The sequence below is a fragment of the Paraglaciecola polaris LMG 21857 genome, from assembly GCF_000315055.1.
In the GTDB taxonomy this organism is placed as follows: domain Bacteria; phylum Pseudomonadota; class Gammaproteobacteria; order Enterobacterales; family Alteromonadaceae; genus Paraglaciecola; species Paraglaciecola polaris.
On record NZ_BAER01000144.1, the window covers coordinates 1 to 49,453 of the forward strand.

Consider the following 49,453-nt stretch of genomic DNA (forward strand, 5'->3'; position numbering starts at 1 on the left):
GGTAGCTTAAGTCCGACTACTAAGGTGGCGTCATCCTAAAGCGCTGCCGCGCAAAAGCGACTCAGCAGCAAACCTTCACAAAGTGGATTCCCAGCCCTTCGCAGAGCTCAGGTAGTTCAAGCGGCAGGATCTAGGTTCCTAAAAGCCCCGCTTTCACCCCATGCTCGGCATCCGATACGAGACAACGCGGTTGGTGGAAGACACTGCCAGACTCCCATTTAGAAGAAGGGCTATCCTCAATCGCGCGGCGACCGGGGTAGCCCTTTTTTGCATTTGTAATTCAATAATATTAGGCCTTAGGCAAGCTTCGCTGGCGAAAGTCTACCCAACGCGTGCAGCGCGATATCCTATGCGCTACCGTCATATCATCGACTACTCAGGCTGTCTTCCTTGTAGCTGGCTCTAGTTCATGCTTCTTTGTCACTGTGATTCTCTCAGCCTTCAATACTCTATGTTCGATAGCTTTAGGTCAGCAGTTGACCTATCGGTACACAACTATTTTTTATCTTAAGTTATGGATATTCTTTAAGGGTCCCATTTAAAGGGAGAGTTCTTCGCTGATATTAATGAAAATCCCTTGAGCGAGTTTCCAGCTCTGAAAATAGATGACTCAGATCCTCTAAACGCCTGGCGATAATATGGGTAACACCACCATCCCCTCGTTCTAAAATACCCTGAACTTTTAATATTTTTGCCTGTAAATAAGCTTGTTGCTGCGCCCTAGCCGTTGCTTGCCAAACAATTACGTTGCTATTGCCCGTATCATCCTCAAGTGTAATAAAAGTTACGCCTGCGGCGGTTCCTGGACTTTGTCTGCCTTTAACAAGTCCTGCCACTGAGATTACTGTTTTATGCTGTATATTTTTTAGGTGTGCTGCTGGGGTGTAACGACCTAATAAGTTGGCATCAGCTAATATGCGGATTGGATGCAAGGCTAAACTCAGGCCTGTAGTGCGATAATCCTCTAATACGGTATTGAGTGTAGTTGGCGCGTCAGGAGTGAAATCGCCCGCTAAAGACAGTTGCGTAAATAGTGGCAAATCAGGTTCACTATTCATAAGTAACCATTTTGTGGTGTATCTATTATCACTTATTGCTTGAAATGCATTCGCACTGGCGAGCGCCTCTAAATGACCTCGGTTAAATGAAAAATCTTTTAATTGATTTAAATTTTTAAACCCCTCTTGAGGCCGGCTTTCGACTAGCCGTTCAATTTCTTTACGAGAAACCCCTTTTACTAGTCTTATTCCTAAGCGTATAGCCTGTTTTCCATGGATACTTTCAAGTACATGATCATAACTAGACAAGTTAATGCACAGCGGTAGTATCTTAACGTGATGTCGCTTTGCATCTTGAATTAACTGATCAGGAGTATAAAACCCCATAGGCCAACTATTAAGCAGGCCACAGTAAAAACATTCAGGGTAATAGTACTTTACCCAAGACGATACATAAGCCAGCACAGAAAAAGAGGCAGAATGTGATTCAGGAAATCCGTATTCGCCAAAGCCACATATTTGCTTATATAGCTGTTCGGCGAACTGACTTTTGTAACCACGGCTCAACATGCCCTTAATCAACTTATCTTTAAATTTAATCAGCTCGCCGGTTTTCTTCCAGCTAGCCATTGCTCTACGTAATTGATCCGCTTCGCCGCCGCTAAAGCCTGCGGCCACCATCGCAATTTTGATGACTTGCTCTTGGAATATGGGCACGCCCATGGTGCGTGATAAAACCGCTTCGACTTCCTTCGATGGATATTCTACCGGCTCTAGTCCATCACGACGTTTTAGAAATGGATGCACCATGTCACCTTGAATGGGTCCTGGTCTTACAATTGCAATTTGAATGACCAAGTCGTAAAAACATTTAGGGCGAAGCCTAGGCAACATAGTCATTTGCGCGCGTGATTCAATTTGAAATACACCCACAGTATCTGCACGTTGGATCATGTCATATACGTCAGGATCACTTGGTAGCCTGGTAATATCGGCAATGGAAATGACTTTATTTTGATGTTTCACAATCAAGTCAAAGCTCTTACGAATGGCGGTTAACATACCCAGCGCCAGTACATCTACTTTGAGTAGCCCCAAGCTTTCTAAGTCATCTTTGTCCCACTGAATGACACTACGTTCAGCCATAGAGGCATTTTCAATAGGCACGAGTTGATAGAGTGGGTTGGCTGAGATCACAAAGCCGCCAACATGTTGGGATAAGTGACGGGGAAAGCCTTTAATCTCATTTACTAGGTGGATGAAATGCTTACCTTTGCCAGAGCTCGGGTCTAACCCGAGCTCTGTAATTTGTGCTTGCCAATTAAGTGCTTTATCTCGACGATTAATATTTTTTATAAAAAAGTCGAGTTGAGACTCATGAATACCTAATGCCTTACCCACATCACGAATTGCACTTTTTTGGCGATAGCAGATCACCGTGGCTGCGATTGCAGTTCGCTCACGTCCATACTTATTGTAAATATATTGAATGATTTCTTCGCGACGTTCATGTTCAAAATCCACATCAATATCAGGTGGTTCATTGCGTTCTTTAGAAATAAATCGCTCAAACAAGACAGATATTTGCCTAGGGTCAACGGCGGTGATTTCTAAGCAATAACAGACCACTGAATTGGCTGCGGAGCCACGTCCCTGATAAAGAATATTTTGTACTTTAGCGAATTGCACAATGTCTGAAATAGTCAGAAAGAAAAACTCATACTTAAGTAATTCTATCAGTTTTAGTTCTTTTGCTATGATCCGCTTGATAGCAAAAGCAACACCGTTAGGAAAGCGAATATTCATTCCTGCCTTAACCAATTTACGCAAATGTCCCGTTGCCGTTGAGCCGAATGGGATTAATTCAGCAGGGTATTGGTAACTGAGTTCATTCATATTAAAGGTACACAAGCGGGCAATATGAACGCTTTCCGCAAGCCAATCCGCTGGGTATAAGCGCTGTAATTTAGTCATCGAACGTAGCGAACGTTCAATATTTTGTGGGATTTTATCGACTATATGTTCTATATTTTTAACATGATGTATGGATTTTAGAACGCAAAGTAATTCGTATCGGTCGGGATCATGCATTAATATGCCACCACATGCCGTGATGGGAATATTGAATGTACGTTGTAAGGCTTCACAATGGCTTAGATAATCTTGCTCCCCGCAAGTGAGGTGTCGCTGATACCCTATCCATAGTCGATTGCTATAATGCTTTAATAACCAGTTTGCCCAGTGATTATCTAGTGCTTTTTCACCCTTTGGGATCCAAATGGCAAGGCAATTTTTCGCCGTTTTCAAATCCCATAATTCAATATGATAACTACCTTTTTCAGCGCGCTTACGAGCATTAGTGATAATGCGACATAACTCGGAATATGCTGCGTGAGTGGGGCACAGTAAAATGAGTTGTAATTCGTCATTAAAATGAAACAAGCTGCCAACGATAAGCTTGATGTTAAGGCGTTTTTCTTTTATTTCTGAGTAAGCGCGTACTATCCCTGCAACGCTACATTCATCAGTGATAGCAAGTGCTTGATAACCTAAGAGATCAGCTTGGGAAATTAACTCTTGTGGATGTGATGCTGCGTGTAAAAAGCTAAAATTACTTTGGCAAAATAACTCAGCATATTGGGTGGAGGTTCCCTTATCCATTAGCTGAAGATACCATGTAGGAACCACTGTTTTTCAGGGGTTTTAAATACCCAAAACCACTGACCATTTTGACTCATCGCGATAAAGTAGTCTCTCACTATAGGATGATGATCCCACCAACCTGTACTTATCCGCTCAGGGCCATGCATGATAGATACAGCTTCACACAAAATAACCGGAACCGGTAACAATAAACTTGGGCGTAATGATTGATGATACTCAGGATGAGATTCTTTTATTTCCAATGCCGATGTGTATTGTGATGCGCATTCAGGGCGGTAATCATTCACCGTACTGGGACTGAATAGGGCATTCTCACCTAATTTTGCGCTCAGCAATGAAACCAACTGTAAGCGTGAAACGGCTCCTTGTTTGCCCAAAAATAGGTCATGCTTGTCAGGACAGCGCACAAAGGTTTTGCCAGTAGCTAGTTGTATTGCAACAATCGGTGCATTCAATATTAAACTCTCAAACCTGAGAGTAAGTAGAGCTGACCAGTGTTTTGCTCTGTACTCACCTTGTTGAGACCCGATGTGAACTTCTAAGGGATCTTTGCCTCGTTGATAAAGGGTGAGGTGTAGTTGTTGGGTGAGTTCGTCTCTGAGCAATAAAAAACTTTCTAAACTAGTCAGCAGGTGTTGAATCGGTCGCAGTAATACATCACTGCGTTCAATCTCATATAGCAGTTCAATGTGCTGTTGGAAATGTTCTACGGGATGAAAAAATTCTACTGGGTGGTTAAACTCACCTCTAAGTTGACCTAGATAAGTGATGACGTGAGATTCAAAACGTTTAGCCAGCTCGCCAAACGGAATCGCGAATAATTGCTCCACCGTTTTTACTCCAACGCTGTTGAGCTTACCCACATCTTTTGCGGTTAAGTCGGTAACGGTTAAATCAACTTTTTTGAGGGCCGTGAGTATTACGTCATGTTGCTCGGTGACTTTATTCCATCCTCTTAACGCTAATAACTTAGCTGCTAAAGGCGAATGACCAGATGCATAAAAAAAGTCAACATTGAGGGGGGCAAGCTGCTTTTTTATCATACCCCAAAGTGCGTCTAAGCTACCGTATAAACGCAGCATGTTATGTACTCTGAGCAATAACCCTTGAGGGCTAAAAAAACAGATATCAGAGGCGATTAAATATAGCCGTTGCGCAATAAGATTGAGCTGTTGTTTTTCTATTTTGGGACTAGAAGGCAGCACCTGTAAATCTCGATGTAAAGCCGCTGCTGTGCCTAAACTCATATGCGTCTTGATGCCTACATGTCGTGCAGCTTGATTTAGCTGCACTATGCCGCTGTGAGAGTCTAAGATCACCCGAGGAAGAGACGCATCTGGCTCTTCAATGGCATAGGAGTCCAGTTGTAAGTTAGGAAAATGTAGATATAACCACAAAGAATGCATAGCAAATATTAACCGGTCAGACTATGGATAGTGGCCAGTGGTAGAACGTTTTCTGTAGATAATCGATGTGTTAATTCCGGCCACACCTTCACCATATTGACGACAAAGGGCTCACTGTGACTGCCGCCTTTACGTTTAGTCACCGTGACATTGATGCCTTCGGGAGCAGCTGTGAAATTCATCGTTAATGAAACGGGCAATGAAAAATGCTCATTTGTTTTCTGGCGTACAATGATGCTGAGCGCACCACCTGTTTCCGCAGCAAACTGCAGTCGCTTTGCTTGATGTATTGCTAAAGATTGCTGCCAAAGAAACAACCCATCACAACAGCCACTTTTTAAACATTGCTCAGCTGACCATAAAGCGTCTTTAGCATTTTGCGGTTCGATAATAAGGATACGACTTAAGTCAAAGCCTAGTTTTAACAGCATAGGGCCGTTCAAGTGAACTGGCGGGGCAATAAAAACTAAAAGCCTCTCACTACTTTGTTGACGTAATACAAAGCTGGGTAGCAATAAACGTAACTCTCCAATGCCGATAGCGGTACTGACATCCACTACGCCCTGCTCAGGCAAGCCACCTTGCAAGTGTTTATCTAACACTTCAAAACCACTAGGAAGTGTTTTTTGCGCAGCGCCTACCTGGCTAGCTTGCCAAAGTAAGCGTTTATTTTTGAGTCCATCTATAGTGGGTTTCATACATCACCTATACTGTATATAGATACAGTATATTCGACGCGTATTGATATGCAAGCTCTACACATAGTCAGCAAAGGTAAGATTACGGATGTATCTGATTCAACGTATAATTATTGTTATATGTCTAAATAGAGCAGGGAGTCGGGGTTACCAAGTTAAGCTTGAAATACATAGATGACTGAGGATAATTGCTCTTTCGCGCTGATGATAAGTGAATTCACATGCAATATTGGTTATTCAAGACAGAGCCCGATGCCTTTAGCATTGACGATTTAGCCACCCGAGCAAAGCAAACAGAGCACTGGGACGGTATACGTAATTACCAAGCGCGTAACTTTTTACGTGACCAAGTAAAATTAGGCGATAAGGTCTTTATTTATCATTCAAGCTGCAAGGAGGTAGGGATCGCGGGTTTAGCTGAAGTGGTTAAAGAAGCTTACCCTGATCACACTCAGTTCGACCCAGAAAGTCATTATTACGATCCTAAATCAACCACTGACAACCCGCGTTGGGTGATGGTCGATGTAAAGTTCATCGAAAAGTTCCCCGCTGTATTAGCGCTGAAAAAAATCAAAACCATGGCTGAGATAAACGAAGTGGGCTTAGTCAAAAAAGGCCATAGGTTGTCGATCATGCCAGTGAATGAAAATGAGTTTTCAGCTTTGTTACAGGCAGCTAAAGCTTAGAACATAGGGCTCAAGAGGTTAATCAGCTTTAAATTTGCGAGGGTAGGATTTTTTGATCATTATTTACGCGCCTTTACATAGCCCCTTCCTACCTTACAAGGTAATGTAGCTTGCAAGGCCTCACTAATAATTTGTTATATTTTTAATCTATGCTTCTCGCATTTCTCAATTAATAAAAGGATTTTCGTATGGATGTAAATTTATTTGGTATCTTCGTAACAGTAGCAATAGCGCATTTTCTTGCGTTGTTAAGTCCAGGGCCTGACTTTGTATTAGTTGTTAAAAGCGCAATACGTAATGAAGGTAAAAATGCTATTGGTGTTGCTTTAGGTATTGCATCAGCAAACGCTTTGTATATTGGATTGTGTTTGATTGGAGTGGGTTCTATTTTAGCTGCTTCTGTTACCGTCATGATTGTGCTTAAAGTTATCGGAGGGCTATTTCTAATTTATCTTGCTGTACAGGCTTTACGCGCTAGTAAAAGCTCGTACGAAAACTTGGATATAGCTGAACACTCTCACTCTAATAAGATTAAAGCTACTTTTTTTAAGGAATTCATTACTGGGTTTATGTCTGGAATATTAAATCCAAAAAACTTATTGTTTTATCTTAGTTTATTTACTGTTGTACTAACTCCTGACGTTGGTTTGGCTTTCAAGCTAGGTTTAGGTATTTGGATGACCGCTATAGTCTTTTTATGGGATCTATCAATTATCTTTCTTCTTTCAACACCCAAAGTACGTAGTAAATTTACCAAACTAGCTTATTACATTGATAAAGTTACTGGAGCTATTTTAGGGATTATCGGCTTTGCTATTGTAAAATCAGCTTTAGCTAAACAATAAAAATATAACAAGAGACTATGGCGTTAATAGCTAATTTGTAGCCTTTGGCGCTTCCCACATTACCCCGTCTTTGAGCATCGAATTTAAGATAACGACCATCTTTCTAATGCAGGCGATAATGGCGACTTTCTTAGGTTTACCTGCTGCGACTAATCGTTGATATGTTCCCTTAAATACAGGATTACTTTGTATCGCTGACATCATCGCCATGTATAAAACGGTTCTGACTTGATGCCTGCCTCCTTGTATTTTCCGCCGTCCTTTATAGCGCCCACTTTCTCGATTCATGGGGGCTACACCGACTAGCGCAGAGGCTTGTTTGTTGGTCATGTAACCCAACTCTGGCAAGTTACTGATGATGGAAGCGGAAGCTATTTTTCCAATGCCTTTCATGTTCTGTAAGATGCAGTTCTTTGCTTGATAATCTGGACAGGATCCTATGAGCGCGACGATTTTATTCTCAATTTTGGTTATCTGGTTTTTAAAGACACGAAGGGGCAAGCAGTTGTATCAGGTGTTTAGCAGACACATAGGCCGGACAAAGTGGGGCTGGGATCACTATGACAACCGAACTAAACGCCATCAAATTTAAATCACAAACCCACCCCAGTCACAGATTTCAAAACCTATATGGATTACTAGGTGATGACTTACTGTATCAAAGCTGGGAGCAACTGAATAAACGAGTGGCCCCGGGTATTGATGGCATTACGGTGCCGACATACCAGCAAGCGCTTGTGGAAAACCTCACCCGCTTACGTCTCGCACTGAAAGCCAGGCGCTATCGAGCGAATGACATCAAACAGGTCTTCATCCCCAAGAGTAATGGCAAGCAGCGCCCACTAGGACTGCCAACGGTCGATGACAAACTGGTGCAGCAAAGCGTGAGCCAGATACTGCAAAGTATCTGGGAAGCGGGTTTCTTGCCAAACAGCTATGGTTACCGGCCGCACAAGGGTGCACATCAAGCAGTACATAGCGTGGTGTTGAACCTTCAGTTTAAAGGTTATGGATATATTGTTGAGGCAGATATCAAAGGCTTTTTCGACAATCTAGATCATGACTGGCTGATGGAGATGCTTAAGCAACGTATCGATGATAAAGCACTTTTTAGCCTAATCGGGCAATGGTTAAAAGCACGGATAAAAACCCCCGAAGGGGATTAACACAAACCACAAAGCGGCACACCACAGGGCGGCATCATCAGCCCTGTACTGGCCAATATCTACCTGCACTATGCACTGGATTTGTGGTTTGAGAAGAAAGTAAAACCTCGCATGAAAGGCAGAGCAATGCTGATCCGCTACGCCGACGATTTTGTGTGCGCGTTTCAGTATGCCAACGATGCTGAGCGGTTTTACCGTGTGCTGCCCAAACGGCTGAAGAAGTTCAAACTCGATACTGCGCCTGAAAAGACTAGCCTGTTGCGGTTCAGTCGATTCTATCCAAGTCGCAAGCGTCAGTTTTTCTTCTTAGGCTTTGCGTTTTATTGGGGGATTGATGTGAAGGGTAAACCGAGGTTACGGCGGCGAACTGCAAGTAAAAAGCAGCAAGCCAGCCTCAGCGAATTTTACCACTTCATTAAAGCTAAACGTTCGCAGAAGCTAGCGATTTGGCTGCCTCAATTGAAACGTAAACTGACCGGGTTCAGAAATTACTTCGGACTGCCCGACAACAGCCGCAGTGTGAGCAAACTGTACAATTATGTGTTACATAGTTTGTACAAATGGCTCAACCGACGCAGTGGCCGTCGAAGTTACAACTGGAGTAATTTCAAGAAGATGCTAGAGTATTTCCAAATACAGAAGCTACAAGTTAGCAAAAGAGTTATCCATGTTGACTGGTATTAAAGTGAGAGTGATTTACACGGGTGAATATATAACTGAAGAGCCGGATGTGGTAATTCCGCACGTCCGGATCTGTGTGGGGTCGGCTCAGTGATGGGTCGCTCTACCACGATTACATTGCTCGAAAAGGGAGTTTAAAATGAGTTCGGCTAATAATTCAAAAAGTGTTTTTCAAGACTTCCCAATCAACGTAAAGCTAATCATATCCTCTCTTTGGATAGCGGTTATGTTTTGCTATGTATATGGTGATTATATTGAAGTTTATGTACCCGGCGTTTTAGCCGAAGCGATGGAAGTCACATCAGATAAGGAGGGGATTCAATTAGAATTCTTTGCAGTTGCTCTACTCATGTCTATCCCCAGTGTAATGATATTTTTTACTCTAGTGTTAAAGCCGAATATTAATCGCTGGTTAAATATAATCATACCTACTTTATACGTAGCCCTTCTTGTTGCGGTAAACCTAGAAACTACATGGGGCTTCTATTTATATCTGACGGCTATTGAAGTATTACTTTCAATTTCTACGGTTTGGTATGCATGGAACTGGCCTAAAACAGAATAGAGTGCAAGTAGGTAATGTATAACAAACAAATTATGGCAGGGGCGCGCAAACAACGCGCGGCCCATATTTAAAGCTTTGGAAGGCACCCTAGATTGGAACTATGATGCAAATATTGGAGTATCTGTCCGAGCACGAGAGAGAAGTCAGCCCGTACCGTTTTCTAAACTTGTCCAGCAAATAACTTCTGTTCGCACCAGCTCAGACTGGCCATTCGTGGTTAATACCTCGCTTAGTAACGATATCCATGTCATTACTTACTGACGTTATTTATCTCCTAAAGTGAACTCAAACGGGAATTGGTGCCACCATAGAGAGTTGTTTACTAGCAAAAAGCCCTGAGCAATTAACTGTTCTGGGTTTTATAATAAAAACCTATCAACTCGATGAGTTAATCAAGTAAAAGTGATTAGCGATAGCTAGACAATTCACTTTTAAGGTTGTTGCTTGGTTGGTGCTAGTACGATTTCTCGAATGCATACACCTTCTAACAATTCAATTTAAACGGAACTAAATAGTTGGCTCGGCTCCGCTTCACAATCTTAGCAAACTATTATCTGCCCTTTAAAGGGCGTTAGAAATTCCGAATTTTATTTTCTCAAAATTAAAAGTAATCTCTTATGAAATTCTATCTTAACTATTTTCCGCAATAAACGTATCGATATTCTGCTCTAAAATAGATAAAGGCACTGAGCCGTAGGCGAGTACCGCATCGTGAAAGGCGCGTAAATCAAACGTATTCCCGAGGGCTTTTTCAGCTTTTTGGCGCAACTGTTTAATCGTCAACTCGCCAATTTTGTACGACAAGGCTTGGGCTGGCCATGAAATGTAGCGGTCTACTTCTGTGGTGACGTTATGTTCGGATAATGCGGTGTTTTCTAGCATATAATCAATGGCCTGCTGGCGAGACCAGCCTTGCATATGCATGCCAGTATCGACCACCAAACGGCACGCGCGCCACATTTCGTAGCTTAAACGACCAAACTCTTCGTAAGGTGTGGTGTAAATACCTACCTCTTTGCCTAAGTATTCAGAATACAAACCCCAACCTTCGCCGAATGCAGATATGTAGGTATACCGGCGCACGGGTGGCAAGTCTTGCATTTCACTAGCCAGAGATATTTGTAAGTGATGGCCCGGAACCGCTTCATGTAAAGTCAATGCGGGTAAGGCATACAAGGGGCGTTTGTCTAACGCATAGGTGTTAACCCAATAGTAACCAGGCTGATCGTCTCTGGTAGGGGAAATATAACGGCCTGTGGTGTACTTAGGCGCGATGTTATCTGGCACCGGTGCGACGCCGTAGGGAATACGTGGCAGGGTATAAAATAACTGAGGCAGCGTGGCATCGATACGTTTAGCTATGTATGAGGCGCGCATTAGCAGCTCGTCGGCACTTTTGGCATAAAATTCAGGGGAAGTACGCAAATGTTGAATGAACTGATTAATGTCGCCTTCGAAATTAAGGGTATCGAGTACGCTTTGCATTTCACTGCGAATGCGTTTTACCTCTGACAAGCCAGTTTGATGGATGTCTGCTACATCCAAGGTGGTGCTGGTGTAATAGTTGCTGCGATTTTGATAAAACGTTGCGCCGTTTTGCCAGGTACTCGCGGCAATGTTTTGTTTGGCACTGGGAATATATTCTGCGACTAAAAAATCATAAAATGCTTGATAAGCAGGTAAAACACTTTGATCAATGGCGGCTTCGCCTTGCGTATACAAACGAGCTTGTTGAGCAGGACTAAAACCTGAATCTTTCAGACGCGTAAAAGGAGCAAAAAATTGACTGTCATGGGGGTCTTTGGTGACAAACTTTTTAATGCTCTCTTCAAATCCAACTAGCACGACTTTGGGCTGCAGACGCCGCGTTTCAATGCCTTTTTTCATCCAGGCAATTTGTTGCTCAAAATAACGAGGAAATTGGGCTAAGCGTGCGAGGTAATCTTGATAATCTTGTTCCGTTTTAAATGGAGCGGATGCGGGTAAAAAAGCCAACGCACTATAGAAGCCTGACTCTGATGTGATGGGCATATAGTGTGCGTTGAAACGATACAAATCGATATCATTTTGTAATTCGCGTTGCTGCATCAATTTACTGATTTTCTGCTGGTGGTTTAGCTGGTCATCACTGATTGTCAGTAGGCGGGTGAGAAATTGTTGATTTTGCTGATAATCGGCTTCTAACGCCTCAACTGAAAAGTCTTTTAATCTATCGTTGTAACGGTTGTTCTGATAGCGAGTGGCTTTTATAGGATCAACCGACAATTGGTATTGCCAGATTTGCTCAAGCAAGGCACTGAGTTTCCGTGGTTCTGATGACTTATCAGCAGCCAGCACATGGCCACAGATACCTATGAATAGGGTGCACAGTAAAATACGACGTTTCCACATGAGTTTCTCCTTAAGGCGGATTTATGGGCGATACCCGCTAACCATGGCGCTTGCAATCTATCTAAACTATCTACTTCTTCGGGGTATAAATCGGACTGGGGAAAGCGGTTACCTTATCAGATAATTCGCTTATTTTGGCGCTACCTTGTTTTTTGACTTCATCGATGCGTAATACATTATGCATAGGAATGTACGTTGTGGTGACATCAGCGAACTCAGTTTTGAGTTTTTCATGGCTGGGGTCTACAACTACACTCGAGTGGTTGTCCCATACGAAATCGCCAATTTCGATAAAACCAAACAGGCTACCTTGACAGAGTTCGCGTACGTATAGTTCGTAGCGAACACCGTTCGCGATAAATTGAATTCTAAACAATGAGGTGTTATTCGACATAATGCTTTAATTAAAATTTGGAAAATAAAAGTGCTGCAGTCTAACCAGTCTTATGCGTATCACCAAGCCCTATAAGTCGAGCAAGGCATAAACAAGATTATCAATATTGCACTATATACCTTGATTTAAGCGTTAAGTGATCCGCTAAAACGTGCCATTGAGCCCAATGGGTTTTGTTTGCCATTCGCTATGCCGTACAATTTAGCTAACAGCAGAGTCAGCGCTAATTAGGTCTTTAAGCTTGCGAACGCCCACAGAGCTCGTCAATCTGTTAATAAAATAATATAAACGCACCGATAGAAAGGAACAAAAATGCGCCAAATCATGTATTTAGGGATGCTTTCAGCTGGGCTGATGCTCGCTGGTTGCCAGTCCGCTAATCAAAATGCACTACAAGACCCCCCGGCAAAACAAAATATTCACGCTGATGCTGAGCGAATTAAATCCCATCTACGTTTTTTATCCGATGACTTATTAGAAGGTCGTGACACGGGGTCTCGTGGCCATGAAATTGCCTCTTTGTATATTGCTAGTGAACTAGAGGGCTACGGTCTTAAACCTGCGGGTGATGATGGTGGTTTTTTACAACGCGCGCCGTTTAGGCAGGCCTCGCTTGAGCAATCTTCTCCTTCGCTTGTGCTTGAAACAGCCAAGGGGAAAGTTGATTTAGCATATCCTAAGCAGTACATCACCAGTGCCAGTCCTGTCAGTGAACTGGCAAGCGTTAAAGGCCAACTGGTTTTTGCTGGTTATGGCATTATTGCCCCAGAGCTTAAGCACGATGATTACGCGGATTTAGACGTTAACGGTAAAGTCGTAGTGGTGTTGTCCGGTAAGCCAGCTTCTTTCCCAAGTGAAGAAGGCGCGCATTTTGGTTCAACCAATGAAAAGAAACGCCATGCAGCAGAGCATGGGGCCATAGGTTATATAACCATCACTACACCTACGGCGGAGAAAGTACGCCCGTATCAGAACCTACTGAATTACATTCATACCCCTACCGTGCGCTGGTTAGACACAAGCGGTCAGCCAGCTAATATTTATCCGAGCCTTAAAAATAGTGCTTATTTGAGCAAAGAAGCCGCTGAAATTTTGTTTGCCAACGCGGATATGAATTTAGAGCAGATCTATCAATTACTTGAAGAAGATAAATCACCTAAAGGTTTCGCTTTACCTGTCAGTATTGATTTCAGTAAACGTAGCGAACATGAAACCATTAGTAGCCCTAACGTAGTCGCTATTTTGGAAGGCTCAGACCCTACCTTGAAAAACGAATATATTGTTTACTCGGCTCATTCTGATCACATAGGTATCGCTAAAACCGTTAAGAAAGACAAAATCAACAATGGTGCGATGGATAACGCCTCGGGCACCTCGATATTACTTGAGACCGCGCGTTTGTTTAGTCAAATGCCACAGCGTCCTAAGCGCTCTATCTTGTTTGTGGCGGTAACCGCTGAAGAGAAGGGATTATTAGGTTCAGACTATTTTGCACAAAACCCGACGGTGCCAAAAGGTGCCATGGTCGCCAACGTTAATTTAGACATGCCGATCCTGACTTATGAATTTAACGATGTTATTGCGTTTGGCGCTGATCACAGTGATTTAAAAGAGTCTGTTAGCCTCGCGGCCCAGAAAATTGGGTTAACCCTGAGCCCAGATCCTTGGCCAGACCAAGCATTGTTTACTCGCTCAGATCATTACAGCTTCGTGAAACAAGGTGTGCCGTCAGTATTTTTAGTGCCGGGTCTACAATCGGCTGATCCTGCGGTTGATGGCAGCAAAAAATTTGGCGAGTTTCTTGCCACCAATTATCACAAACCCGGTGATGATTTTAATCAGCCATTTAACTGGAAAGCGGCGACGAAATTCGCGGAAGTCAATTATTACATTGGTTTGACCTTAGCCAATCAGGCAAAGCGTTCTAGCTGGAATGAAGGCGACTTTTTTGGTGATACCTTTTCCAAATAAGGTTGAAAATCCGCTGATCAGCGAGTGAGAAGGCAGGCAGTAAATCAGTATGTGGGCAAGTGAGCTTTGCCCGCATCTTATTGCTTGTTGGTAAACAAGTAACCACAAGCATATTAAAGACATACTGCATTAACTCATCAACACTAAATTATAAAAATAACACGGAGCCGAAATGAAATTATCTATTCTTGCCCTTTCGTTAGCCGCTACATCGATGACCTTCTCGTCTTTGCATGTACAAGCGCACACCCAAGCTAACGTGACCAGTCAAACTCAGGCTAAACCTCAGCAACTTGCGCAAACTGAATCGGCACGCTTAGCGGCATTCGTTGCTGATAATTTTCAGCAACGTTTACATCGTTCACCGTTATTTCAAAGTTACTTAGGTTATAAGTGGGATTATGGTAAATGGGATAATATTAGCGATGCGTTTCAAGATGAAAGCCGCGACCTTGCTCTGCAACAGCTTAACGCACTCGCCAGCTTTGATGCGAGTAAATTGAGCGTCGAAGAAAATGTCAGCTTGGGGTTAAATAAAGTATCACTTGAGCGTCAATTGGCGAATGATAAATTTCGTCACCATACCTATATCATGGATCAGTTCAGCGCCTATCACACCATGGTGCCTAGCTTTCTTATCAACGTGCACCGGGTCACCAATGAAGAAGAAGCCAAGGCTTACATCAGCCGTTTACAGGGGGTTGACGGGTTATTTAAACAAGTGATAGCGCAGATGCGCATTCGTCAAAAGTTGGGCGTATTCCCGCCTAAATGGTCTTATGATCAAATGCTGCAAGCCTCTAAAAATGTGATTGCAGGAGCGCCTTTTACCCAAGGCGAGGATGATTCCAGTATTTGGGATGATTTTAAAGGCAAGGTGGCAAAATTAGAGATTAGCCAAGCGCAACGGGAAGCATTGCTCAGCGCTGCACAATCCGCCCTGCTTGAGTCAGTTCAGCCTGCTTACCAATCACTGATCAGTGAATTGGCAGTGCAACGAGATTTAACGCCTGAAGGGGATGGTGTATGGCGTTTGCCCGACGGTAAAAAATGGTACCAAAACCGTCTCGCTTGGTTTACCACGACCGATCTTACAGCTGATGAAGTACACCGCATTGGTTTAAAAAATGTTGAGCGAATTCATCAAGCTATGCGTGGGATCATGCAAAAAGTTAATTTTGAGGGTAGCTTACAAGAATTCTTTGAATTCATGCGTAGTGATAAGCAGTTTTACTATGCCAATACTGATGAAGGCCGTGATGCTTATTTAACTGAAGCAAAAGCACTGATCGATACTATGCGCGGGAAGTTGCCTGAATATTTTAGTCTTATTCCACAAGCTGAAATGATGGTGAAGCGCGTTGAACCGTTTCGTGAGCAATCAGCAGGTAAGGCGTTTTATCAAAGCCCGGCTAAAGACGGCTCTCGTCCTGGTGTTTATTACGCCAACTTGTACGATATGAATGATATGCCTACCTATCAAATGGAAGCTTTGGCTTATCATGAGGGCATTCCTGGGCATCATATGCAGCGCGCTATTGCTCAGGAGCTGGAGGGTATTCCTGAGTTCCAAAAATACAGTTCTTTCACTGCCTACACAGAAGGTTGGGGGCTTTATACCGAAGAGCTCGCCAAGGACATGGGATTCTATCAAGACCCTTATTCTGATTTTGGCCGTTTAGCTATGGAATTATGGCGTGCTTGCCGATTGGTGGTAGATACTGGCATACACAGTAAGAAATGGAGTCGTGAGCAAGCAATCAATTATTTGCTTGAAAATACGCCGAACCCCAAAAATGACTCGGTTAAAGCGATTGAGCGCTATATTGCTATGCCGGGACAGGCAACGGCTTATATGATTGGTAAACTGAAAATCATGGAGCTTAGGGAATGGGCTCATAAAGAACTGGGTGAACAATTTGATATTCGCGGTTTTCATGCGCAAATATTAAAAGATGGGCCAGTACCGCTGAATATTCTTGAACAAAAAATCAAGCGTTGGGTAGCGAGTGAGAAAACAGCCATCTAAACAAGTAGATTAACGACAATAAAAAAGTCAGTTTAGTCTACTAAACTGGCTTTTTTGTTGGTTGAAGTATTGTGAATTAATTCAAAAAAAATTGGGTATTGATTAGCTGCCATTGTTCGTTGAAATCTTCGGTAGGGCGACGGGTAAATTTGCTGCGAATAAACTGATTGATGCGCCCGTCAGCGTAGCAAATCAAGAAATTAGCAATGACGGCTTCTTCCGCTGGCAGGGATTTCCCCTCGCGTAATTTACGCTCTCTAAGTACCTGTTTTAATTGGGTTTCTAAACGCTCAAATAATTGTGCAATACGATCTCTCAGCCGGTCTTGTTCACCCATTAAGGCATCACCGTTTAAAATACGGGTTATGCCGGGGTTTTTTTCAGCAAAACCCAGGATCAGGCGTAAAATGAGTTGGCAGCGGGTTGTAGAGTCTTTCTCTTCGCTAATAATTTTATTGATACGAGAGAATAACGTCTCCTCAATAAATTCAATCAAGCCTTCAAACATACGCGCTTTACTGGGAAAGTGGCGGTAGAGTGCTGCCTCTGATACACCCACGTGCGCCGCCAACTTAGCTGTGGTGATACGCTGACCTGGGTTGGTTTGTAACATACTGGCGAGTGCTTGCAATATTTGGGCACGGCGATTTATTTTTTTTGTCTATAGCCATTATCTATCCTAACGTAATCTCTGTGTGGTGTTATCTAAAGAGATTGTCCTTATTTTATTGACGACATTTTCTCAGTGTGGCGCTGTGCGACGAGCGTCATTAACGTTAGCGCTAACTGACTCTTATCGGCAACGCCGAGATTTTTTTCACCATTATTCCAATAAACATTGAGTGCATTTTTTTCGCTGTTAAAGCCTAAGCCTGCTTGCGACACGTCGTTTGCAGCTATCATGTCGAGTTTCTTACGTTTGAGTTTATCTTGGGCGTAATGAGCGACGTCTTGCGTTTCAGCGGCAAAACCAACCGTAAAAGGGGGTTGAGCTAAATGGGCAACATCACTAAGAATATCAGGGTTTTTAGTAAAAGTAAGCGTTAACTCCGAATTGGACTTTTTAATCTTTTGCTGAGTTTTTTGTTGTGGCTTGTAATCTGCTACTGCCGCACAGCCGATGAAAATGTCGCAATTAGCTACCACTTTCATAACTGCCTGATGCATCTGTTCGGCGCTCACTACGTCTATCACTTCAATGCCAGCAGGGGGAGATAAATTCACCGGACCAGAGACCAATGTAACCTTGGCACCAAGTGCTAATGCGGCTTTGGCTAAGGCGTAACCCATTTTTCCTGAGCTGTGGTTGCTGATGAATCTAACCGGGTCAATTTCCTCACGAGTGGGCCCTGCGGTAATGACAATATGCCGGTTTGCTAATAGTGGCTCAATTGGACTTTGCATTAACATATTGACGATGTCGACGGGCTCTAACATACGTCCTAAGCCTACATCTCCACAGGCTTGCTCACCTGGGGCGGGGCCGAGAATATGCACACCTCTATTTTCGAGGATCCGTACGTTATTTTGCGTCGCTGGAGCATGCCACATCTGCTGGTTCATTGCCGGGGCAATAAAAATAGGCGCGCTGGTGGCAAGGCATAACGTTGACAGTAAATCATCCGCTAGGCCGTGACTGAGTTTCGCCATAAAGTTGGCGGTCGCCGGTGCAATAAGCACCTTGTCGGCCCATTTTGCTAATTCGATATGTCCCATAGCGGCTTCGGCATTTCGGTCGAGTAAATCATCTCCCACAGGGTTACCTGAGACGGCTTGGAGAGCAAGGGGGCTAACAAACTCAGCTGCAGATGCACTGACGACACAGCGAACTTGTGCGCCCTGCGCAGTTAATTTTCTAACTAAATCAGGTGTTTTGTAGGCCGCTATACCGCCTGTCACACCAAGGAGTATCTTTTGCTGAATTAATTGCATAGGGATCATTTTGCTGTCTTGCGATTTTTATATGGTCATTATTGGCTGGAATAGACCGCTTTTGCTAGGCTTAATTTCCACTTATTTTCGATTTTGTGTGGGCTGTAGGCGCAAAAAAGAAACACTTAAACAGTCAGGGATGTATGAAAATAACCGAATGGCCAGCCCATGAAAGACCGCGAGAAAAATTATTAGCACAAGGGCCAACAGCTTTATCTGACGCTGAATTACTCGCAATCTTTTTACGCACGGGCATTAAAGGATTAAGCGCGGTAGATTTAGCCCGCAACTTGCTAAGTACCTTTGGATCCCTGCGGGGATTGATTGCTGCAAGCCAACAGGATTTCTGTTTAGCCAAGGGCCTCGGCCAAGCAAAATTTGTTCAATTACAGGCGTCCATAGAACTAAGTCAGCGTTTTTTTGCTGAGCAGTTACAGCGTGAAACCGTGTTCAACAGCGCCCAGCAAACCAAGCATTTTCTAATTGCTCAATTGCGTGACGAACCGAACGAGGTTTTTGGTATGCTGCTGCTTGACAGTCAGCACCAATTAATAAAATTTCGCAAAATGTTTTTTGGCACCATAGACAGCGCATCAGTTTACCCCAGGGTACTGGTTAAGCAGGCGTTAGAAGATAATGCCGCTGCCGTGATATTAACGCACAATCACCCTTCGGGCATTGCTGAGCCCAGTCAGGCCGATGAGCACATTACCGCCCGTATTATTGCCGCTATGAACTTGCTGGATATCAAAGTACTGGATCACCTAGTGGTCGGAGATGGCGTTGCGGTATCGTTTGCTGAGCGCGGCCTTATGTAAGCGTGTATGCAACGCTTGATGACGGTTCGCTCTCAAATTCTATGCTGCTAGCAAGAAGATATCTTTGCGGTCAACGGGTTTGATGAGACAATGCAACAAGGTAGCTGTGAAAGCGAATTTGCTTTGGGGGCATTGTGAGCAAGAGGTGACATTTTCTATCTCACAGTTTGTTTGCATTTTTGGCTAAATAACAGCCAAAACAAGGTTAAAAGAGGTGCAATAAGCTCCATTAAATGCACAAAATTTGAACCGTGCTGCCCACGATATAATAAAAGACTAGGCTTTTATTAGTTAATTGTTGAATTAATTAGCTGTTTGCTGTATAAAATGCGCCCTCTTGTTGATAGCTAAAAGCTGGCACGTGTATTTGCATGCTTGTCAGAGCTAAATATTTTTAGAATTGTTTGGAGACAAATACGATGTCCAAAGTATGTATAGTGACAGGCAAGCGTCCAGCGGTAGGTAACAACCGTTCACACGCTAAAAACTCGACTCGTCGTCGTTTTTTGCCAAATCTACAAACCCACCGTTTTTGGGTTGAAAGCGAAAACCGTTTCGTGAAATTACGTTTAACCGCTAAAGGTATGCGTATTATTGATAAAAAAGGTATTGATTCAGTATTGACTGATATCCGTGCTAATGGCGTGAAAATTTAAGGAACTCGGATTATGCGTGATAAAATCAAGTTAGTGTCTTCTGCGGGTACCGGTTTTTACTACACCACAGATAAAAACAAACGTAACATGCCTGGCAAAATGGAGATCAAAAAGTTTGATCCTAAAGTACGTCAGCACGTTTTGTTTAAAGAAGCCAAAATTAAGTAATTAATACTTGTTTTGTCTCCCGAAAAACCCGGCATCTGTCGGGTTTTTTGCGTAATGTTATACTTATAAATCCTGCCAAAGAGTCTATTTCTTCACGTCTTTTACGTGCCATAATCCCCACATGTTTTTCATACTAGTGCTTATAGCTTCATGATCAGGTTAACGTCACGAGCGTGGAATAATGTGCTTATTGTTTCCATGCTGCTGCTCATTATTATATTTAATCTTAGCGGGAATTTTTTTTCCGGTGGGAGTAACGACAATACGATGTTGGCTAGGTTAATACCCAGCGGCGCAACGATCACCAGTATTGAAACTGAGTCGATTACTATCGAGAGGGTGGGGCGCGGTTGGCGGCTCTTGCCAGGTAGGCTGGGCGTTGATAATCAAGTGCTTAGCGAGGCGGTGGCGCATTGGCAGCAGGCTACACTTGAGCCTGTCGCTCAGGGGCCTATCAATGGCGCTGTTACCGTGGATGTATGGCTAGCAGGAGAGGGTCAGCCACGACGTTATTTATTCTTTCAGGTCGGCGCTGACATGCTAGTACAGTACCCCGCACTAGGCGGGCAATCATATAAGGTCACTGAAATGTCGTGGCAACAACTTTTTATTACGGATATCCCCCATGCCTGAGTTACCTGAAGTCGAAGTTAGCCGTTTAGGCATTAGTCCGCATTTAATTGGTCAACCGATTAAGCAAGTTGTTGTGCGCCATAGGCAACTGCGTTGGCTGGTGCCTGAAGATGTACATTTAGCCGAAGGACTCACGATAGAAAATGTGCGCCGCCGTGCCAAATATTTATTCATTGATACGGCCAAAGGCAGCATCATTTTGCATTTGGGTATGTCGGGTAAGCTCAGGGTCGTGAACATTGATACGCCCGTTATCAAACATGATCACGTCGATATCGTATTAACCAATGGCGTATGTCTGCGTTTTAACGATGCTAGGCGTTTCGGAGCGTGTTTATGGCAAGACGCGAATAGCCCAGAAATGGCAATGATTGCTGCCCTTGGACCTGAGCCATTAACCGATGATTTTGATGGTCACCGCTTGTATGATTTATCGCGCAATAAGAGTGTCGCGGTGAAAAACTTCATTATGGACAACAAAGTGGTCGTTGGCGTAGGGAATATTTATGCCAATGAGTCATTGTTTATCGCGGGTATTGATCCACGTAAAGCGGCCAAACAGGTCAGCAAAAAAAGCTATTTAGCCTTGGGCGTTATCATTAAACAAGTGCTGAGAAAAGCCATAGAACAAGGCGGAACGACGTTAAAGGATTTTACTCAAGCGGATGGCAGCCCTGGTTACTTTGCACAGCACCTGCGTGTATATGGACGTAAAGGCAAAGCCTGTGAAGTGTGTGAATGCGAGATACAGTCAGTGACTTTAGGTCAGCGCAATACCTTTTTCTGCGAACAATGCCAAAAATAACCTAGGTGATAATAATGCGCATAACATTGCGCATTATACCTCTATGTTTAACGCTACGTTACCATTGCCAGTAACCCAGTTTTTTACGCATTTTAAAGCGGCGAATTAAGTTAAGTGGCTTTTTCTTTAAGTTAGGTGGGTTTGTTAACATATCTTCAGTGGCATCAAGGATGCGGGCGCTGGATTGACCATCCTGGTATGGATGAGTTTGTGCCCCATAGTCTGCTATTTTGCCCATCAACTCTTCTGGGCGGGTTAACGCATATTCGATGCTGTTTTCAATTTTTAATGGGTCCGTCACGTTAATCAGGTGTGGTTTTGGATGTTCGTTTTTGACGGTTACAACGGGTTTGTTCAGCATTAAAAACTCAACCAACATGGATGAGTTATCTCCTAGCATTAGATCTGCCTCGAGCATCAATGGCATCGCGTTATCGGTTTCAATAAAGGTTAAATTTTCATGCTGTGCGGCTTTGTATGCGCTCACCGTGCTTTGTGCCATTTTAGGATGGAATGTAACCAACCAGCGCCATTTTGTATCTTGCGATAAGCGTTGAATCGTAGGCAGTAAAGCTTCTGCTTGGGACATTCTAGGGGAAAATGTAGATGAAAATAACACCACAGGGCGATCGTCTTTTTTGTGAACCGTAGCAGACGTGTTGAAGAAGGGATCCATTTTACAAAAGCCCGTTTCCACTACCTTAAAGTGCTGGTGCTGTTGCTCGAGCTGCTTAAAGGTATCAGTCATTGATGGGCCGTGTGTACAGTGCAAATCGAAACAATCACGAATAATGAATGAATAATTCAAACCATCTTTCACTCTGGTTTTAAAACCAATAAAACCATGACGGACGCAGACTTTTAAGCCGGGTATAAACGACGGGATCATGTTACCTGGAATAAACACTGCTAGAGGTTGGTAATCAATAACAGCCTGTATGTTAGCAAGTTGCTGCTCGAAAGGCTGAAAATACTCTCGGTTAACGTTATTTCCTTCTACAAACCAGGCGACGGTATCGCCACGTTTATGAATTTCGTCTTGCATGGGGCGCAGTATTTGAAATGCATAGTTTTCAGATATGTAAAATAAATAACGTTTAGCCATGGGTCCTCTGATGAATGTTGGGTGTTGCGCGCTTATGACAGCGCGCAAAATGAGATAATGATCGACTGCGGCGTGAATGAAAACCGCTTTTGATTTATTTCTGTAGTTTTTCTTTCAAGGCTGCCTGGACCGCAGTGTGACAAAACTGGTCGACCTTGCCTCGATGTAAAGCAACTTCTTTAACCAAGGTAGAAGAGATAAACGAGTTTTCTTCCGCTGGCGTTAAGAAAATACTTTCTAAATTCGGGTTTAAGCGACGATTCATATTGGCTAATTGAAATTCATATTCAAAATCAGACACTGCGCGTAAGCCACGTATTAGGACTGTTGCACCTTGACTATCAGCAAAGTCAGCCAACAAGCCTTCAAAACCAATGACCTCTACATTTGGCAGATGGGCAGTGACTTCTTTAATTAAATCAACGCGCTCTTGCAAGCTAAACAAGGGCTTTTTACTTGGATTTGCTGCAATTCCAACTATTACATGAGCAAACATATTGGCTGCTCGGTCAATTAAATCTGCATGGCCATTGGTAATCGGGTCAAATGTGCCCGGATATACAGCGCGTGTGTGCATAAATTTATACCTTATCAATATAGCCGGGTTTGCTGTAGGCCATTTAACCAATAGCTTTACAACAACTTCGGCATCGTTACATGCTTACCAACGGTAAAATGCACTTATTCGTTTAAATTTTTCCCCGAGGCGATCTTCACCTACATCAAGATCTACACCCCAAAAACCGTAGTGCGTGGCAAAGCTATAGCGCACGTTTAATTCTTTATACGCTTGTTGGGCGCTAGAATTAGTGTCGCTATCTGCCGCTCTGAATGTCACATCAATGACTTGATCCTGAGCGAATTTCCAGTTCATATTCAGCGAGTGACTGGTTTTCTGTACTTGTTCTTGTCCAAGGAACACGTCGCTAACCCAGTGACCAAGCGATTGACCTTCATTGGTATAACCAGCGCTATAAAAGTCTGACTGATAAAACAGCTCGTCTACGCGAGTGAATTCATAACGCAGCGACAGGTTGTTGGTTACCATAGGGAAATACACCCCGAAAGCAAGAGCTTTGTCGTTAGCTTCCTGATCATTGAGCTCTGGAGAGTGCTCAAATGCGACCTCGCCATAAAATGAAACAGGGAAAGCGAAAGGTAAGTTAACTTTAGTGGAAATGGCGGTTTTTTGATCGCTAGCCAGTGATTGAGGCGATAAAATCGGTGACTCGTCTTCCCCTGAAGGTGTGAATAAATCTTTAAAAGCTTCGCCAATACTGAGGTTGCTCTTTGCACCAGCAAATTTAACTGTCCGGCTCAGGCCGATTGTCCAGGCTTCCGCAGGCGACACGCTTAAATGCAATCCTGCTAGATTAGGCTTACCGGTAAATAACTCGCCTTGTTGGCTGATCCCTGTGGTGTCATCAAGTTTTGAATAAAACAGTTCGTAGCGAATATCCCAATCTGTAATCGGCGTGGCATTACTGACGGTTATCGACACGCTGGGCTTTGCATTGGTGCTTGTTAGCAACGCTGAATCTTGCATGGGTGAAAACCAATGATCCCGGTATCCAGCCTCAATTTGTGCATATTCATAGCCAAAAGCCACATGGGTGTTATAAAACAAAGTATTTTCGCCGTCCGCATAAACAGCGCCCGCCGCAACATACGCAAAGGGCGATATGTAGGCAACGCCAGAGGCTGAAAGCTGATAACTCGCATCACGTTTGATGCTACGTTGATTCGGCAGCGCTGCGCTGCCATCGTCGCTTACAGAGACTGACGCGCTTGCATGAGTGAGGCTAAAGGTGTCTTTATACCTTGCGAGATAGGCATCAACAGAGCGATGGAGTTCAGGAAAGCGGGTTGCGATCAGCTTATTGCGACGCATTACGTCTACCGCTTTGTAGGGCCTAGTTAAAGGTGCGCCCGGGGTAAGCGCCATAACCTTTTCTATTTGAGACTCAATTTCAGAGGAAATCTGTAGCGGCAAGTAAGGTGATAGACCCTTTGCCCATCCTTGCGAAGCGACCAGCAAACAGCCGAGTATCCAATAACGAGACATGTATTATTTCATTCCAAAACAGCGGGTGACAAAAAATCGAGTGTAACAATTCGACCTTACATTGTATTGTGCTTTGTACTGGGTATTCAGCAGATAAATCCAGTCATCTCACTTTAAGCAATAGGCAGATTGTGTTTACTCACCATATCCTGACATTAGTGTTTGCCAATCTTGTTCATTAAAATGGAAGGCCGACTGTTTATCTTGCTCTTTGTGCAGTGAGCGCAGTAACCGTTTTACATTTGCTTGCTTCCAATTATTACTGGCGTGAATGGCGCATTTATCAAAATCTATTAACCAAATTTTGCCATTTTTATCGAGCATGACATTGTGAATATTTAAGTCATGGTGGTATACATTATGATCGTGGAATTGACGTATACAGGCACCGATAGCGTGCCATGTTTCATTGGTTAAAGGGCCTTGACATAAATGACTAAATACATCTTGGCTATTAGCGATACGTTTGATAATAATATCGCCGCGATACATCACGCCTAACCGCGTCACTTGTGCTGCAACCGGCTCTGGCACAGGTAGACCGAGGCTATGCATGTGGCCAAGTAACTTAAATTCACGCCATGGGCGGGTGCGCGTTACTCCGCGAAACACATATTGATCCTTGATCACCTTGCCAATGAGACCGCCCCGTCGATAATGACGCAGCACGTACTCGTTGTTTGCATGTGTGAAAAAGTAGGTTGTTCCGCGGCCTGTAGCGCTGCCGGTAATCTGCTGCTGAGACTGCCAATGCTGACTATCAAAAATAGTTAAATCAGGGGCTGCGAATATTTCAGCATCAAATATAATGGTGCTGCGGTCTTTAGATGTTTGCTGAATGTTTGGCATTAAACACGAGGCGCGTTGCAAAATTTGGCATAGTGTATACCCGTACCGCTTACGAATGCGAGTTTCTACGTAAGGTGGTGAGTAATGGCTGGGAATAATCAAATATAAACAAGTGAGTAAGTTATAACTATGGATCACGGTGAAGCAAACGTCTCGAGAGATACACAGGTTGAGCTGATATTAGGTAACTCTAATTCGAATTTCTCCGGTGTGACTTCAACTATGTTGCAAGTCATGTCTTATCAGCAAAAATTGATTAATCTGCGGGTGATGGGTCCGCATTATCTACCAGATGAAAGCCAGGCGATGACCTTTTGGCAGGTGGCCAAAATGTGCCGTAAGCCTTTAAAAAACGGAAGGTATCGCGTTTTTCATGCCCGCCGTGTGGATGAAATGATCCAAGCCGTTATCTTAAAATACGTATTTGGCGCAAAAATTAAAATGGTGTTCAGTTCGGCCGCGCAACGCTTTCGATCAGGCTCGACTCTGTGGTTAACTCGCCAGATGGATGCGGTCGTTGCGATCAGTAAAGCTTCTGCCAAATATTTGGCTGAGCCACCAGATGCCATCATTCCCCATGGCATTCAAATCGAGAACTTCGCCCCCGCTGAGAATAAAGAACAAGCATGGCAAGCATTAGGTTACGGTGGAAAATACGGTATTGGTATTCTTGGTCGGGTACGCAAGCAGAAAGGTGTGCACCTATTTGTTGAAGCGTGCATTGAAATACTGCCGAAATACCCAGACTACACGGCAGTCGTCGTTGGAGCTATATCGGCTAGTCATCAGGAGTTCGTCGATGGACTTAAGGCAAAAATTGATAAGGCTGGGCTAAGTGAAAGGATTGTGTTTACAGGAGAATTGCCATTTGAACGTATACCGCCAATTTTTAGTGCTTTGTCTATGGTGTCTGCATTGAGTGATAACGAAGGCTTTGGCTTGACTGTGTTAGAAGCCATGAGTTGCAGCGCCGCCGTTTTGGCCACGCAAGCGGGGGCATGGGAAGAGATTATCCGTGAAGATATCGATGGTCATGTTGTCCCTGTGAATGACCTTTCCGCAGTGACAGCAAAAATGAATTCGCTGTTGTCTGACCCTGTAGCCTTGAAGCAAAAAGGGCTCGCGGGCCGTACTCGTGTCTTAGGGCATTATACGGTTGAACGCGAAGCCAAGGCTTTGGTTGATCTATTCAAAGGACTACAGTAAGTGTCGTTATCCTAAGCAAACCCTAGCGCAACTAACGTGGCGTTAACCGCGCCACTGTTTTCTTTTAAAACACGCTTCCCTGCTTGACCTGCATACTCACGAGCACTTTCATCGTTAAACCAAGTCAAAATTTGACGGCTAATTTGCGCTGCATCATTGCCTTCAAATAGTGCGCCACTTTCCGTCAATATCTGACAAATAGCGGGATTATTATAACGATGAGGCCCCATTAAAATAGGCACCTCAAAGGCCGCAGGTTCCAATGCATTGTGCCCACCGCGATCGGCAATACTGCCGCCCACAAAGGCGATGTCGGCTAGTCCATAAAGGGCTTGTAATTTGCCCATTTCGTCAACCAGCAATACCTGACTGGTATCATTGCACGGCTGTGCATCGGAGCTGCGCAGACAGTTAAGTCCGCTAGAGAGGCAAATTTGATATACGTCTTCGAAACGCTGGGGGTGGCGGGGGACAATAATCAGTAAGCTATTGGGCTGTTGTGCAAGCACCCTTTGGTAAGCATCAAGTAACACTTCTTCTTCAGGCGCGTGGGTACTGCCAGCCACAATGATTGAGCGTTTATGAATGTTGAATCGCTGGGCAAAGGCAGTGGATTGCTGATGAGATTCGGTGCTGACGGGCTGTTCAAATTTAATGTTATTGGTTAATACCAGCGTCGTATTCGGCGTACCTAGTTGCTGATAATTATTAAAATCCCGTTCGCCTTGGGCACACACTTTACTGAGCTTGTGTAGCATGGGCTGAAAAAGTGCAGAAATTTTGCCATAGCTGCGCGCTGAGCGATCGGTCATTCGGGCGTTAATCACTGAAATCGGTATGTCTTGTCGCCAACATTGATCAATTAAATTCGGCCACAGTTCGACCTCTGTAATCAATACTTGTGATGGCGCCGCACGTTTAAGCAGGCGTCGCATCATCCAGCCAGTATCTAACGGTAAATAGCAGTGCGTGATGGAGTCATTAAATAAGCTGTTGGCTTGTTTGGCGCCGGTGACGGTTGTGGTGGTTAATGTGATTGGTAGGTCGGGTTGGATTGTGCGTATAGCCTTTATGACATTGGCGGCCGCGACGACTTCTCCCACTGAGACACAATGAATAAGCAGCCCCCCAGCTGACGCCGTACTTAAGCGTAAACCAAAGCGTTGTATGCGAGCCTTTGGAGTGACTGACTTCTTTGCCAAGTATTGATAACAAAAATGCAAAAACGCAAAAGGTAATAAAGTCCACAGTAGGAGGGTATAGCCCCAAAGACTGAGTTTTTCCTTTGGTTTGGGCTGGAAAGAGGTGTTCATCATATCGCCATCAAATGGGTTCAGCAGGCATTTTAACAGTATTTTGGTTATTTTCGACTAAGCTAGTGGCCAATAGGTCTCATGCACGCTCATTCAATAGGATAAAAAATTTCCTGTAATAAATAGCAATAACAAGTAATACTGACCCATAACTTACTAAAAATAAAAGGAGTTATGCTCCCTGTTGTTTTTTACTGCACAGAAAACGGTATTTGATTAGGAGTTTTTTTTTGCACAATATTCATCGCATAGGGTATCGGTTCGCATTCGCTTTAGTGATGCTGTTTTGCGCAAACCTTACCTACGCCGAGCAACCTCAGGTGCAGGTGATTGTGAATAATAATGTCAATGTGACCACGTTGAGTGAAAGCAGTGTACGTTGGATTTTCTCAATGCGTCAAACCACTTGGCAAGATGGTTCCGCAATAAAAGTGTATGTATTGAGTAAACAAACCCCTGCCCATCAACATTTTTGTAAAAATGTACTGAGTATGTTCCCTTATCAACTCGAACGCATGTGGAATAAGTTAGCTTATTCAGGTTTAGGAGAAAAGCCCATTTTGGTCAGTGATAGTCAAGAAATGCTTAATATGATCAGTCAGGAACCGGGTGCTATCGGTTATGTTTTCTCAACGTCACTACCACCTGGCGCACATGCTGTACGCATTGTTAAGGAGGGCTAAGATGAACAGAGCCGTCATTATATTTTCATTTTTTATTTTTTATTTTGCGCATTCTCCAAGAAGCTTAGCAAGCGATATTGTGTGGCATGGTTTTGGTGCCCAAGGCATTATTCAGTCCAGCGACAGTAATTTTATTAATGACACCGGTGATGCGTCATTGCGCTTAACAGAAGTGGGGTTAAATACCTCTTATCGTATTAATCAAAAACTCAGAGTGTCAGCTCAAGGCATGTATATTAATGGCGGCAATCGCTTCGATGAGGGCTTACGACTCGATTATCTATTTTTAGATTATCAATTGCTCAATACGCAAAGTTGGAATGTGAATGCTCACCTTGGACGTTATAAAAATTACCATTGGTTGTATTCGGCCACGCGAGATGTGCCGCACACTATGCCCTCTATTGTACTGCCCCAATCGTCTTACTTTGATGCCTTTCGGGACGTGTCTTTAGGTAGTGACGGTATATCCTTAACTGCCCAGCACTTGAATGGTCTTGGCGAATGGGATGTGCGCTGGAGTTACGGTAGCTCGCATATCAAATACGAGCAGACTGAAAACCTGATGTCGCAATTGGCAACCGGTGAACTTGACCACGATTTTGATACTCAATTCAGCGTCTCATTTACTCCCCTTGGCAGTGGTTTGTCGTTGGGCATGAGCTTATTAAGAACGGATTTCAGTTATAAGCCCGGTGACAACGATGTTTTTATTAAGGGTAAAGCAAAGCTAGGACGTGTCATGTTGAGCTTGTCTTACAGTGCTGAATATTGGGACATTAACGCAGAGGCAATGCGCGAAAAAACGGAGTTTAAAGGGTTCTTTCGTGATGGCAGTGACGCCGATAGCATATCCGAAGGTCTGTATGTGCAAGGCCGTGTATTTGTACATCCAGACGTAACCTTGTTGGCTCGATTTGACACCTTTGATGCTAATAGAGATGATCGTAACGGCACTAAATTCCAGCAAAACAGCGGAGATACTATTCCTGCTTATTTTGCCTACCGTGACCAGTTAACGCTTGGCGCATCATGGGATTTTTCTGCGAACTGGCGGGTGCGCGCGGAATACCACAAAATAGCAGGACGGGCCCGTTTAGCCCCCGTTTTTATTCCTGATACAGTAATCAATGACTCCAAGTATTGGGATATTTGGGCACTGCAAATTATCTACTGGTTCTGAACATGCGAATATTTGTCAGCCTACCGTGGAAAATTATGGGCCTGTTGATCGGTTTTTTACTGATCGCCAGTAGCCTGTTGACCTTTGTATGGATTGATAAAAATAATCAGGATTATCTGAGCCAGCATCAGGCGTTACACGACAGAGATTTGAGTCAGATGCACCTGATTACTGAGATGTTAAGTAATCGCTTAGAGCTCTGGTTTGAGTCGTTTTTTCATTTACATCAAGAGCTGACCGATAACCCTGAAGCCACAGGGGACTTTATCAGTAAAGAATTCGATTATTTGCAATTGAATTGGCAGGTTAACAATTTATGGCTATTTGATAGCCAACAAAACATCATTTACGCTAATCATCAGCAGGTTCCTGCTTATGTCAAAGCCAGTGTGGCGCAAACGCTGGAAAGCCAGTCCTCGGTTACCAATATTCACTGCATACAATCATGTTTTCAGTTGATCAGTATGCCGATGTTATCAGCCAACGGCGAGTTATTGGTACTGACTGCCAGCACGTCTTTGTTAGAAATGATGGCGGCATTGAATCGCTCGACGCTGGCTGAGCTGGCATTAGTTGCCACCGCTCAAGGCGTAGGAAAATCGCTTCTTAGAGACGCGCAGATACAAGCGCCCATCTCTTACATGAAACGTCAACAGCTTGGTGCGCTGCTTAAGCTTATCCCCGAAGATGTAACACTCGATATGGTGTTAGACAAAGGGTACCGCTTAGTCATGGACGAGCAGGCCTACCTAATTAACTTGTTGCCGGTCGACAATGACTTTGCCGATACGGCCTATTTATTAACCGTCCATGACATTAGTGACGAATGGGCTAGGCATGATAATTATCAGCTGGGCGTTATCACTATCTCTGCTATTACCGTTACTTTATGTGTGTTGACGTTTTTTATTATGGCTGAGCGGTTACGCAGACGTTTGTTGATTTTGGCTCGGCGCTTACCACTGTTGGCACAAAAGAAATATGCCCAATTCAATGACATGCAATTTACCCACAGCAGACTATTTTTAGATGAAATTGATGAAGTGCAGCGTTCAACCAACCTACTTGGTGAGCAACTAGAGTCTATGGACGGTAAGATCGAGCAGAACACCAGAGAGCTAGAAAATATTGCCATGTACGACCGGCTAACAGGATTACCTAATCGTAATATGTTGAATTTTGTATTGCGTAAAAAAATCGCGGCACTGGCACGCACACCTGGGCCACTCGTGGTGATTTTGTTAGATTTCGACAATTTTAGAAAAATTAATGACAGCTATGGACACGGCATTGGCGACGAATTTTTAATGGTCGCCGCACAGCGTCTGCGCAGTAATTTGCGAGAGTCAGACGTCATCAGCCGCTTCGGCGGTGATGAGTTTGTCATTGTGCTGCAAGAGGTCGACGATGTAAGTAACGCGATAACCCTTGCTGAGAAGCTATTACTTAAATTTCGTGAGTCGGTAGAGATTGGCGCCCAACGTTTTTATACCTCAGTCAGTTTAGGGATCACGTCTTGTGATGGGCAAAACGTCACGGTTGACGATTTAGTGCGTCAAGCCGACATTGCTATGTATGCGGCTAAAGACGCGGGTGGCGACAAATATAGTGTGTTTAACGAAAGCATGAGCACTCAAGTGATGCGACGTATCGAGATTGAACACGACGTACGAGATGCTTTGTTACAAGAGCAATTCAAGTTTGCCTTACAAGCGCAAATTGAAATTAGCACAGGGAAGTTAATTGGGTTTGAGGCTTTGATCCGCTGGTTACACCCTAAAAGTGGCTACATTATGCCCGACGAGTTTATCCCTATCATGGAAAACTCAGAAAGTATGATTACGCTCGGCTATTGGGGGATCAAACGTGCGTTTGCCATATTGGCGCATTTAGAAAGCTTAGGATTGAGCGGTTATCGGATTGCCGTTAATTTATCAGCCAGCCAGTTTTTGGATCCGAACTTAATTCAATTTATGCGTGAGCAACTGGCCGAAAGTGAGCAAAGTGCAGCACAAGTTGAGTTGGAGTTAACAGAGCGCACTGTGGTGGCGGATATCGAACAAACCCTACAGATCATGCATCAGTTAAAAGAATTAGGTTTCAGTTTCTCCATTGATGATTTCGGCACGGGGTATTCTTCGTTGGCTTATTTGTCTCAGTTACCTGTGGATATCATCAAAATTGACCGCAGCTTTATTGCGGGTATGAGTGATAACAGTGCGGATAAGCAAATAGTGAAGTCTACCGTGGCCATGGTGCGCAAATTGGGCATGAAAGTGGTCGCTGAGGGGGTCGAAACGGCGGAGCAACTTAGTTTCCTCAGTGATATGCATTGTGATGTAGCCCAAGGCTACTATATTTCCAAACCCATATTTGAAGAAGATCTATATCAAGTACTGCCTTCAAAAATAGATAAGGGTATCTGGAAGAACCTGGTCTCCGATTTTAGATAACTCAGATTGTAAAAAATCTATGACGTTCCCTGTGTTCCGCCGGTGGATCAATTACGTCAATTATTCGCATGCACAGGGGGTTATCCTTTATCATCCCACCATCTAAATATTCTTTGAGGACAGCTCATGAAACAAGCATTCTATGATCGCTTAGCGCAGCAAATTAGCGAAACCAAAGCTCAGGGGCTTTATAAAACCGAACGTATTATCCAGTCTCAGCAAAGTGCGGATATACAGGTGTCGGATGGCCAGCAAGTGCTCAACTTTTGTGCCAATAACTATCTTGGTCTGGCGAATAACGCTGAGCTTATCCATGCCGCGAAAGAAGGATTAGACAGCCACGGCTTTGGCATGGCTTCAGTGCGTTTCATTTGTGGTACCCAAGACATTCATAAAGCCTTGGAAGAGAAAATTAGCACCTTCCTTGGTATGCAAGAAACCATATTATATCCATCATGTTTTGATGCCAATGGTGGGTTATTTGAGACCATTTTAGGTCCAAATGATGCCATCGTATCCGATGCACTTAATCACGCGAGTATCATCGACGGCGTGCGCCTATGTAAGGCTAAGCGGTACCGCTACGCTAATAACAATATGTCAGAATTGGCCGCCCAACTGGAGCAGGCTAAAAAAGACGGTGCTGAGACCATATTGATTGCCACCGATGGGGTGTTCTCCATGGATGGTGTGATTGCTGATCTGGCGAGCATCTGTGATTTGGCCGATAAATATGGTGCTTTGGTAATGGTTGATGATTGTCACGCCACAGGATTTGTCGGCGAACAAGGCCGTGGTAGCCATGAGTACTGTAATGTAATGGGTCGCATTGATATTATTACCGGCACTCTGGGTAAGGCACTCGGTGGTGCTTCTGGCGGTTACACTTCGGGTAAAAAAGAAGTGGTCGAGTGGTTACGCCAGCGTTCACGTCCCTATTTATTTTCCAATTCTGTGGCGCCACCTATCGTGTCTGCCTCACTTAAAGTGTTTGATATGTTGGCTGATGGCCACGACCTGCGTACGCAATTAAAGCGTAATAGCGCACATTTTCGTTCTCGTATGGAACAAGCAGGTTTTACCCTGTCGGGTAAAGATCACGCGATCATCCCTGTTATGCTAGGTGAGGCCCAACTAGCCAGCGATATGGCCGATAAAATGCTCGAGCGCGGTATATACGTAGTGGGTTTCTCATTTCCTGTCGTGCCTAAAGATCAGGCGCGTATTCGTACCCAGATGTCTGCAGCTCACAGCATTGCGCAAATTGACCGAGCGATTGACGCATTTATTGAAGTGGGTAAAGAGTTAGGAGTTATTTAATGAAATCATTAGCGAAGCTCAAATCAGAAAAAGGTATTTGGTTACATGACAGTGACATCCCAGCTGTGGGGCACAATGACCTGTTGATTAAGATCCGTAAAACCGCCATCTGTGGTACCGATATGCATATTTATAATTGGGATGAGTGGTCGCAAAACACGATCCCAGTGCCTATGGTGGTCGGGCATGAATATGTCGGCGAAGTCGTAGAAATAGGCGAAGAAGTACGCGGTTTTGCGATTGGCGATCGGGTGTCAGGTGAAGGACATATTACCTGTGGGCACTGCCGTAATTGTCGTGCTGGTCGTCGGCATTTATGCCGCAATACCTCAGGTGTGGGGGTTAATAGGCCTGGCGCGTTTGCTGAATATTTATCGATTCCGGCGTTTAACGCATTTAAAATTCCAGATAATATTTCTGACGATCTTGCTTCAATCTTTGACCCCTTTGGCAATGCGGTACACACGGCTTTGTCGTTTGATTTAGTTGGTGAAGATGTATTGATTACCGGCGCGGGTCCCATTGGTATTATGGCCGCAGCCGTTGCCCAGCATGTTGGTGCACGGCATGTTGTGATCACCGACATCAATGAATACCGCTTAGATTTGGCTCGAAAGATGGGCGCATCTCGAGCGGTTAATGTTGCCACAGAAAATCTCAAAGACGTGATGAATGATTTGGGCATGACCGAGGGTTTCGATGTGGGTCTTGAAATGTCCGGTGTGCCTGCTGCATTACGCGATATGTTGGATAAGATGAACCACGGAGGAAAGGTCGCTATGCTCGGTATTCCGCCGGGAGATGTCGCCATCGATTGGAACAAAGTTATCTTTAAAGGCTTGGTGATTAAAGGGATCTATGGAAGAGAAATGTTTGAAACTTGGTATAAGATGGCCAGTTTGATCCAAGGTGGCTTGGATTTGAGCCCGATTATAACGCATCAATTTAATATCGATGAGTTTCAGCAAGGATTTGATACCATGGGCTCAGGCCAATCGGGCAAAGTCATATTAAACTGGTAATTAAAGGGTAACGTCATGGAGCAATTCGCACATATATCGGTGCAGGAAACACAACAGAAACTCGAGGCGAAGCAAGCTCGCCTGGTGGATATTCGTGACGAGCAGTCTTTTGCGACTGGGCATATCGAAGGCGCTGTGCACTTAACGAATGGAACATTGGTCAACTTTACCCAAGAAACAGACTTCGATACGCCTGTTATTGTGTGTTGTTACCACGGTATTAGTAGCCAACAAGCGGCCCAGTTCTTGATTCATCAAGGATTTGATGAAGTTTACAGCATGGATGGTGGTTTCGAAGGTTGGCGCCAGAGTTTTCCTTTTGTAAGTGGCGAGTAACCATGTCGCTGCCTTTTTTGTTAGTCACTTTTAGTCAAGAACGTGCGGCGCGGTTATTGGTTAATTATTTAAACAGCCAGGGTATTGGTGCCCAGTATTGCCTGCAAAGTGGTGAACATGGCGTCCAACTGCTCAATGAGTCAGATAGGGAGCAGGCCAGCAGTATTGCTGGGGAGTTTGTTCAGTCACCTCAAGATGCAAAATATCAGCAAGCTGCCTGGGATAATGGTCAGACTGTGCGCTTAAGTAGGGGGCAATCAGGTATATCTTTCACCGGCATTTGGCAGCAGCTGCACGGTATTCCTGTGACAACAAGCGTATTGGTAACCTGCTTGGTGATTTATCTGTTGGCTATGGTTGGCGTTTTCTGGCCGTATAAAATTTTAGTCATTGAACCCATTGCTGAGCTAATGCAAAACCATCAATGGTGGCGGCTAATTGGCCCCGCATTGATTCATTTTTCTGCGCTACATATCGTATTTAATTTACTTTGGTGGTGGACACTCGGTGGGCAACTTGAGCGTAGGCTCGGTAAAATGACACTAATCACCTTATTTTTACTGTCGGCTTTGCTGTCTAATGTCGGGCAGTTAATGGTGAGTGGTGAACACTTTGGTGGCTTGTCTGGTGTGGTGTACGCTTTGGTGGGATGTGTCTGGTGGCTCGGCTGGCTGCGTCCTGCATGGGGCTTGATGATACCCAAACCTATGGTAGGTTTTTTATTGGTTTGGCTGGTGGTGGGCTATGCCGATATTTTATGGGTCAGTATGGCGAATACAGCACATACAGTTGGACTGGTTAGTGGTTGCGCTTTCGCATTTGTATTAAGCCGATTTGCGGGGAAAACAGCTAGTTCGCTTGATAATTGAGCCGGGCTTGTGCAGTCAGTGCGCTGCACAAATGCGGTCTAGCCGTAATAGATATACTTGGTGAAAATAACATCCTTTATCATGTTTGAGCCGGTTTCCTGTTTCATTAACTTGCGCATGGTTTCTAAAAAAGTGCGCCGGATATCTTCTCGACCGGTCAGAGATTTCACCCGTTCTTCAGGTTGACGGCCTAGGATCTCAATGGCCGTCGCGCGTAATAAGGGTGAGTGATGATCCGCTAATTCCAAATCATCTACATCTTCGAGCATCAATTCAATCGTGATACGCACATAGCCTAATTTACGATTGCTCGTACCGAGGTAGTTGGTAACTATGTCGGGTTCTAGGCCAAAGTAGGCAAATTGCTTACCTTGTGCTTCTTGGGCAAAAGAGTGGCTGTTTAGCGCGCTAAACAAAGTTAGGCAAATACAAATCAATCTGACAATGCTCATTTCTAACCCTTTGGCTGGTAGTGAATTAAATTCCGTTCTGTCAATAGCTTACCAATATTTAGCAGAATCGTTAAAACTATTTATTCATGCTTTAGTCTAGCCACAGCAATTGATATTATGCGGGACTATGCTGAATATTCATACCATCCCCAGAGCTTTTCCCTTAGACGATGACGTAACTTGGAACAACCAAGGGCGGTTGTCTATCCCGAATTCTCATTTAGCAAGCTGGTTACTGAACACCGGCTCGTTAACACAGCGCCTGAAATCTCGCTGTGAGGAGTTTAGGGTTCAGGTAGTTAGTCAACGGCAGGAGTTGGCAACGCTTGAGGAATATAAACAACTTAAAGTTCAATCGGCTCAGCAAAGAGTGCAAAACTGGCAAGTTCGCGAGGTTATTTTACACGGAAATAACCAGCCATGGGTGCTTGCACGTTCGGTGATCCCTCAAGCCCTGTGTGAAAAAGATTTTCTGGATTTGGGCAATAAACCTTTAGGACATTTGATTTTTAACGATAACCGATTTAGCCGTGAGCCGTTTCAGTTGCTGTGTATGCAGCCTACAAGTCAGTTCCTGCATGCTTATGGATTGCCTCACATGGCGACCATCTGGGGACGAAGGTCGGTTTTTCGCTTTCAACAACATGCCATGATGGTTGCTGAACTATTTTTGCCTCAAGCCCCAGCCTACAGAGAGAACGACGTTGAGCAATAAGCTGATTAACCGCAAGACACTAGGAGGTTTTTGGCTATTGATGCGTGCCAACAAGCCTGTGGGTAGCTATTTATTGTTATGGCCCACACTGTGGGCACTTATGCTTGCAGCTCAAGGCATGCCCCCTTTAACGATTACACTCATTTTTGTTGCTGGGGTCTTTGTAATGCGCTCAGCCGGATGCGTGATCAACGATTACGCCGACCGCAAAGTTGACGGCAAAGTGGCGAGAACAGATGCGCGTCCGTTAGTCAGTGGAGCCGTGACGGAAAAACAAGCACTAGGGTTGTTTGCGACTTTAGTCGGGGTAGCTTTTTTACTTGTGTTGGCTTTAAATTGGCAAACTATCGTCTTGTCGTTAGGCGCACTTGCATTGGCCAGTGTTTATCCCTTTATGAAACGCTATACCCATTTTCCACAAGTGGTGCTGGGGGCCGCCTTTGGTTGGGCTATACCCATGGCTTTTATGGCGGTTAATGAGGCTATACCCTTGTGGGCATGGGGCGTATTTGTGATCAATGTTCTTTGGACTGTGGTCTACGATACGCAGTATGCCATGGTCGACAGAAACGACGATTTGCACATAGGGGTGAAATCAACTGCGATTTTATTCGGTCAATACGACAGGTTGATTATTGCTGCCCTGCAATTGGCTGTTGTCGTGATGTTATTAGCCTTAGGGCAATATCTGCAAATGAGTTTGCCATTCTACTTGGGTGTGTTTGTTGCGACGGGTTTATTTGTATATCAACAGCGATTGATATTTGAGCGAAAGCGAGAAGCCTGTTTTAAGGCGTTTTTAAATAACAATTACGTAGGCATGGCTATCGCCTTTGGCATAGCTGGGCATTACTTTATGTGACACGGTGATTAACATCACACCTACTGGAGATGGTGATATGAGTAACCTTTTAGGGGCTGTGTGTAACCCAGCCAAAACCTTAATGTCGCAGTTTCGTTACTCGATTAAATTCACTATCATCAGTGTCATTTTTCTGGTTCCGTTGATCCTGAGTCTGGTATTGCTGCAGTATGAATACAGCGATGATATTCGTTTTACCGATCAAGAGCGTAAGGGCGTTGCGCTTGTTCAAGTAATACAGAACGAGCAGTTAGCGTTAGCGACTAATATTATTGATGCTAAATCGTCCTTTACCTCTTTATTAAGCCAGCATCAGGCGGCACTTAATAATTTGCCATCAAAACGGGTTAAAACCAGTATTGATGGTTACCTGCAAGCACTTGAAAACGGCGATAAGCAAGGCGCATTTAAAGCCTTGTCGGCTTTATCCCAGGGAATTGCTGATGTCACTAATTTGGAGCTTGATCTCGCATTAGATACCAGTTATCTCATCACGACCTTAGTGCGCAGCTTGCCGTTAATGCAAGATCAACTTGCCATGACCAGCGCGCTGGCGTTGCAAGTGACGCAAGCGGGCAGTTTCACCCCAGATTCATACATAGGGCTGTCTAACGCCAATCAAAAGCTACCTGTCATGCTCAAGGGCGTGGAGCAAAGTATTCAGGTTAGCTTGGATGCAACCCCAGCCATTGAAAAAGCCGCAGGGGTTCAATGGTTAACCTTGCAACGCAGTTTGGTAAATCATCAGCGTACTATTCAACAGCAAATACTAGACCCTGATAACATCAGTATTACCAGCAGCCAGCTTTTATCTACTAGCAAAGCGCTAAATCAACAGTTAAGCGATTTTGCTGCTTCGCTGATTCCGATTCTTGACGATTTATTGCAGGTACGAATTGCTCAGGCCGAATTTAAAAACAATGTAATTTTAAGTGTGTCAGTTATTGCTGTGTTATTGGCTATCTATTTATTTATTGGCATGTATTTGTCTGTAACCGAGAATATCAAGCAAGTGGTCGTCGCTGTGCATAGCATAGCCGATGGGGACTTAAGTTCGAGAGTCAATGTATCCGGTAAAGATGAAATGCGTGATATTGCCGACGATATGAATCACATGACCGAGAATTTACAGACCTTGGTGGCCCGTATCAGTGGCGCTATCGATACTCTGAGCCAATCGGCATTGAGTCTTAAGGGGATCACGGCGAATACGAAACAAGATGTGACGGAACAAAAATCGGGTACCGAACTCATTGCTCACTCAATGCAGCAATTAACCCAGGTGGCGCAAGCCATCGATAAGAATTCAGGAACCGCCAGTCAATCAGCAGAGGAGGCGCAAGGTGAGGCTCAGCAAGGTAAGCAGCTCGTCAACCGTTTACAATCTGTGATGCGTGATATGCAAACAGAGTCCAGTCGTTCACAAGAAGCCCTCAATCGTTTAGTCGAAGACAGTAAAAATATTGGACAGGTATCCAGTGCTATTAATGGAATTGCAGATCAAACTAACTTATTGGCACTTAATGCCGCAATTGAAGCCGCTAGAGCAGGGGAGCATGGTAGAGGCTTTGCCGTGGTAGCTGACGAAGTACGTACTTTGGCTCAGCGGACCCAAGACCAAACAAGTCAGATCCACGAAATTATCAGTAAATTACAACAAGCCACCAAAGACACCGAATTGAGCATGGAGCAAAGTCGGGTGCAAATGGATGAAAGTGTTAAAGAGAGTGAAGTGGTTGAGGCGTCATTACAGCGTATTACGGAGGTGATCAGCACCATTAACAGTATGAGTGGTGAGATATCTGCGTTGGCTACAGAGCAATCAAACGTTACCCACTCGGTGGCATCCCAAGTTGAAGGGATTGCCGCCATATCGGAATCGACTTTGAAAGGCGCTCAGGAAACCGAGCTCTCAGCCGAGGATTTACTGGTTGTAGTAACCAGCTTGAAAAATGAATTAGCTCAACTACAAAAAGGTCGCTAAGTTGACGCTATTTTTCTTGTAGGCTTTTTTCCAATGCGTCGAGCTTGGCTTCTAAAGTCGCGAGCTTCTCTCTGGTACGAATGAGTACATTACTCTGAATTTCGAATTCTTCTCGACTCACAAAGTCCAGCTTGTTCAGTTGGCTTTGTAGCACCTGTTTGACTTTAGACTCAGCACCTTCAGCCATAGTTTTTACGCCAGGAGGAATCGCTTCAGTAATTTGTTTGGCAATGTCCTCTAATTTTTTTGGGTCAAGCATCGTTCGATGGCTCCATGATAAGAATGAAGCGTTATTGTAGCGAATACACGAACACTTGGCAGCATAAAAACCATCCGCTCAGTTAATCAACAAACAAAGCGCTGAAAGCAACAATTTCGTCCTGATAGTTCGCCTTTTCAGGTGGATTGATATTACAATTCCCTGCCCAATATAAAAGTGAAATTCATGAAACTTAACCCAGGCCAAAATGACGCGGTAAATTATATCTCTGGCCCTTGTTTGGTACTGGCGGGTGCCGGCAGTGGTAAAACGCGTGTAATCACCAATAAAATCGCCTATCTCGTCAGGGAATGCGATGTGCCTGCGCGCTATATTGCGGCGGTGACGTTTACCAATAAAGCCTCTCGGGAAATGAAAGAGCGTGTCGCGCAAACATTAGGTAAAAAGGAAGCCAGAGGGTTAAAGGTATCTACATTTCACACCTTGGGGCTGAGAATTATCAAAGCCGAAGTGAAAACATTGGGGTTAAAAGCTGGGTTTTCCCTGTTCGATGACAAAGACAGCTTTGCCTTGCTCAAGGACCTGACTGATATCGAATTGGCCGGCGATAAAGAGCAGCTGCAACTGTTACAAAGCCGTATTTCGAATTGGAAGAACGATCTGTTGTTGCCTGATCAGCTGCTAAAAGGTACTTCCTCAGCGGGGGATGCAGAATTTGCCGAATTCTATCAACGTTATCAGAATCATCTTCGGGCTTATAACGCACTTGACTTTGATGACCTGATTTTACTGCCAACCTTACTGCTTAAACACAATGAAACCGTGCGTCAAAAGTGGCAAAACCGTATTCGTTATTTGCTGGTGGATGAGTATCAAGATACCAATACTAGCCAATACGAATTAGTGCGCTTACTAGTCGGTCAGCGGGCGCGCTTTACTGTGGTAGGGGATGATGACCAGTCCATTTACTCTTGGCGCGGTGCGCGGCCACAAAATCTAGTATTGCTGAGCAAAGATTTCCCTGATCTACGGGTAATTAAGCTAGAGCAAAACTATCGTTCGTCTGGGCGTATTTTGCATTGCGCTAATATTTTGATTCAAAACAATCCCCACGTGTTTGAGAAGCGTCTTTTTTCGGAATTGGGCTATGGTAATGAGTTGCGTATTATTACCGCTAAAAATGAAGAACATGAAGCAGAGCGCGTGGTCGCTGAGCTGATCGCGCATAAGTTTATGCAAGGAACCAGTTTTAAGGATTACGCCATCTTGTATCGAGGTAATTTTCAATCTCGGTTATTTGAAAAAGTCCTCATGGCTAACCGCATTCCGTACAAAATTAATGGCGGCACCTCATTTTTTGGACGCGCAGAAGTTAAAGACATCATGGCCTATTTACGTTTATTGGTGAATCAAGATGATGATAATGCGTTGTTGCGGGTGATTAACACGCCCACGCGCGGAATTGGCCGGGTGACCTTGGAAAAGCTGGGTAATTTTGCTAATGAAACGCGGGTTGGCATGTTTGAGGCTGCGTGTTCTCCTATGTTATCTAGCATATTAACGGGTAAGTCATTAGAAGCGGTTGAAGGCTTTGCCCGCTGGATTGTTGAATTATCTGACGAGGTTAAACGTAGCGATAGCATCGCGGCCATTCGTCAAATGATTAAGGCCATGGGCTATGAAGAGTGGTTATATGAGACCAGTACCAGCCCGAAAGCCGCAGAAATGGGCATGGCGAACATCAGTACTTTGTTCGGTTGGGTGAGCGATATGCTAGAAGGGGGGGAGCTCGACCCTCCGATGAGCTTACAAGAAGTGGTGAACCGCCTTATCTTACGCGACATGATGGAGCGTGGTGAAGACAGCGAAGAGACAGATCAAGTCCAGCTTATGACCTTACATTCATCTAAAGGTTTGGAGTTCCCCTACGTGTTTATGGTCGGTATGGAAGAGGGATTGTTACCCCATCAAAGTAGTATTGATGAAGATAACATTGAGGAAGAGCGACGGTTGGCATATGTGGGGATCACTCGAGCACAGAAGGAATTATTTTTCACCTTAGCTAAAGAGCGTCGCCAGTATGGGGAAGTGATACAACCAGAACCGAGTCGTTTTCTACATGAGCTACCGGGCGATGATGTCATTTGGGAAGTGAAAAAAGTCAAAGTAAGCGCCGAGGCTCGTCAACAGAAAGGTCACACAGGTATTGCTCACCTGCGTGACATGATGAATAAAAAGTGACGTTAGGAAGAAATTGAAATTGCGCTTGGGGCTTCTAAGTATTCACCTTGACCTAATTCACATCCTACAGAACGCAGTAAGTCAGCCTGTTCTTTATCGCTAATACCGGAGGCGATGAGCTTAAATTTAAGATGTTGTGATATGGCTAAAACCGATTGGATCAGCTTCAGGTTACGCTCTGAACGAGGAATGGTTTTAACAAAGCGATGATCGACTTTGACAAAATCAAAGGGGTACGAGTACAAGTAACTCAACGACGCTAATCCACTGCCGAAGTTATCCAGCACAAGTTTTATACCGCAGCGCTTCAAATGCTTAATGGCAGGTAAACTAAACTGAGAACGGCGATTCAAATCGTTTTCATCAAACTCGAAGATTAACCGTTTAGGATCGATTTGCTTGTGCTTAATGTCTTGTATCAGTTGTGCTGCTGCTTCGGTTTGTGTCAGATAATGAATGGATAAGTTAACCGCAACCTTATAATCCTTATTTTTCGCATAGGGGCTAAGTTGCTGGCTTAACATAGCGCAGGCCGCTTTGAGCATGTAGTTATCCATTTCGACAACGAGTCCGCTGTGCTCGGCAATTTGCCAAAAACTATCGCGATCCATCACGCCCAATCTAGGGTGCATCCAACAGACGCGACATTCGTCATATAAGTGGCTACCGTCTCGCATATCAAAAACGGGATGAGAAAAAACATCAAAAGCCTCATTCTTTAAGGCTTTGCGAAACTCGCTTTCAATTTCCAGTTCTTCAAGTAACTTATTGCGCATGGTTAAATCAAACACCACGTATTGACCACGCCCTTGGGATTTTGCTTGATACATAGCCGCATCTGCATCTCGCACGATTTCGCTGGCGGATTGATAACCACTTTCAAGGTAAGCAATACCAATACTGGCACCGGAGAAAATCTCTCGCCCATCTAGCAAGAAAGGAGCCGCGATAGAATTAATTATGCGCGTTGAGATTACTTCCACGTCGTCTGGGGTGTCGAAGTTATCTAATAAAATAACGAATTCATCTCCCCCTAGGCGTGCGAGTAAATCATGCCCACGAATGCAATGTGCAATGCGGCTTGCTACTTCAATCAGAAATGAATCACCGGCGTGATGGCCAATGGTGTCATTAATTTGCTTAAAACGGTCTAAGTCGATAAACACCACAGCAAAGTTATTCTGTGGATAACGTTTTTTATTGGCCAGAGCTTGACTCAAACGGGCGTTGAACATGGTGCGGTTTGGCAAATCGGTTAACGCATCATGATGAGCATCATGTACCAGCTTTTGCTGGATGGCTTTGCGCTCTTCAATTTGTTTCTGCAGGTATTGATTGGCTTTGTTGAGCTCGTCTGTGCGCTCTTTAACCTTCTCGGTTAATCGCTGATTATAAGCCTGTATCGCGTCTGAAGAGCGTTTACGCTCTAAGGCTACAGCAATATGGTGTGACACAAACCGCAGCAACTCTAAGTCGCGCAGTGAGTAATGTTCATCTTGGCTATAGCTTTGTATGGCAATGACACCGGATATCTCGCCGTCGACCACTAAAGGGGAGCCCAGCCAAGAGTTATTTTGCTCGAGCATGTTTTTTGCAGTAACCGCATCAATCTCGTTATTTGCCGTTAACTCTTTTACTCTCGAGGGGTTAATTAATTCTGCGCTGCCGGAACGCAGCACAAATTCAGTAAGACCAAGGCCTATTTCTCTGGATGCGATTAAGGTATTTATTTCATCTGAGTAATAGGGGAACTCAAGACGCTTAGTGTCAGTGCTGATGGTGGCAATGTAACAGTTTGGAGCGCTAATTAACCTGGCGATGACTTCGTGCAGAGAGGCATAAAAGTCAGCCATATTACCGTCAACCGAGGCTGACAATTCAGAAATTTCAAAAAGTGCGTTTTGTAGCGACTCGACTTTTTGCCGCTCATTTATTTCTTCTTGAAGTTCTTCGTTAATGCTTTGCAGTTGCTTGGTGCGCTCGCGTATGGTTTGCTCATTCATTTCACGGCTTTTAACCCGATCAACTGTATTGACTATATGCTGTGACACAAACAGTAAGATATCTAAGTCTTCTTGGTTATAGCGTATGGACTTATCGTAGCTTTGTACCACCATAGCACCAATCACTTGATTGCCACGTTTGAGCGGCACACCTATCCAGTCTACGGGCCCAGAACCAATCTGTTTAACGTTAATCTGTTTAAGTTGTGCGTCCCGAGTTTCTTCGGTTAGAAATAAATGGTTGCCGGTACGTAAAATGTAACCAGTAAAACCTTCCATTAATTCGCTCGCTGGAATTTGCCGTAGCGTTACTTCGTCGAACTGGTCGACGAAGTAAACAAAATCGACCACTTCGTTTAGGGCGTCGTAAAAAGCTACGTAGAAGTTTTGCGCGTTCATGAAACGTCCGATGATGTCATGAATGGCGGGATATAAACGAGATAATTCACCCACTGAACTGGCAAGTTCAGAGATATCAAATAGCGATTTTTGAATGGCTTCGGAGTGCTTATATTTTTCGGTGAGTTGCTGCAACTGAGGGATCAGTTCGCGTAACTCCTCGATTGATAAGTTGTCAGGAATATTGCTAATTTCAGTACGGGATAAGAACGCGTGCACAAACAGTCTATTTATAATTATTTTTATAATGTAAAAATAAACTATTGTTCACAAAAAGGCCACCCTAAGGTAGCCTTTTTGTGAACAATTTTTCATCAAAACAACTAATTACAAACCTTCGATCATGTGTTCGATGGCTGCTTTAATTTCATCGTCTGAACAATCACCACAAGTACCACGAGGTGGCATGGCGTTGAATCCGTTTATGGCATGTTGCCAAACGGTGTCAAAGCCTTTTTCTAAGCGCGGAGCCCAGTCAGCTGCATCTTGGAACTTCGGTGCACCCAGAACGCCTGAGCTGTGGCAAGCAACGCAAGATTTTGTGTAAACGTCAGCACCGGAGCGAGGTCCGCCCGCTGATGCGGTTTCAGCTTTAGCGCCAGCAATATGTACTTTGCCCACGGGTGCAATACGTGATTTTATGTCGTCATCAGAGTTAACTGCAGCTTGCGCCGTGAAAATCGATGCTAAGCCAACAAACATGCACAATAAAATTTTACGTTTCACTATTTTCTCCACGTCAGGGGGTAATCCTGTTGATCTTTACGGATAATATTCTAAATCGGATTATAACGACTAATTAAGTGTGAACAACCATTTATAGCGATCCATGTTAGTAAAGCCCTCTCTATCGTTCATTTAGGCACAGGTAATTTACGGATTGCCAAGCAGTAATAACAGGATTCTTATCAATATAAACTTCGCCGGATAACACGGGTTAAAGCGTTCGCTTCTGTAATAATACGTGGAGTAAGCAACTGATTTATTGCAGCTGTCGATTGGGTCATAAGAGGCAAGTCTTTCCCATGGACAGAGCATAGAAAAGCATATTGGCCTAATTTTCTGGTTTTTGACGCAGGTAACTGGCAAATTTCGGTATGCCGTTTATCGTGACATCGTAATACTTGAAAGTAACAACTGAACCAATGGCGGGGGGATGTTGACGTTCATAGTCTGAAAACCCACTGCCAATTTTGAACGTTTTACCGTTTCGCATTCGTACACGTACTGAGCCCATCATACCTAAGTACTTTCCTTTGCCGGGTAGGTGCTCAAGCACAACGGCCTCTGCATCTTGGTGTTTTTTAAGTTTAAGCACCTGGTCGCTACGTGTGGCCAAGTATTGCGCGTTTTGATGGTGCAGCATGAGGCCTTCGCCGCCTTTCTTGATGATCGCATCAAGAGCTGCCTTCAAAGCAGCTTGGCTAGCATATCGCTGTTGAGGAATAACCTGTAAATGGGATAAATTTGCCGCGATCGACAGCTCCTTTAACATGCGTAAACGTTCACTAAATGGCCCTGGATACTCGGGTAAATCAAACAGCATGAACTTTACTTTATGCCAGGTTTCGCCTGGTTGCTGGCGAAGTACCACTGAAGCGGTTTTTTCAAAATGCCTGCGAGCAATCCACAGTTCGCCATCTAAGGCTTGGATTGGGAAACCACGAGTAAACCATTGGGGGGCTGATATTGTATTGCCCGAACGGGTGAGAAGTTGCTTTCCATTCCAGCGTGCGCGAATGCCATCGAGTTTTTCGCTGACTAAATAATCATTAATATCGATGCCTTCATGATAGCGGTTAGCGAGTTCTATTGCTGGACGGGTTTGGCTCATCGCCACTAAGGAAAACAATGAGGCAAGACAGAAATAAAAGACGAGCAGGGGGCGAGACATATTCAAACCTTCCTTGGATAAGCACTAACCAAAAGCCTAGTGCAAATTTTTGCTACCGCACTCTAAGGACGTAAAACCAATTCGGTGTAATACTCGATTTGAAGGATTGTACGCGTGAGTTGGCGGGTGGATTTTATGCCTTAAAGTGTAAACATACTTGTTCTAGGACGGGACAAATAATTGTGCCCGGAGGCGGAATGGAACCACCGACACGAGGATTTTTAATCCTTTTCAGGCTGCCAATAACGAATATTGCTTATTTTAAGGGGCTGTAGAGGAGGGGGTATGACAAAACGGGTGTCAAATGGGGGGAACGTAAAAATCGTCTCAGCAATATGGAAATGATTTTTTCGGAAATCAAACTAGAAATGTGTTTTTATAAGTGATAATTTAAATTCTAATTAAAAAGTTAGTTTCGTAAGTGGAATTTCAAAATATAATTAAAAATATAGATTTAAGGCAGGAGAATAGGCCTTGAATAGATAATATGCACTATTTCACTTCAAGAATATAGCTCCCATAACTGAATTACCTAAAATGACCCCTGTTGGATACACATTTCTTAATAAATATTACAATCTACTCTTACCTAAATTGAGCGTCGAAGTATATCAAGATGCCAGTTTTGACTCTGAGAAAATAGTCAAGTATGGGGCCTCTAAGCGACTAGTTTTGCCAAAGTCTCGGAAGAACCTCTCTACACCATACGATAATATGGTGGCTGCAATTAAGCACCAAGGAATTCGTTTACACTTTTTTGCAGTTATATTCAAAGTTGTAGACGAAAACGAGTTGACTGCTTTTATCGCTAGTAAGCCTATGGCTCAGCATACACGAGTTATTTGGTATTTATATGAATGGCTAACAGGCAATACGTTGAATTTACCAGCTCTGAATTCAGGTAACTATGTTCAGCTATTTGATCCAAAATATTACTTCACATTGTCTGATGGTGTTCGAGATAAACGAACTAGGGTCATTAATAACGCTATCGGAACGAGAGATTTTTGCCCCACAATTCGCAAAACGCCTGAAATACTGACACTAGCGAAAACCGATGTTTATAAAACCGCATATGAAGAAGTACAGAAATTGGGTAAGTCAATATCAGCAGATATAATTGGTCGCTCAGTTAACTACCTTTATACGAAAGAAACGCGTTCCTCCACGGAAATTGAGAACGAACGACCTGACAAAAAAAGGATGCAAAGGTTTCTGAACGCGATAAAAAATGCAGGCTTATTCGAGCTTTCGAAAGATAAGCTTATAGATATTCAGAACCAAATAGTGGCTGATAGTGTGCGCGCTTCTGATTATAGAGAGTGTGAGATTTACGTAGGATCTACAATACAGAAATACAGTATTGTAGATGAAGACGTTCATTATGTTGGTGCTAAGGCTGAGCATATTGAAAGCTTGATGGATGGTTTGTTTAAAACCCACGATAATTTGATGTTAGACGGCGAGGTTCCTTCACTTATCCATGCTTCTATTGTTTCTTTCGCAGAAGTGTATATTCATCCCTTTGACGACGGTAACGGAAGGATACATAGATATTTAATTCATGACGTAATGAAGCAAAGGGAGCCAGACCATAAGTTTATTATTCCTATCTCAGCAGCGATTTTAAAAAATACAGAGCGATATGATGAGGTTTTGGAAACTATATCCAAGCCTATTATGGCAATGCTGGATTGGGAGCTTGATGCCGAAAATGGAAATCGCATGGTCATAAATAATGATATCGAATTCATGTATAGATTCCCTGATTACACTGAGCACGTTAAGTTTGTTTATGAAATGATGAATTCGGCAATTTCGAGTGATTTAATCGAAGAGATTTGTTTACTTTTAGTGTTCGATGTTATCAAGACATCTATAAATAGAGCTGCCGATGTACCTAATATGAAGCTTGATACCTTGGTTTCTATAATCATCAGTGGTGGTGGGGCTGTGTCTAATAAAAAAAGAGGTCTATTCCTCAAATATTTAAGTGAGGAGGGATTAGCGGAGGTTGAGAAGGATTCAATGAAAATTATATCGGAGGTAAAAGACAAATTTAAAATCGATATTCAAGAGCTAGTGAATAAATCGGAGAAAGCTTAAGTTGTATATTTAATTCACAATTCTGTTTGCTTGCAAAAAGCATTATTGTGAGGACAGTGAACAATTCTAGGACTATTCAACGTACTACCTTCAAAGACGCACCAGGAAAGAATCATAATTTAGGGAGGTTTTTTATGCGGCTTTTGCTTTATATCAAGAATTCGTTCCAGACACAGCTAAAATAGTGACTATGGCTGACTTGAACGATAAATATATGGCTGAAAAATAGCTGCTTAAAGCGAAATCAGCTCACACCTATGAGCTGAAAATTGCACTTGGGCACTTTTCTCTTGTGGCGTAACACCTGGCGATATTGGGATCTATATTGAGCATCGCTCTAATGAAGCGTGCGTTCGAGCAAACCGTGAGCTGTCATTATTGTCAGAGATATTCAAAACAGCACTTCGGTGGGAATCAACACCACTAATTCAACTCGTGACGTAAAACGAAATTCAGAGACAGCGGCAAGGAAGGAGAAACGTGGCGAAAGATATGTTATCGCTGACAATATTTAATATTAAACCTGAATGTTTATTTATCGATACTGTCGGCAAAAGAGGAGGTGTCTTAACATATGAATGGTCGAAGGATTTAAGCGGCGTCATCAGGCGTGTGTTGGATTATTCGAGGTCGATTGGCTATAAGAGTGCTATTTCCTAATAAACCT

The 49,453-nt window shown here is 43.9% G+C and carries 41 protein-coding genes and 2 pseudogenes; 25 read left to right on the forward strand and 18 right to left on the reverse strand.

The window, feature by feature from the left end:
* Positions 1-563: 563 nt before the first annotated feature.
* From GPLA_RS22470 to imuA, 3 genes are read right to left on the reverse strand one after another with little or no spacing between them, the layout of a single operon-like run.
* The gene (locus GPLA_RS22470; RefSeq protein WP_007107338.1) at positions 564-3,659 is read right to left on the reverse strand and encodes an error-prone DNA polymerase; all 3,096 of its coding nucleotides are present in this window, start codon (positions 3,657-3,659) and stop codon (positions 564-566) included.
* Entirely contained in the window at positions 3,659-5,068 is a 1,410-nt protein-coding gene (locus GPLA_RS22475; RefSeq protein WP_007107339.1) for a Y-family DNA polymerase, read from the reverse strand. Before GPLA_RS22475 ends, GPLA_RS22470 begins: the two co-directional genes overlap by 1 nt.
* A gap of 8 nt (positions 5,069-5,076) precedes the next feature.
* Complete coding sequence (gene imuA / locus GPLA_RS22480) at positions 5,077-5,766, reverse strand: translesion DNA synthesis-associated protein ImuA (protein ID WP_007107340.1); 690 nt, start codon at positions 5,764-5,766, stop codon at positions 5,077-5,079.
* A 221-nt stretch (positions 5,767-5,987) separates the two neighbouring features.
* Between imuA and GPLA_RS22485 the strand changes: the two genes are divergently transcribed.
* Together GPLA_RS22485 and GPLA_RS22490 are read left to right on the forward strand one after the other, a co-directional pair.
* Positions 5,988-6,452, forward strand: coding sequence for an EVE domain-containing protein (locus GPLA_RS22485; protein ID WP_007107341.1), 465 nt, complete (start codon positions 5,988-5,990; stop codon positions 6,450-6,452).
* A 188-nt stretch (positions 6,453-6,640) separates the two neighbouring features.
* On the forward strand, positions 6,641-7,297 hold the full coding sequence (locus tag GPLA_RS22490; RefSeq protein ID WP_007107342.1) for a LysE family translocator: 657 nt from the start codon (positions 6,641-6,643) through the stop codon (positions 7,295-7,297).
* Between the two features lie 30 nt (positions 7,298-7,327).
* Here the strand turns inward: GPLA_RS22490 and GPLA_RS22495 are convergent.
* Positions 7,328-7,792: pseudogene (locus GPLA_RS22495) on the reverse strand (transposase); the annotation flags it as partial.
* 65 nt (positions 7,793-7,857) lie between these two features.
* On the opposite strand from GPLA_RS22495, the pseudogene ltrA reads away from it, so the two are divergent.
* From ltrA to GPLA_RS22505, 3 genes and pseudogenes are all read left to right on the forward strand, one after another.
* Positions 7,858-8,769 (forward strand): annotated as a pseudogene (gene ltrA, locus GPLA_RS22500) (group II intron reverse transcriptase/maturase); the annotation flags it as partial.
* A 30-nt stretch (positions 8,770-8,799) separates the two neighbouring features.
* Positions 8,800-9,147 (forward strand): group II intron maturase-specific domain-containing protein, encoded by a 348-nt coding sequence (locus GPLA_RS24165; protein ID WP_226993180.1) that lies wholly within the window; start codon positions 8,800-8,802, stop codon positions 9,145-9,147.
* A 136-nt stretch (positions 9,148-9,283) separates the two neighbouring features.
* Positions 9,284-9,709, forward strand: coding sequence for a DUF6326 family protein (locus GPLA_RS22505; protein ID WP_007107344.1), 426 nt, complete (start codon positions 9,284-9,286; stop codon positions 9,707-9,709).
* 630 nt (positions 9,710-10,339) lie between these two features.
* Here GPLA_RS22505 and GPLA_RS22510 read toward each other — a convergent pair.
* Together GPLA_RS22510 and GPLA_RS22515 are read right to left on the reverse strand one after the other, a co-directional pair.
* A complete protein-coding gene (locus tag GPLA_RS22510; protein ID WP_007107345.1) occupies positions 10,340-12,100 on the reverse strand; it encodes a DUF885 domain-containing protein in 1,761 nt (586 codons plus the stop codon).
* A gap of 70 nt (positions 12,101-12,170) precedes the next feature.
* Positions 12,171-12,494: a DUF1820 family protein gene (locus tag GPLA_RS22515; RefSeq protein WP_040515775.1), complete on the reverse strand. Its 324-nt coding sequence runs from the start codon at positions 12,492-12,494 to the stop codon at positions 12,171-12,173.
* Between the two features lie 312 nt (positions 12,495-12,806).
* Between GPLA_RS22515 and GPLA_RS22520 the strand changes: the two genes are divergently transcribed.
* Together GPLA_RS22520 and GPLA_RS22525 are read left to right on the forward strand one after the other, a co-directional pair.
* The gene (locus GPLA_RS22520; RefSeq protein ID WP_007107347.1) at positions 12,807-14,465 is read left to right on the forward strand and encodes a M28 family metallopeptidase; all 1,659 of its coding nucleotides are present in this window, start codon (positions 12,807-12,809) and stop codon (positions 14,463-14,465) included.
* A 172-nt stretch (positions 14,466-14,637) separates the two neighbouring features.
* The gene (locus GPLA_RS22525; protein WP_007107348.1) at positions 14,638-16,494 is read left to right on the forward strand and encodes a DUF885 domain-containing protein; all 1,857 of its coding nucleotides are present in this window, start codon (positions 14,638-14,640) and stop codon (positions 16,492-16,494) included.
* 76 nt (positions 16,495-16,570) lie between these two features.
* On the opposite strand, the gene slmA is transcribed toward GPLA_RS22525, so the two are convergent.
* Positions 16,571-17,146 (reverse strand): nucleoid occlusion factor SlmA, encoded by a 576-nt coding sequence (gene slmA, locus GPLA_RS22530; RefSeq protein ID WP_040515777.1) that lies wholly within the window; start codon positions 17,144-17,146, stop codon positions 16,571-16,573.
* Between the two features lie 68 nt (positions 17,147-17,214).
* Positions 17,215-18,426: a bifunctional phosphopantothenoylcysteine decarboxylase/phosphopantothenate--cysteine ligase CoaBC gene (coaBC, locus tag GPLA_RS22535; RefSeq protein ID WP_007107350.1), complete on the reverse strand. Its 1,212-nt coding sequence runs from the start codon at positions 18,424-18,426 to the stop codon at positions 17,215-17,217.
* A 143-nt stretch (positions 18,427-18,569) separates the two neighbouring features.
* Between coaBC and radC the strand changes: the two genes are divergently transcribed.
* From radC to mutM, 5 genes are all read left to right on the forward strand, one after another.
* The gene (gene radC, locus GPLA_RS22540) at positions 18,570-19,244 is read left to right on the forward strand and encodes a RadC family protein (protein ID WP_007107351.1); all 675 of its coding nucleotides are present in this window, start codon (positions 18,570-18,572) and stop codon (positions 19,242-19,244) included.
* 419 nt (positions 19,245-19,663) lie between these two features.
* On the forward strand, positions 19,664-19,900 hold the full coding sequence (rpmB, locus tag GPLA_RS22545) for a 50S ribosomal protein L28 (protein WP_007107352.1): 237 nt from the start codon (positions 19,664-19,666) through the stop codon (positions 19,898-19,900).
* Between the two features lie 12 nt (positions 19,901-19,912).
* The gene (gene rpmG / locus GPLA_RS22550) at positions 19,913-20,068 is read left to right on the forward strand and encodes a 50S ribosomal protein L33 (protein WP_006993456.1); all 156 of its coding nucleotides are present in this window, start codon (positions 19,913-19,915) and stop codon (positions 20,066-20,068) included.
* 183 nt (positions 20,069-20,251) lie between these two features.
* A complete protein-coding gene (locus GPLA_RS22555; protein ID WP_226993179.1) occupies positions 20,252-20,701 on the forward strand; it encodes a hypothetical protein in 450 nt (149 codons plus the stop codon).
* Entirely contained in the window at positions 20,694-21,506 is an 813-nt protein-coding gene (gene mutM, locus GPLA_RS22560) for a bifunctional DNA-formamidopyrimidine glycosylase/DNA-(apurinic or apyrimidinic site) lyase (RefSeq protein ID WP_007107354.1), read from the forward strand. Before GPLA_RS22555 ends, mutM begins: the two co-directional genes overlap by 8 nt.
* Positions 21,507-21,564: 58 nt before the next feature.
* Here the strand turns inward: mutM and GPLA_RS22565 are convergent, their stop codons facing one another.
* The 4 genes from GPLA_RS22565 to GPLA_RS22580 form a co-directional block, all read right to left on the reverse strand.
* Positions 21,565-22,611 carry a CDP-glycerol--poly(glycerophosphate) glycerophosphotransferase gene (locus tag GPLA_RS22565; protein WP_007107355.1) on the reverse strand — a complete coding sequence of 349 codons (1,047 nt, stop codon included), beginning with the start codon at positions 22,609-22,611 and terminating at the stop codon, positions 21,565-21,567.
* Positions 22,612-22,705: 94 nt separating this feature from the next.
* Positions 22,706-23,188: a pantetheine-phosphate adenylyltransferase gene (gene coaD / locus GPLA_RS22570; protein WP_007107356.1), complete on the reverse strand. Its 483-nt coding sequence runs from the start codon at positions 23,186-23,188 to the stop codon at positions 22,706-22,708.
* Between the two features lie 84 nt (positions 23,189-23,272).
* Positions 23,273-24,676, reverse strand: a complete 1,404-nt coding sequence (locus GPLA_RS22575) for a capsule assembly Wzi family protein (RefSeq protein ID WP_007107357.1) — start codon at positions 24,674-24,676, stop codon at positions 23,273-23,275.
* Positions 24,677-24,811: 135 nt separating this feature from the next.
* Positions 24,812-25,525, reverse strand: a complete 714-nt coding sequence (locus GPLA_RS22580) for a 3-deoxy-D-manno-octulosonic acid kinase (RefSeq protein WP_007107358.1) — start codon at positions 25,523-25,525, stop codon at positions 24,812-24,814.
* Between the two features lie 129 nt (positions 25,526-25,654).
* Between GPLA_RS22580 and GPLA_RS22585 the strand changes: the two genes are divergently transcribed.
* Positions 25,655-26,731 carry a glycosyltransferase family 4 protein gene (locus tag GPLA_RS22585; protein WP_007107360.1) on the forward strand — a complete coding sequence of 359 codons (1,077 nt, stop codon included), beginning with the start codon at positions 25,655-25,657 and terminating at the stop codon, positions 26,729-26,731.
* An 11-nt stretch (positions 26,732-26,742) separates the two neighbouring features.
* Here the strand turns inward: GPLA_RS22585 and GPLA_RS22590 are convergent, their stop codons facing one another.
* The gene (locus tag GPLA_RS22590; RefSeq protein ID WP_007107361.1) at positions 26,743-28,044 is read right to left on the reverse strand and encodes a 3-deoxy-D-manno-octulosonic acid transferase; all 1,302 of its coding nucleotides are present in this window, start codon (positions 28,042-28,044) and stop codon (positions 26,743-26,745) included.
* Between the two features lie 230 nt (positions 28,045-28,274).
* On the opposite strand from GPLA_RS22590, the gene GPLA_RS22595 reads away from it, so the two are divergent.
* The 7 genes from GPLA_RS22595 (at position 28,275) to glpG (ending at position 35,910) form a co-directional block, all read left to right on the forward strand.
* Positions 28,275-28,727: a hypothetical protein gene (locus GPLA_RS22595; RefSeq protein WP_007107362.1), complete on the forward strand. Its 453-nt coding sequence runs from the start codon at positions 28,275-28,277 to the stop codon at positions 28,725-28,727.
* A 1-nt stretch (position 28,728) separates the two neighbouring features.
* Positions 28,729-29,910: a TonB-dependent receptor gene (locus tag GPLA_RS22600; RefSeq protein WP_007107363.1), complete on the forward strand. Its 1,182-nt coding sequence runs from the start codon at positions 28,729-28,731 to the stop codon at positions 29,908-29,910.
* Between the two features lie 35 nt (positions 29,911-29,945).
* Positions 29,946-32,363 (forward strand): putative bifunctional diguanylate cyclase/phosphodiesterase, encoded by a 2,418-nt coding sequence (locus GPLA_RS22605; protein WP_007107364.1) that lies wholly within the window; start codon positions 29,946-29,948, stop codon positions 32,361-32,363.
* Between the two features lie 126 nt (positions 32,364-32,489).
* Positions 32,490-33,683 (forward strand): glycine C-acetyltransferase, encoded by a 1,194-nt coding sequence (locus GPLA_RS22610; protein ID WP_007107365.1) that lies wholly within the window; start codon positions 32,490-32,492, stop codon positions 33,681-33,683.
* Positions 33,683-34,705, forward strand: a complete 1,023-nt coding sequence (gene tdh / locus GPLA_RS22615) for an L-threonine 3-dehydrogenase (RefSeq protein WP_007107366.1) — start codon at positions 33,683-33,685, stop codon at positions 34,703-34,705. Before GPLA_RS22610 ends, tdh begins: the two co-directional genes overlap by 1 nt.
* Positions 34,706-34,720: 15 nt before the next feature.
* Positions 34,721-35,041 (forward strand): thiosulfate sulfurtransferase GlpE, encoded by a 321-nt coding sequence (gene glpE, locus GPLA_RS22620; RefSeq protein WP_007107367.1) that lies wholly within the window; start codon positions 34,721-34,723, stop codon positions 35,039-35,041.
* 2 nt (positions 35,042-35,043) lie between these two features.
* Entirely contained in the window at positions 35,044-35,910 is an 867-nt protein-coding gene (gene glpG, locus GPLA_RS22625; RefSeq protein ID WP_007107368.1) for a rhomboid family intramembrane serine protease GlpG, read from the forward strand.
* 38 nt (positions 35,911-35,948) lie between these two features.
* Here glpG and GPLA_RS22630 read toward each other — a convergent pair whose 3' ends face one another.
* Positions 35,949-36,362 carry a flagellar basal body-associated protein FliL gene (locus tag GPLA_RS22630; RefSeq protein WP_040515785.1) on the reverse strand — a complete coding sequence of 138 codons (414 nt, stop codon included), beginning with the start codon at positions 36,360-36,362 and terminating at the stop codon, positions 35,949-35,951.
* Positions 36,363-36,489: 127 nt separating this feature from the next.
* Here GPLA_RS22630 and GPLA_RS22635 point away from each other — a divergent pair, with 127 nt between their 5' ends.
* Genes GPLA_RS22635 through GPLA_RS22645 form a run of 3 tightly spaced genes read left to right on the forward strand, consistent with a single transcriptional unit; the run spans position 36,490 to position 39,923 of the window.
* On the forward strand, positions 36,490-37,077 hold the full coding sequence (locus tag GPLA_RS22635) for a chorismate--pyruvate lyase family protein (RefSeq protein ID WP_040515786.1): 588 nt from the start codon (positions 36,490-36,492) through the stop codon (positions 37,075-37,077).
* 40 nt (positions 37,078-37,117) lie between these two features.
* On the forward strand, positions 37,118-37,939 hold the full coding sequence (ubiA, locus tag GPLA_RS22640; protein ID WP_051997715.1) for a 4-hydroxybenzoate octaprenyltransferase: 822 nt from the start codon (positions 37,118-37,120) through the stop codon (positions 37,937-37,939).
* Positions 37,940-37,976: 37 nt separating this feature from the next.
* The gene (locus GPLA_RS22645; RefSeq protein WP_007107372.1) at positions 37,977-39,923 is read left to right on the forward strand and encodes a methyl-accepting chemotaxis protein; all 1,947 of its coding nucleotides are present in this window, start codon (positions 37,977-37,979) and stop codon (positions 39,921-39,923) included.
* Between the two features lie 7 nt (positions 39,924-39,930).
* Here GPLA_RS22645 and ubiK read toward each other — a convergent pair whose 3' ends face one another.
* Entirely contained in the window at positions 39,931-40,182 is a 252-nt protein-coding gene (ubiK, locus tag GPLA_RS22650; protein WP_007107373.1) for a ubiquinone biosynthesis accessory factor UbiK, read from the reverse strand.
* A gap of 186 nt (positions 40,183-40,368) precedes the next feature.
* Between ubiK and rep the strand changes: the two genes are divergently transcribed.
* A complete protein-coding gene (gene rep / locus GPLA_RS22655) occupies positions 40,369-42,384 on the forward strand; it encodes a DNA helicase Rep (protein WP_007107374.1) in 2,016 nt (671 codons plus the stop codon).
* Positions 42,385-42,386: 2 nt separating this feature from the next.
* Here rep and GPLA_RS22660 read toward each other — a convergent pair whose 3' ends face one another.
* The 3 genes from GPLA_RS22660 to GPLA_RS22670 form a co-directional block, all read right to left on the reverse strand.
* Positions 42,387-45,005 (reverse strand): sensor domain-containing phosphodiesterase, encoded by a 2,619-nt coding sequence (locus GPLA_RS22660; protein ID WP_007107375.1) that lies wholly within the window; start codon positions 45,003-45,005, stop codon positions 42,387-42,389.
* 108 nt (positions 45,006-45,113) lie between these two features.
* Entirely contained in the window at positions 45,114-45,512 is a 399-nt protein-coding gene (locus GPLA_RS22665) for a c-type cytochrome (RefSeq protein ID WP_007107376.1), read from the reverse strand.
* Positions 45,513-45,840: 328 nt separating this feature from the next.
* The gene (locus tag GPLA_RS22670; protein ID WP_007107377.1) at positions 45,841-46,680 is read right to left on the reverse strand and encodes a DNA ligase; all 840 of its coding nucleotides are present in this window, start codon (positions 46,678-46,680) and stop codon (positions 45,841-45,843) included.
* 537 nt (positions 46,681-47,217) lie between these two features.
* On the opposite strand from GPLA_RS22670, the gene GPLA_RS22675 reads away from it, so the two are divergent.
* The gene (locus GPLA_RS22675; RefSeq protein WP_007107378.1) at positions 47,218-48,786 is read left to right on the forward strand and encodes a Fic family protein; all 1,569 of its coding nucleotides are present in this window, start codon (positions 47,218-47,220) and stop codon (positions 48,784-48,786) included.
* Positions 48,787-49,453 lie beyond the last annotated feature (667 nt).

Excerpts from the sequence above, each read along its gene's own strand:
- GPLA_RS22470 (WP_007107338.1), bottom strand. The coding sequence starts at position 3,659 with ATGGATAAGGGAACCTCCACCCAATATGCTGAGTTATTTTGCCAAAGT.
- GPLA_RS22475 (WP_007107339.1), bottom strand. The coding sequence starts at position 5,068 with ATGCATTCTTTGTGGTTATATCTACATTTTCCTAACTTACAACTGGAC.
- imuA (WP_007107340.1), bottom strand. The coding sequence starts at position 5,766 with ATGAAACCCACTATAGATGGACTCAAAAATAAACGCTTACTTTGGCAA.
- GPLA_RS22485 (WP_007107341.1), top strand. The coding sequence starts at position 5,988 with ATGCAATATTGGTTATTCAAGACAGAGCCCGATGCCTTTAGCATTGAC.
- GPLA_RS22490 (WP_007107342.1), top strand. The coding sequence starts at position 6,641 with ATGGATGTAAATTTATTTGGTATCTTCGTAACAGTAGCAATAGCGCAT.
- GPLA_RS22505 (WP_007107344.1), top strand. The coding sequence starts at position 9,284 with ATGAGTTCGGCTAATAATTCAAAAAGTGTTTTTCAAGACTTCCCAATC.
- GPLA_RS22510 (WP_007107345.1), bottom strand. The coding sequence starts at position 12,100 with ATGTGGAAACGTCGTATTTTACTGTGCACCCTATTCATAGGTATCTGT.
- GPLA_RS22515 (WP_040515775.1), bottom strand. The coding sequence starts at position 12,494 with ATGTCGAATAACACCTCATTGTTTAGAATTCAATTTATCGCGAACGGT.
- GPLA_RS22520 (WP_007107347.1), top strand. The coding sequence starts at position 12,807 with ATGCGCCAAATCATGTATTTAGGGATGCTTTCAGCTGGGCTGATGCTC.
- GPLA_RS22525 (WP_007107348.1), top strand. The coding sequence starts at position 14,638 with ATGAAATTATCTATTCTTGCCCTTTCGTTAGCCGCTACATCGATGACC.
- coaBC (WP_007107350.1), bottom strand. The coding sequence starts at position 18,426 with ATGCAATTAATTCAGCAAAAGATACTCCTTGGTGTGACAGGCGGTATA.
- radC (WP_007107351.1), top strand. The coding sequence starts at position 18,570 with ATGAAAATAACCGAATGGCCAGCCCATGAAAGACCGCGAGAAAAATTA.
- rpmB (WP_007107352.1), top strand. The coding sequence starts at position 19,664 with ATGTCCAAAGTATGTATAGTGACAGGCAAGCGTCCAGCGGTAGGTAAC.
- rpmG (WP_006993456.1), top strand. The coding sequence starts at position 19,913 with ATGCGTGATAAAATCAAGTTAGTGTCTTCTGCGGGTACCGGTTTTTAC.
- mutM (WP_007107354.1), top strand. The coding sequence starts at position 20,694 with ATGCCTGAGTTACCTGAAGTCGAAGTTAGCCGTTTAGGCATTAGTCCG.
- GPLA_RS22565 (WP_007107355.1), bottom strand. The coding sequence starts at position 22,611 with ATGGCTAAACGTTATTTATTTTACATATCTGAAAACTATGCATTTCAA.
- coaD (WP_007107356.1), bottom strand. The coding sequence starts at position 23,188 with ATGCACACACGCGCTGTATATCCGGGCACATTTGACCCGATTACCAAT.
- GPLA_RS22575 (WP_007107357.1), bottom strand. The coding sequence starts at position 24,676 with ATGTCTCGTTATTGGATACTCGGCTGTTTGCTGGTCGCTTCGCAAGGA.
- GPLA_RS22580 (WP_007107358.1), bottom strand. The coding sequence starts at position 25,525 with ATGCCAAACATTCAGCAAACATCTAAAGACCGCAGCACCATTATATTT.
- GPLA_RS22585 (WP_007107360.1), top strand. The coding sequence starts at position 25,655 with ATGGATCACGGTGAAGCAAACGTCTCGAGAGATACACAGGTTGAGCTG.
- GPLA_RS22590 (WP_007107361.1), bottom strand. The coding sequence starts at position 28,044 with ATGAACACCTCTTTCCAGCCCAAACCAAAGGAAAAACTCAGTCTTTGG.
- GPLA_RS22600 (WP_007107363.1), top strand. The coding sequence starts at position 28,729 with ATGAACAGAGCCGTCATTATATTTTCATTTTTTATTTTTTATTTTGCG.
- GPLA_RS22605 (WP_007107364.1), top strand. The coding sequence starts at position 29,946 with ATGGGCCTGTTGATCGGTTTTTTACTGATCGCCAGTAGCCTGTTGACC.
- GPLA_RS22610 (WP_007107365.1), top strand. The coding sequence starts at position 32,490 with ATGAAACAAGCATTCTATGATCGCTTAGCGCAGCAAATTAGCGAAACC.
- tdh (WP_007107366.1), top strand. The coding sequence starts at position 33,683 with ATGAAATCATTAGCGAAGCTCAAATCAGAAAAAGGTATTTGGTTACAT.
- glpE (WP_007107367.1), top strand. The coding sequence starts at position 34,721 with ATGGAGCAATTCGCACATATATCGGTGCAGGAAACACAACAGAAACTC.
- glpG (WP_007107368.1), top strand. The coding sequence starts at position 35,044 with ATGTCGCTGCCTTTTTTGTTAGTCACTTTTAGTCAAGAACGTGCGGCG.
- GPLA_RS22630 (WP_040515785.1), bottom strand. The coding sequence starts at position 36,362 with ATGAGCATTGTCAGATTGATTTGTATTTGCCTAACTTTGTTTAGCGCG.
- GPLA_RS22635 (WP_040515786.1), top strand. The coding sequence starts at position 36,490 with ATGCTGAATATTCATACCATCCCCAGAGCTTTTCCCTTAGACGATGAC.
- ubiA (WP_051997715.1), top strand. The coding sequence starts at position 37,118 with ATGCGTGCCAACAAGCCTGTGGGTAGCTATTTATTGTTATGGCCCACA.
- GPLA_RS22645 (WP_007107372.1), top strand. The coding sequence starts at position 37,977 with ATGAGTAACCTTTTAGGGGCTGTGTGTAACCCAGCCAAAACCTTAATG.
- ubiK (WP_007107373.1), bottom strand. The coding sequence starts at position 40,182 with ATGCTTGACCCAAAAAAATTAGAGGACATTGCCAAACAAATTACTGAA.
- rep (WP_007107374.1), top strand. The coding sequence starts at position 40,369 with ATGAAACTTAACCCAGGCCAAAATGACGCGGTAAATTATATCTCTGGC.
- GPLA_RS22670 (WP_007107377.1), bottom strand. The coding sequence starts at position 46,680 with ATGTCTCGCCCCCTGCTCGTCTTTTATTTCTGTCTTGCCTCATTGTTT.
- GPLA_RS22675 (WP_007107378.1), top strand. The coding sequence starts at position 47,218 with ATGACCCCTGTTGGATACACATTTCTTAATAAATATTACAATCTACTC.